This is a genomic window from Streptomyces sp. CC208A (assembly GCF_030010625.1).
Classification (GTDB): Bacteria; Actinomycetota; Actinomycetes; order Streptomycetales; family Streptomycetaceae; genus Streptomyces.
In genome coordinates this window covers 1-57,671 of record NZ_JASCXN010000028.1, presented here as the reverse complement: position 1 = coordinate 57,671, position 57,671 = coordinate 1, and the positions used below count along the sequence as shown (strand labels likewise).

The 57,671-nt window shown below is 72.9% G+C and carries 49 protein-coding genes and 1 pseudogene (1 of these 50 running past the window's edge); 30 read left to right on the top strand and 20 right to left on the bottom strand.

Going from position 1 to position 57,671, the window contains the following annotated elements; all coding sequences use genetic code 11:
• Window positions 1-265 carry the beginning of a multiple monosaccharide ABC transporter ATP-binding protein gene (mmsA, locus tag QK442_RS26470; protein WP_282696578.1) on the bottom strand. Its footprint begins 1,298 nt before the window's first position, so 265 of the gene's 1,563 nt are visible here — the first part of the coding sequence; it begins with the start codon at window positions 263-265; its stop codon lies beyond the left edge, outside the window.
• Between the two features lie 14 nt (window positions 266-279).
• A complete protein-coding gene (chvE, locus tag QK442_RS26465; protein WP_282696577.1) occupies window positions 280-1,389 on the bottom strand; it encodes a multiple monosaccharide ABC transporter substrate-binding protein in 1,110 nt (369 codons plus the stop codon).
• A gap of 279 nt (window positions 1,390-1,668) precedes the next feature.
• Here chvE and QK442_RS26460 point away from each other — a divergent pair, with 279 nt between their 5' ends.
• From QK442_RS26460 to QK442_RS26430, 7 genes are all read left to right on the top strand, one after another.
• Window positions 1,669-2,679 carry a LacI family DNA-binding transcriptional regulator gene (locus tag QK442_RS26460; protein ID WP_282696632.1) on the top strand — a complete coding sequence of 337 codons (1,011 nt, stop codon included), beginning with the start codon at window positions 1,669-1,671 and terminating at the stop codon, window positions 2,677-2,679.
• Window positions 2,680-2,882: 203 nt separating this feature from the next.
• Window positions 2,883-4,592: a ribulokinase gene (gene araB, locus QK442_RS26455; RefSeq protein ID WP_282696576.1), complete on the top strand. Its 1,710-nt coding sequence runs from the start codon at window positions 2,883-2,885 to the stop codon at window positions 4,590-4,592.
• 159 nt (window positions 4,593-4,751) lie between these two features.
• The gene (araA, locus tag QK442_RS26450; protein WP_282696575.1) at window positions 4,752-6,260 is read left to right on the top strand and encodes an L-arabinose isomerase; all 1,509 of its coding nucleotides are present in this window, start codon (window positions 4,752-4,754) and stop codon (window positions 6,258-6,260) included.
• Window positions 6,261-6,307: 47 nt separating this feature from the next.
• On the top strand, window positions 6,308-7,021 hold the full coding sequence (gene araD / locus QK442_RS26445) for an L-ribulose-5-phosphate 4-epimerase AraD (RefSeq protein ID WP_282696574.1): 714 nt from the start codon (window positions 6,308-6,310) through the stop codon (window positions 7,019-7,021).
• Between the two features lie 97 nt (window positions 7,022-7,118).
• On the top strand, window positions 7,119-9,824 hold the full coding sequence (locus QK442_RS26440) for a heavy metal translocating P-type ATPase (protein WP_282696573.1): 2,706 nt from the start codon (window positions 7,119-7,121) through the stop codon (window positions 9,822-9,824).
• A gap of 20 nt (window positions 9,825-9,844) precedes the next feature.
• Complete coding sequence (locus QK442_RS26435; RefSeq protein WP_282696572.1) at window positions 9,845-10,372, top strand: flavodoxin domain-containing protein; 528 nt, start codon at window positions 9,845-9,847, stop codon at window positions 10,370-10,372.
• A 126-nt stretch (window positions 10,373-10,498) separates the two neighbouring features.
• Complete coding sequence (locus QK442_RS26430; protein ID WP_282696571.1) at window positions 10,499-10,771, top strand: SHOCT domain-containing protein; 273 nt, start codon at window positions 10,499-10,501, stop codon at window positions 10,769-10,771.
• A 53-nt stretch (window positions 10,772-10,824) separates the two neighbouring features.
• Here the strand turns inward: QK442_RS26430 and QK442_RS26425 are convergent, their stop codons facing one another.
• Window positions 10,825-11,502 (bottom strand): CBS domain-containing protein, encoded by a 678-nt coding sequence (locus QK442_RS26425; RefSeq protein ID WP_282696570.1) that lies wholly within the window; start codon window positions 11,500-11,502, stop codon window positions 10,825-10,827.
• A 230-nt stretch (window positions 11,503-11,732) separates the two neighbouring features.
• Here QK442_RS26425 and QK442_RS26420 point away from each other — a divergent pair, with 230 nt between their 5' ends.
• Genes QK442_RS26420 through QK442_RS26400 form a run of 5 tightly spaced genes read left to right on the top strand, consistent with a single transcriptional unit; the run spans window position 11,733 to window position 16,965 of the window.
• Entirely contained in the window at window positions 11,733-12,647 is a 915-nt protein-coding gene (locus tag QK442_RS26420; RefSeq protein ID WP_282696569.1) for a universal stress protein, read from the top strand.
• Window positions 12,647-13,342: a pyridoxamine 5'-phosphate oxidase family protein gene (locus QK442_RS26415; RefSeq protein WP_282696568.1), complete on the top strand. Its 696-nt coding sequence runs from the start codon at window positions 12,647-12,649 to the stop codon at window positions 13,340-13,342. The genes QK442_RS26420 and QK442_RS26415 overlap by 1 nt, the downstream gene beginning before the upstream one ends.
• A gap of 30 nt (window positions 13,343-13,372) precedes the next feature.
• The gene (locus QK442_RS26410) at window positions 13,373-14,293 is read left to right on the top strand and encodes a universal stress protein (RefSeq protein ID WP_282696567.1); all 921 of its coding nucleotides are present in this window, start codon (window positions 13,373-13,375) and stop codon (window positions 14,291-14,293) included.
• Window positions 14,290-15,162 (top strand): universal stress protein, encoded by an 873-nt coding sequence (locus QK442_RS26405; protein ID WP_282696566.1) that lies wholly within the window; start codon window positions 14,290-14,292, stop codon window positions 15,160-15,162. Before QK442_RS26410 ends, QK442_RS26405 begins: the two co-directional genes overlap by 4 nt.
• Window positions 15,163-15,213: 51 nt before the next feature.
• Window positions 15,214-16,965, top strand: coding sequence for a GAF domain-containing protein (locus tag QK442_RS26400; RefSeq protein WP_282696565.1), 1,752 nt, complete (start codon window positions 15,214-15,216; stop codon window positions 16,963-16,965).
• Here the strand turns inward: QK442_RS26400 and QK442_RS26395 are convergent.
• Together QK442_RS26395 and QK442_RS26390 are read right to left on the bottom strand one after the other, a co-directional pair.
• Window positions 16,956-17,681 carry a response regulator transcription factor gene (locus QK442_RS26395; protein ID WP_282696564.1) on the bottom strand — a complete coding sequence of 242 codons (726 nt, stop codon included), beginning with the start codon at window positions 17,679-17,681 and terminating at the stop codon, window positions 16,956-16,958. The two genes, QK442_RS26400 and QK442_RS26395, sit on opposite strands and share 10 nt — an antisense overlap.
• 57 nt (window positions 17,682-17,738) lie before the next feature.
• A complete protein-coding gene (locus tag QK442_RS26390; protein ID WP_282696563.1) occupies window positions 17,739-19,070 on the bottom strand; it encodes a DUF1254 domain-containing protein in 1,332 nt (443 codons plus the stop codon).
• A gap of 282 nt (window positions 19,071-19,352) precedes the next feature.
• Here QK442_RS26390 and QK442_RS26385 point away from each other — a divergent pair, with 282 nt between their 5' ends.
• The 3 genes from QK442_RS26385 (at window position 19,353) to QK442_RS26375 (ending at window position 20,911) form a co-directional block, all read left to right on the top strand.
• Window positions 19,353-19,994 (top strand): GAP family protein, encoded by a 642-nt coding sequence (locus QK442_RS26385; RefSeq protein ID WP_282696562.1) that lies wholly within the window; start codon window positions 19,353-19,355, stop codon window positions 19,992-19,994.
• 136 nt (window positions 19,995-20,130) lie between these two features.
• Entirely contained in the window at window positions 20,131-20,595 is a 465-nt protein-coding gene (locus QK442_RS26380) for a DUF6325 family protein (RefSeq protein WP_282696561.1), read from the top strand.
• Between the two features lie 16 nt (window positions 20,596-20,611).
• On the top strand, window positions 20,612-20,911 hold the full coding sequence (locus QK442_RS26375) for an SHOCT domain-containing protein (protein WP_282696560.1): 300 nt from the start codon (window positions 20,612-20,614) through the stop codon (window positions 20,909-20,911).
• 9 nt (window positions 20,912-20,920) lie between these two features.
• Here QK442_RS26375 and QK442_RS26370 read toward each other — a convergent pair whose 3' ends face one another.
• Window positions 20,921-22,285: a chloride channel protein gene (locus QK442_RS26370; protein WP_282696559.1), complete on the bottom strand. Its 1,365-nt coding sequence runs from the start codon at window positions 22,283-22,285 to the stop codon at window positions 20,921-20,923.
• A gap of 231 nt (window positions 22,286-22,516) precedes the next feature.
• Window positions 22,517-23,815 carry a DUF2254 domain-containing protein gene (locus QK442_RS26365; protein WP_282696558.1) on the bottom strand — a complete coding sequence of 433 codons (1,299 nt, stop codon included), beginning with the start codon at window positions 23,813-23,815 and terminating at the stop codon, window positions 22,517-22,519.
• A gap of 186 nt (window positions 23,816-24,001) precedes the next feature.
• On the opposite strand from QK442_RS26365, the gene QK442_RS26360 reads away from it, so the two are divergent.
• Complete coding sequence (locus QK442_RS26360) at window positions 24,002-25,840, top strand: glycoside hydrolase family 15 protein (RefSeq protein ID WP_282696557.1); 1,839 nt, start codon at window positions 24,002-24,004, stop codon at window positions 25,838-25,840.
• On the opposite strand, the gene QK442_RS26355 is transcribed toward QK442_RS26360, so the two are convergent.
• The 8 genes from QK442_RS26355 to QK442_RS26315 form a co-directional block, all read right to left on the bottom strand.
• Window positions 25,806-27,593 (bottom strand): cation:proton antiporter, encoded by a 1,788-nt coding sequence (locus QK442_RS26355; RefSeq protein WP_282696556.1) that lies wholly within the window; start codon window positions 27,591-27,593, stop codon window positions 25,806-25,808. The two genes, QK442_RS26360 and QK442_RS26355, sit on opposite strands and share 35 nt — an antisense overlap.
• Window positions 27,590-28,615: a cytochrome d ubiquinol oxidase subunit II gene (locus QK442_RS26350; RefSeq protein ID WP_282696555.1), complete on the bottom strand. Its 1,026-nt coding sequence runs from the start codon at window positions 28,613-28,615 to the stop codon at window positions 27,590-27,592. Before QK442_RS26350 ends, QK442_RS26355 begins: the two co-directional genes overlap by 4 nt.
• On the bottom strand, window positions 28,612-30,087 hold the full coding sequence (locus tag QK442_RS26345; protein ID WP_282696554.1) for a cytochrome ubiquinol oxidase subunit I: 1,476 nt from the start codon (window positions 30,085-30,087) through the stop codon (window positions 28,612-28,614). The genes QK442_RS26350 and QK442_RS26345 overlap by 4 nt, the downstream gene beginning before the upstream one ends.
• Before the next feature lie 60 nt (window positions 30,088-30,147).
• Window positions 30,148-30,987 (bottom strand): SDR family oxidoreductase, encoded by an 840-nt coding sequence (locus QK442_RS26340; protein ID WP_282696553.1) that lies wholly within the window; start codon window positions 30,985-30,987, stop codon window positions 30,148-30,150.
• Between the two features lie 166 nt (window positions 30,988-31,153).
• On the bottom strand, window positions 31,154-32,734 hold the full coding sequence (locus QK442_RS26335; protein WP_282696552.1) for a GMC family oxidoreductase: 1,581 nt from the start codon (window positions 32,732-32,734) through the stop codon (window positions 31,154-31,156).
• Between the two features lie 136 nt (window positions 32,735-32,870).
• Window positions 32,871-33,788, bottom strand: a complete 918-nt coding sequence (locus QK442_RS26330) for a cyclase family protein (protein WP_282696631.1) — start codon at window positions 33,786-33,788, stop codon at window positions 32,871-32,873.
• A gap of 32 nt (window positions 33,789-33,820) precedes the next feature.
• Entirely contained in the window at window positions 33,821-35,302 is a 1,482-nt protein-coding gene (locus QK442_RS26325) for a gluconokinase, GntK/IdnK-type (protein WP_349239682.1), read from the bottom strand.
• Window positions 35,303-35,321: 19 nt separating this feature from the next.
• Window positions 35,322-35,735 (bottom strand): hypothetical protein, encoded by a 414-nt coding sequence (locus QK442_RS26315; protein WP_282696551.1) that lies wholly within the window; start codon window positions 35,733-35,735, stop codon window positions 35,322-35,324.
• A 266-nt stretch (window positions 35,736-36,001) separates the two neighbouring features.
• Between QK442_RS26315 and QK442_RS26310 the strand changes: the two genes are divergently transcribed.
• Together QK442_RS26310 and QK442_RS26305 are read left to right on the top strand one after the other, a co-directional pair.
• Window positions 36,002-39,733, top strand: a complete 3,732-nt coding sequence (locus QK442_RS26310) for a S8 family serine peptidase (RefSeq protein WP_282696550.1) — start codon at window positions 36,002-36,004, stop codon at window positions 39,731-39,733.
• A 167-nt stretch (window positions 39,734-39,900) separates the two neighbouring features.
• The gene (locus tag QK442_RS26305; protein ID WP_282696549.1) at window positions 39,901-40,905 is read left to right on the top strand and encodes a transcriptional regulator TrmB; all 1,005 of its coding nucleotides are present in this window, start codon (window positions 39,901-39,903) and stop codon (window positions 40,903-40,905) included.
• 18 nt (window positions 40,906-40,923) lie between these two features.
• Here QK442_RS26305 and QK442_RS26300 read toward each other — a convergent pair whose 3' ends face one another.
• The 3 genes from QK442_RS26300 to QK442_RS26290 form a co-directional block, all read right to left on the bottom strand.
• Entirely contained in the window at window positions 40,924-41,610 is a 687-nt protein-coding gene (locus QK442_RS26300; RefSeq protein ID WP_282696548.1) for a hypothetical protein, read from the bottom strand.
• Between the two features lie 140 nt (window positions 41,611-41,750).
• The gene (locus QK442_RS26295; RefSeq protein WP_282696547.1) at window positions 41,751-43,262 is read right to left on the bottom strand and encodes a DUF4246 domain-containing protein; all 1,512 of its coding nucleotides are present in this window, start codon (window positions 43,260-43,262) and stop codon (window positions 41,751-41,753) included.
• Window positions 43,263-43,358: 96 nt separating this feature from the next.
• Entirely contained in the window at window positions 43,359-43,787 is a 429-nt protein-coding gene (locus tag QK442_RS26290) for a hypothetical protein (RefSeq protein ID WP_282696546.1), read from the bottom strand.
• A 398-nt stretch (window positions 43,788-44,185) separates the two neighbouring features.
• Between QK442_RS26290 and QK442_RS26285 the strand changes: the two genes are divergently transcribed.
• The 4 genes from QK442_RS26285 to QK442_RS26270 are packed head-to-tail and all read left to right on the top strand — an operon-like array spanning window position 44,186 to window position 46,788.
• Entirely contained in the window at window positions 44,186-44,956 is a 771-nt protein-coding gene (locus QK442_RS26285) for a PspA/IM30 family protein (protein ID WP_282696545.1), read from the top strand.
• Complete coding sequence (locus QK442_RS26280; RefSeq protein ID WP_282696544.1) at window positions 44,953-45,231, top strand: hypothetical protein; 279 nt, start codon at window positions 44,953-44,955, stop codon at window positions 45,229-45,231. The genes QK442_RS26285 and QK442_RS26280 overlap by 4 nt, the downstream gene beginning before the upstream one ends.
• 37 nt (window positions 45,232-45,268) lie before the next feature.
• Window positions 45,269-46,192, top strand: a complete 924-nt coding sequence (htpX, locus tag QK442_RS26275; RefSeq protein ID WP_282696543.1) for a zinc metalloprotease HtpX — start codon at window positions 45,269-45,271, stop codon at window positions 46,190-46,192.
• A gap of 17 nt (window positions 46,193-46,209) precedes the next feature.
• The gene (locus QK442_RS26270; RefSeq protein WP_282696542.1) at window positions 46,210-46,788 is read left to right on the top strand and encodes a hypothetical protein; all 579 of its coding nucleotides are present in this window, start codon (window positions 46,210-46,212) and stop codon (window positions 46,786-46,788) included.
• Between the two features lie 45 nt (window positions 46,789-46,833).
• Here QK442_RS26270 and QK442_RS26265 read toward each other — a convergent pair whose 3' ends face one another.
• A complete protein-coding gene (locus QK442_RS26265; protein WP_282696541.1) occupies window positions 46,834-49,521 on the bottom strand; it encodes an ABC transporter permease in 2,688 nt (895 codons plus the stop codon).
• A 252-nt stretch (window positions 49,522-49,773) separates the two neighbouring features.
• Window positions 49,774-50,511, bottom strand: coding sequence for an ABC transporter ATP-binding protein (locus tag QK442_RS26260; protein WP_282696540.1), 738 nt, complete (start codon window positions 50,509-50,511; stop codon window positions 49,774-49,776).
• Between the two features lie 467 nt (window positions 50,512-50,978).
• On the opposite strand from QK442_RS26260, the gene QK442_RS26255 reads away from it, so the two are divergent.
• The 8 genes and pseudogenes from QK442_RS26255 to QK442_RS26220 all read left to right on the top strand — a co-directional run.
• Window positions 50,979-51,584 carry an antibiotic biosynthesis monooxygenase gene (locus QK442_RS26255; protein WP_282696539.1) on the top strand — a complete coding sequence of 202 codons (606 nt, stop codon included), beginning with the start codon at window positions 50,979-50,981 and terminating at the stop codon, window positions 51,582-51,584.
• Window positions 51,585-52,132: 548 nt separating this feature from the next.
• Window positions 52,133-52,664: pseudogene (locus QK442_RS26250) on the top strand (hypothetical protein).
• Window positions 52,665-52,927: 263 nt separating this feature from the next.
• On the top strand, window positions 52,928-53,884 hold the full coding sequence (locus QK442_RS26245; RefSeq protein WP_282696538.1) for an ATP-binding protein: 957 nt from the start codon (window positions 52,928-52,930) through the stop codon (window positions 53,882-53,884).
• Window positions 53,881-54,396 (top strand): hypothetical protein, encoded by a 516-nt coding sequence (locus QK442_RS26240; RefSeq protein WP_282696537.1) that lies wholly within the window; start codon window positions 53,881-53,883, stop codon window positions 54,394-54,396. Before QK442_RS26245 ends, QK442_RS26240 begins: the two co-directional genes overlap by 4 nt.
• Window positions 54,393-55,304 (top strand): hypothetical protein, encoded by a 912-nt coding sequence (locus QK442_RS26235; RefSeq protein ID WP_282696536.1) that lies wholly within the window; start codon window positions 54,393-54,395, stop codon window positions 55,302-55,304. The genes QK442_RS26240 and QK442_RS26235 overlap by 4 nt, the downstream gene beginning before the upstream one ends.
• Window positions 55,294-55,797 (top strand): single-stranded DNA-binding protein, encoded by a 504-nt coding sequence (locus QK442_RS26230; protein ID WP_282696535.1) that lies wholly within the window; start codon window positions 55,294-55,296, stop codon window positions 55,795-55,797. Before QK442_RS26235 ends, QK442_RS26230 begins: the two co-directional genes overlap by 11 nt.
• A gap of 60 nt (window positions 55,798-55,857) precedes the next feature.
• Window positions 55,858-57,006 (top strand): recombinase RecA, encoded by a 1,149-nt coding sequence (recA, locus tag QK442_RS26225; RefSeq protein ID WP_282696534.1) that lies wholly within the window; start codon window positions 55,858-55,860, stop codon window positions 57,004-57,006.
• Between the two features lie 125 nt (window positions 57,007-57,131).
• Window positions 57,132-57,671, top strand: a 540-nt coding sequence (locus tag QK442_RS26220) for an AAA family ATPase (RefSeq protein ID WP_282696629.1), incomplete at its 3' end; no start/stop codon positions are given.

Sequence of the window (57,671 nt, the reverse complement as noted above, 5' to 3'; positions counted from 1 at the left end):
GGGGGACGAGCGCGAGCTCCTGGTGGATGATGACGATGCCGTGCCGCTCGCTGGCCCTGATGCCCTTGAAGCGGCACGGTTCGCCGTCGAGGAGGATCTCGCCCTCGTAGGTCCCGTGCGGGTGGACGCCGGACAGGACCTTCATGAGGGTCGACTTCCCGGCGCCGTTCTCCCCGCACAGGGCGTGCACCTCGCCGCGCTCCACCGACAGGGTCACCTCGGAGAGGGCCCTGACGCCGGGGAAGGTCTTGACGATGGACCGCATCCGGAGGAGGGGGGTCACTTCAGCGCCCCGGCGTCGATGTAGCCGGAGTCGACCAGGACCTTCCGGTAGTTCGACCTGTCGACGCTCACCGGGTCGAGGAGGAAGGCCGGGACCACCTTCTTGCCGTTGTCGTAGGTGGTGTCGTCGTTGATCTCGGGCTTCTTGTCGGCGAGGACGGCGCTCACCATGTCGGCGGCGACCTGCGCGAGGGCGCGGGTGTCCTTGTAGACGGTCTGGGTCTGCTCGCCCGCGATGATCGACTTCACGGAGGCGACCTCCGCGTCCTGGCCGGTGACGACGGGCAGCGGCTTGGCGGCGCTTCCGTAGTCGTCGGACTTCAGGGCGGAGAGGATGCCGATGGAGATGCCGTCGTAGGGGGAGAGCACGGCGTCGACCCGGGCGTCGGAGTACGCGGAGGTCAGCAGGTCGTCCATGCGCTTCTGCGCCGTCCCGCCGTCCCAGCGCAGGGTGGTGACCTGGTTGAGCTGGGTCTGGCCGGAGCGCACGACCAGCTGCTTCTTGTCGAGGTAGGGCTTCAGCACCTTCATGGCGCCGTTGAAGAAGTACTTGGTGTTGTTGTCGTCGTTGGACCCGGCGAACAGCTCGATGTTGAAGGGCTCCTTCCTCGCGCCGGTCTTCAGGCCCAGCTTCTCGACGATGTACGTGGCCTGGAGCTCGCCGACCTTCTCGTTGTCGAAGGAGGCGTAGTAGTCGACGTGCGGGGAGCCGAGGATGAGCCGGTCGTAGGAGATCACCGGGATGCGGGCGTCCGCCGCCTGCTGGAGGACGTTGGAGAGGGCCTCGCCGTTGATGGCGGCCACGACGAGGGCGTCGACGCCCTGGGTGATCATGTTCTCGATCTGGGCGACCTGCTGGTCGGGGTCGTCCTCGCCGTACTGCAGGGTGGTGGCGAAGCCGGCCTTCTTCAGGCTCTCGGTCATGTTCCGGCCGTCGGCGATCCACCGCTCGGAGGACTTGGTGGGCATGGCGATGCCGATGGTGAGGTCCTTCTTGTCCTTCGACTCCTGGCTGCCTCCCTCGCTGTCCTGGCCGCAGCCGGTCAGGAGCAGGGCACAGCTGGTGGTCACGGCCAGGAGGGCGGATGCGGAACGGAACTTCTTCATGGGCGTCACCGGGGGATCCCGTCGTCGAGGGCGGCTGCGACCGGGACGGGATCGGCGGCAGCGCGTGTCCCCGCACCACCGGGACGACACCGTTCCGGCCGGGTGGCCGGGGCTTCGGCGCCCCGGTCGAGCTAGATTGTTAGCGCTCACAACAGCGTGATACAAGAGGCGCTAAGGTTTTTCTCGCATCGATGCGCAGCCGTGAGCGATGCACAGCCGCAAGCAGGGAGAAGGGAGGCGAACGTGACGCATCCCGCGGAAGACGTCCGCCCGCCGACGATGGCCGACGTCGCACGCGAGGCGGGGGTCTCCCACCAGACCGTCTCCCGGGTCCTGAGCGGCCACCCCAACGTGCGCGCCGCCACCCGGGAACAGGTCACCGCGGCCATCGAACGGCTGGGCTACCGCCGCAACTCCGCCGCCCGCGCCCTGGTGACGCGCCGGACGAGGACGCTGGGCGTCATCGCCGTCAACACCTCCCTGTACGGCCCCGCCAGCACCATGACCGGCCTGCAGGAGGCGGCGCGCGAAGAGGGCTACCTCGTCTCGACCGTCAGCCTGCGCACCGGATCGGGGCAGGGGCTCAAGGACGCCATCGACCACCTCGCGGCCTGGGGGGTGGAGGGCGTCGTCGCCATCACCCCGCAGCGCTCGCACGTGCAGGCGCTCGCCGAACTGGACGCGCCCTTCCCCGTGGTGACGGTGGAGGGCGGCCATCAGCTCGACCTGCCCGGCGTCTCCCTCGACCAGGAGCTCGGCGCCCGCATGGTCACGGAGCACCTGCTCGCCGCCGGGCACAGCACCGTCTGGCACGTGGCGGGCCCCGGCGACTGGCTGGAGAGCGAGGCCCGTACGGCGGGCTGGCGAGCGGTCCTGGAGGAGAGCGGCATCGAGCCCCCGCGCGTCCTGGAGGGGGACTGGAGCCCGCTGTCCGGGTACCGGGCGGGACAGGAGCTCGCCGGGCTCGCCCTGGCCCGTCGCGGGACGGCACCGGTCACCGCCGTCTTCGTCGCCAACGACCAGATGGCGCTCGGCGTCCTGCGGGCGCTGCGCGAGGCCGGGATCCGCACCCCCGCGCAGGTGGCCGTCGCCGGCTTCGACGACATCCCGGAGGCCGAGTACTTCCCCCCGCCGCTGACGACGGTCCGCCAGGACTTCGCCGCCATCGGGCGCCGGAGCATCGGGCTCCTGGTGGACCACATCGAGGGCCGTGCCCGGAAGGCCGAGCACCTCCTGGTGGAACCGCAGCTCATCATGCGCGCGAGCACGCGCCCTTCGACCGAGGGCTGACGCCGGCCCACCGCACCGTGCCGGCCGAGCCGGGCGCGGTGCGGTGGGCTGCCTCCGGCGCGTGAGCGAGCGCTCACTTCGAAGTGGCTCACTTCTTTCCCGCAGGTGCCGCAGAACTGTCCGGAACCCTTGTCCAACCCAATTGTGAGCGTTAACAATCAGGGTGCTCCTCCGGCCCCGCCCCCGACGAGAGAGACCGCACCGTGACCCCACACGCCCTTTCCGGCCCCGCAGCCCCTCACCACCCCGAGGCCTGCACCATCGGAGTCGACTTCGGCACCCTCTCCGGACGCGCCGTCGTGGTCAGGGTCCGGGACGGAGCCGAACTCGGCTCGGCGGTCCACGCGTACCGCCACGCCGTCATCGAGGACCGCCTCCCCACCACCGGCGCCCCCCTCCCTCCCGACTGGGCCCTGCAGCACCCCGAGGACTGGCGCGAGGTCCTGCGCACCGCCGTCCCGGAGGCCCTCGCCGCCGCCGGGACCGACCCCGCCCGCGTCATCGGCATCGCCACCGACTTCACCGCCTGCACGGTCCTGCCGACCACCCCCGACGGCACCCCGCTCGCCCTCACGCCCGAGTGGGCCGACCGCCCGCACGCCTGGCCCAAACTGTGGAAGCACCACGCGGCCCAGGAACAGGCCGACCGCATCAACGCCCTCGCCCACGCCCGCGGCGAGAAGTGGATCGCACGGTACGGCGGCAGGATCTCCGCCGAGTGGCAGTACGCCAAGGCCCTGCAGGTCCTGGAGGAGGACCCCGCCGTCTACGCCGCCTGCGCCCGCTGGATCGAGGCGGCCGACTGGATCGTCTGGCAGCTGACCGGCACCGAGTCCCGCAACACCTGCACCGCCGGCTACAAGGGCATCCACCAGGACGGCGCCTACCCCTCGCCCGACTTCCTCGCCCGACTCCACCCGGACTTCGCCGACTTCCCCGCCACACGCCTGGAACACCCGCTGTCACCCCTCGGCTCCCGCGTCGGTCCACTGAGCGGCCAGGCCGCTCAGTGGACCGGCCTGCCCGAGGGCATCGCCGTCGCCGCCGGCAACGTCGACGCCCACGTGGCCGCGCCCGCGGCGGGCGCCGTCGAGAACGGCCGGATGCTCGCCATCATGGGCACCTCCACCTGCCACGTCCTCAACGGCGCCGCCCTCGCCGAGATCCCCGGCATCTGCGGAGTCGTCGACGGCGGCATCGTCGAGGGCGCCTACGGCTACGAGGCCGGACAGAGCGCGGTCGGCGACATCTTCGCCTGGTGGCTCCGGCAGGGCGTCCCGGACCACTACCGCGCCGAGGCGGAGGCATCCGGCGAGGACCTCCACCAGCTCCTGACCCGCAAGGCCGCCGACCAGCCGGTCGGCGCGCACGGCCTGGTCGCCCTGGACTGGATGAACGGCAACCGTTCCCCCCTCGTCGACCACCACCTCTCCGGAGTCGTCGCGGGACTCACCCTCGACACCCGGCCCGAGGACGTCTACCGGGCCCTGCTCGAATCCACCGCCTACGGCACCCGGATGATCGTCGAGGCCTTCGAGGACGGCGGGATCCCCGTCGAGGAGTTCATCGTCACCGGCGGCCTGAAGAAGAACGCGCTGCTCATGCAGATCCACGCCGACGTGCTCCGCCGCCCCGTCTCCCTCAGCACCTCCGAACAGGGACCGGCGCTCGGCTCGGCCATCCACGCCGCCGTCGCCGCGGGCGCCCACCCCGACGTCCGTGCCGCCGCCTCCGCCATGGGCAGCGTCCGGCGCCACGCCTACCTGCCCGACCCCGCCCGGGCGGACGCCTACGACGCGCTGTTCGCCGAGTACCGCGCCCTGCACGAGCACTTCGGCACCGGTACGGACCTCCTCCTGCACCGCCTGCGGAGGATCCGCAACACCGCCCGGACCTCCACCCCCGCCACCTGACCGGCCCGCCTCCCCGGCCGCGCCTCCGGCACCGTCGGACCGGCCGTGCCTTTACCACCTGACCGGCCCGCCTCCCCGGCCGCACCGGTCCGCCCCCATGGGACCCGCCCCCACCGGCCCGCCCTCCCGCCCCCGTACCTTCCGAGGAGCACACCCGACATGACGCCCGCCAAGACCGACCGCGAGATCTGGTTCCTCACCGGCAGCCAGGCCCTCTACGGCGAGGACACCCTCGCCCAGGTCGCCGACCAGTCCCGCGCCCTCTGCGAGACCCTCTCCGACCAGGGCCGGATACCCGCCCGCCTCGTGTGGAAGCCGGTCCTCACCGACGCGGCTGCCATCCGCGCGGTCTGCCTGGAGGCCAACGCCGACGACCGCTGCGTCGGCCTGATCGCCTGGATGCACACCTTCTCCCCGGCCAAGATGTGGATCGCGGGCCTCGACGCCCTGAGCAAGCCGCTGCTGCACCTGCACACCCAGGCCAACCGCGCACTGCCCTGGTCCACCATCGACATGGACTTCATGAACCTGAACCAGGCCGCCCACGGCGACCGCGAGTTCGGCTTCGTCCAGACCCGCCTCGGCGTCCCGCGCAAGACCGTGGCCGGCCACGTCTCCACCCCCGGGGTCACAGGCCGCATCGCCGGCTGGGCCCGCGCCGCCCTCGGCCGCTCCGAACTGACCACCCTCCGGCTCGCCCGCTTCGGCGACAACATGCGCGACGTCGCCGTCACCGAGGGCGACAAGGTCGAGGCACAGCTGCGGTTCGGGGTCTCCGTCAACACCTACGGCGTCAACGACCTCGTCGCCGCGGTCGACGCCGTCCCCGACGCCACCGTCACCGCCCTCGTCAAGGAGTACCAGGACCTCTACGCCCTCGCCCCCGAGCTGCGGCCCGGCGGCGAGCGCCACGACTCCCTGCGCTACGCCGCACGCATCGAGGCCGGCCTGCGCGCCTTCCTCACGGAGGGCGGCTTCCGCGCCTTCACCACCAACTTCGAGGACCTCGGCGGCCTGCGCCAGCTGCCCGGCCTCGCCGTGCAGCGCCTGATGGCGGACGGCTACGGCTTCGGCGGCGAAGGGGACTGGAAGACCGCCACCCTGCTGCGCACCCTGAAGACGATGGCCCACGGCCTGCCCGGCGGCACCTCCTTCATGGAGGACTACACCTACGACCTGACGCCCGGTCAGGAGCTCATCCTCGGCGCCCACATGCTGGAGGTCTGCCCCTCCCTCACGACGGCCGTGCCCGCCTGCGAGATCCACCCGCTCGGCATCGGCGGACGCGAGGACCCGGTCCGCCTCGTCTTCGACGCGGACCCCGGCCCGGCCGTCGTCGTCGGCCTCGCCGACATGGGCGACAGGTTCCGCCTCGTCGCCAACCACATCGACGTCGTCGCCCCGCCCGAGCCGCTGCCCCGGCTCCCCGTCGCCCGCGCCGTCTGGCGCCCCCGTCCCGACCTGCGTACCTCCACCGAGGCATGGCTGACGGCCGGGGCACCGCACCACACCGTCCTGACCACCGCCCTCGGCGGCGAGGAGCTCGACGACCTCGCCGAGATGCTGCGGACCGAACTCGCCGTCATCGACGAGGACACCACCGTCCGGCGCTTCACGCGCGAGCTGCGCTGGAACCAGGCCTACCACCGTCTGGCCCAGAGCCTGTGAACACCTCCGCGGCCCCCGCCGCCACCCCGACCAGGACGGAGTCCTCCGTGAGCACGACCGTTTCCGAGAAGCTGCGCAGCGAGGTCCTGGAGGCCAACCTCCGCATCCCCCGAGCCGGGCTCGCCACACTCACCTGGGGCAATGTGAGCGGTGTGGACCGGGAGGCCGGCGTCTTCGTCATCAAGCCCTCCGGGGTGGCCTACGACGTGCTGACCGAGGAGGACCTGGTCGTCGTCTCCCTGTCCGACGGGAGCGTCGTCGACGGCCGTCTGCGCCCGTCCACCGACACGGAGACCCACCGCAGCCTCTACCTCGCCTTCCCCTCCATCGGCGGCGTGACCCACACCCACTCCACCCACGCCGTCGCCTTCGCCCAGGCCCGGCGCCCGATCCCGGTGCTCGGCACGACCCACGCCGACACCTTCAACGGCCCCGTCCCCGTCACCGAGGCCCTCACCCCCCAGCAGTGCGCCACGGACTACGAGTACAACACCGGCCAGGTCATCGTGGACCTGCTGGACCGCGACGACACCCGGGCCAGGGAGGTCCCCGGTGCCCTGGTCGCCCACCACGGCCCCTTCACCTGGGGCCCCGACGCCACCACGTCCCTGGAGCACGCCGTCATCTGCGAGGCGGTGGCCGAGATGGCCCTCCACACCATCGCCCTGGGCCCGGTCGAACCCCCGCGGCACCTCCTCGACCGCCACTTCACCCGCAAGCACGGCCCGGACGCCTACTACGGCAACTCCTCCGCCGTGTGACCGCACCCCCCCGCGAGCCGGCCCGGGGACGTGGTGGCCGGGGCGGGCGCCGTGCGCGAAGGTGGAAGGGCGGGCGCACGGGAGGAGGCGAGCCCCCATGACCGGTGCGGACGTGGTCGTCATCGTCGTCGCCGCGGGACTGATCGCCCTGCTCGGCCGGTACTTCTTCGGCCCCCGCAAGGCCGGCACCGCCCGCCTGGAAGGCGGGGTGCAACGGGTCGACGTGACCGTGCGGGGCGGCTACAGCCCGAGCCTGATCAAGGTGCGTGAGGGAACGCCGGTCGAGCTCGTGTTCGACCGGCAGGAGGCCGGTGAGTGCACGTCGAGGGTCGTCTTCCCCGACCTCAGGGTCGGGGCGGGACTGCCCGCCCACACCCGGACGACCGTACGGCTCGACCCCGGCCGGCCGGGAACCTTCGGGTTCGCCTGCGGCATGAACATGATCCACGGCACGCTGGTGGTCGAACCCGCCGACGGAACCGGCGAACCCCCGCCCCCGTCCCCGACCGCGCCGGCGACCGCCGAGCCGCACGAGGACGCCGCCGCCGAGGAGGACGCGGACACCGCCGAGCGACAGGCGGAGATCAAGGACCTCACCCGCCGGGTCACGGTCGGCGCGGTGCTCACCGCGCCCGTCCTGTTCGCCGTGATGGCGCACGAACTGTTCGGCGCGGACCAGGTGCCCGGCTGGATGCTGAACCACTGGTTCCAGCTGGCTCTCGTCACCCCCGTGATGGTGTACACGGGATGGCCGGTGCACTCCATCGGCTGGGCGGCGCTCCGGCACCGCTCGGCGGACATGAACTCCCTGATCACCCTGGGCACGAGCGCCGCGTACGGCTTCAGCCTCTTCGTCACCCTCGCCCCCGGCCTGCTTCCCGAGGACGTGCGGGAGGTCTACTTCGAGGCCGTCGGCGTCATCCTCACCCTGATCCTGCTCGGGCGTCTCCTGGAGGCCCGGGCGAAGGCCGGCACCGGCGAGGCCATCCGCGCCCTGATCGGCCTCCAGGCCCGCACCGCACGCGTCGTCCGCGACGGCACCGAGACGGAGATCCCCATCGGCGAGGTGGCCGTCGGCGACGAGCTCGTGATCCGCCCGGGGGAGAAGATCCCCGTCGACGCCGAGGTGCTGTCCGGCTCGTCCGCCGTGGACGAGTCGATGGTCACCGGCGAGCCGATGCCGGTGACCAAGCACGCGGGGGACTCCGTCGTCGGTGCCACCGTCAACACCACCGGCTCCCTGCGGGTACGCGCCACCAGGATCGGCGCCGACACGACGCTCGCCCAGATCATCCGTCTCGTACGGGCCGCACAGGCCTCGAAGGCGCCGATCCAGCGCCTCGCCGACGCCATCTCCACCTACTTCGTCCCGGCCGTCATCGCCGTCGCGATCGCGACCTTCGCCCTCTGGTACACCATCGGGCCGTCCCCCGCGCTCACCCTCGCCCTGGTCTCCGCCGTCGCCGTCCTGATCATCGCCTGCCCCTGCGCCCTCGGCCTCGCCACCCCGCTGTCGGTGATGATCGGCACCGGCAAGGGAGCCAGAGCCGGCATCCTCATCCGCTCCGCCGAAGCCCTGGAGACCGCCCACGCACTCGACACGGTCGTCCTCGACAAGACCGGCACCGTCACCGCCGGACGGCCCGCCCTCACCGACGTACGACCCGCCGACGGCACCACCGGGACCGAACTCCTGCGCCTGGCCGCCGCCGTCGAGGCCGACAGCGAACACCCCCTCGGCCGGGCGATCGTCGCCGGCGCCCGCGACCGCGGCGTCCGCCCGCCCACCGCGACCGGCTTCGAGTCGGTCACCGGCAAGGGCGTCCGCGCCCGGGCCGACCACCACATCGTCCTGGTCGGCGCCGCCCGCCTCCTGCACGACGCCGGCGTCGACACCACCCTCCTCGACCCCGTCGCCGCCGAACTGTCCGCAGCGGGCAGGACCCCCGTCCTCGCCGCGGTCGACGGCCGCCCGGCCGGGGTGCTCGCCGTCGCCGACCCCCTCAAGGACGACTCGGCCCAGGCCGTCGCGGCCCTCCGCCACCTGGGCGTCGACGTGGTCATGATCACCGGCGACAACGCCCGTACCGCCGCCGCCATCGCCGAACAGGTCGGCATCACCCGGGTCCTGGCCGAGGTGCTGCCCGAGCACAAGGCCGACGAGATCCGCCGGCTCCAGACCGAGGGCCACACCGTCGGCATGGTCGGCGACGGCATCAACGACGCACCCGCCCTCGCCCAGGCCGACGTGGGCCTCGCGATCGGCACCGGCACCGACGTCGCCATCGAGGCCGCCGACATCACCCTCATCTCCGGTTCCCTCACCGGAGTCGTCACCGCGATCCGGCTCTCCCGCGCCACCCTGCGCAACATCAAGCAGAACCTGTTCTTCGCCCTCGTCTACAACGCCGTCGGCGTCCCCGTCGCCGCCGGCGCCCTCTACCCCCTGTGGGGCGTCCGCCTCAGCCCGATCATCGCGGCCGCCGCCATGGCCCTGTCCTCCCTGTCCGTCGTCACCAACGCCTCCCGGCTGCGCCGCTGGCGACCCCCGCCCCTCCCGGAGGCCCCGGTGGAGCGGGCACGGCCGGAGGTCGAGACGGCGGCCGACCGGGCCGACCGGGCCGAAAGCGGCGCCGGTGCGCGGGAGACGGCCGTCGACCCGGTGTGCGGCATGGAGGTCGACCCCGCCACCGCCCCCGAACACCGGGACGGCCCGACCGGCCCCCTCCACTTCTGCTCCGCCCACTGCGCCGCCGCCTTCGACGCGGACCCCGACCGCTACACCACCCCCTCCCCGAGCTGAACCGGCCCGAAGGGAACGCCATGGCCTCCGTGCGGATCCTGTACGCCTCCGAGCACCACTCCACGCGGGAGATCGCCGAACGCATCGGCGCCCGCCTGACCGCGCACGGCCACGAGGCCGACGTCCGGGCGCTGCGCACGGCCCCCGACGCGCAGGACCTCCCGCCGGCCGACGCGCTGGTGATGGGCAGCGCGGTCCACGACGGGGCCTGGCTGCCGGTGGCGGAAGCCGCCGTCCGGAACGGTGCCGAGCGACTGCGCGGCCAACCGGTGTGGATGTTCAGCGTCGGCATGTCCGCCGCCCTGCCCGGACCCCTGCGCCGACGCGCCGAACGCTCCGTGCAGCCGCGGATCGCCGCCCTCGTCGACCTCGTCCGTCCCCGGGAACACCGGCGCTTCTCGGGAGTGATCCGGCGCGAGCACCTCGACCGCAAGGGCGCCGTGCTGTTCCGCCTGCTCGGCGGCCGTTACGGAGACCACCGGGACTGGGCCGCGATCGAGGAGTGGGCCGACGGCATCGCCGGGCAGCTCGACCCCTCCGGCCCCTGACCGGCCCCCCGGAGGGGCCGGTAGGCCCTGTGCGCCGCGCCCCGGCCGGGGCACCGTGGGACGTACAGGCCCGACCGGGCGGGGACGGCCCGCCCACCGGTCCGGCCGCCGGGAGCGTGAGCGGACATGATGTTCTGGTACGGCAACGGCATGAACGGCTGGGGCTGGTTCGCCATGACGGCCGGGATGGTCCTCTTCTGGGGCCTCCTCATCACCGCCGTCGTCCTGGTCTTCCGCACCCTGGACCGGGCCACGGAACGCCCCCCGCGCCAGGGTCCCACGGCGCCCGAGCAGATCCTCGGCGAGCGGCTGGCCCGCGGCGAGATCGACGAGGAGGAGTACCGCAGGCGCCTGAACGCGCTGCGGAGCGGGGAGCCGCGCGGCGGACCGGCGGAGTGAACCGGTCCGGCGCCGATCGGCCCGACCACCACGTCACCACGCCACGCCACGCCTCAGGTCCTTCCCCCGCCCGGCGGGAGGTCGTCCTCGTGGCCGAGGCGGGTGCGGGAGACCGAGACGACTCCGTCGACCGTCGCGCACAGGCGCTCGATCACCGGGATCATGCCCCGGTACGGCACCCTGCCGCCGAGCTCCACCCGGCCGTCCCGCACCTCGACGGTCACCCCGGACGGATCGAGGCCGAGCGTGCCGCCGAGGACGTCCTCGACGATCTCGCGGCGGATGTCGTCGTCCTCGCGGAGGAAGATCCCCAGCAGGTCCCGGCGGCTCACGACGCCGACCGGCCGGTCCTCGTCGTCGACCACGACGAGCCGCTTGACGCCCTGCACCTCCATGAGGCGTGCCGCCTCCACCACGGTCCACTCGGGACGCGCGCACACCGGCGGTGCCGACATCAGCTCCTCCGCGCGCGTGCCCTCCGCCTTCGCCCGCTCCCACGCCTCGACCCCCGGCACGGCCGGCAGGTCCCCGGGAACGGCGACCCGGTCGGTGGTCTTCCGCAGCAGGTCGCCCTCCGACACGACCCCGATCACCCGCCGCTCCCCGTCCACCACCGGCACGGCGGTGACCCGGTGTCCCGACAGCACCCGCACGATCTCCTTGAACGGCGCGTCGCCGCGGACGCTCACCACCTCGCGGGTCATCAGCTCGCCGATCCTGCGATGACGCATCGCCCACTCCTTCCGGACACGGACACCCCGGCCCAGCGGCCCAGCCGTGGAGCCGGCCCCCGCGGATCCCACCCTGCCGACGCCGGTGCTCCCGCCAGGAGTGCCGAACGGTCCCCTTCCGGGCCCGATGGGCCCCTAGGAGACCGGCCGGGCTTCCCCGCAGGGTGAAGGAAGGAGTCCGATGTGAGCGTGACAGCGCGCCACCCGGTCGTCGGAAGGCGGTGGGGACGATGGAAACGCCCGTGACGGGAGGCCCCGTGGTGGTGGGCGTCGACGGTTCCGACGCCAGTGTCACGGCCCTGGACTGGGCGGTCGACGAAGCGGTACGGCACGGGCACCCGCTCCGTATCGTGTACGCCTCGCTGTGGGAGCGGTACGAGGGCGTCGCCCCGGCCAGGACGGCGGACCGGCCCTGGGGCCAGGCCCTCGCCGACGACATCCTCAGGACGGCCGCGGACCGGGCCCGGCACCGCGCACCCGGTCTCCCGCTCACCACGGACGCGCTCGCCGAGGACGCGGCGAGCGCACTGCTCCGGGAGGGGCGGAAGGCGACGGTCCTGGTCGTCGGATCCCGGGGCCGGGGCGAACTGGCGGACCTCCTGCTCGGATCCGTCGGCCTCGTCGTGGCCGCCCGGTCCCACGGCCCGGTCGTCGTCGTCCGGGGGGACGGCGACGCCCTGGAGGCCCGCCGCCGGAAGGTCCTGCTGGGCATCGGCGACCACGACGTGGACGCGCCCGCCGTCGGCTTCGCCTTCCGCGAGGCGGCGGCCCGGGAAGCGGAGCTCGAGGTCGTCAGCGCCTGGCGGCGGCCCGCCCACGAACCGGTCGACCACCCCCTCCTGAGCGGCGGGCCCGCCTCGGCCTTCGAGCACCGGGCCTCGGAACTCCTCGACGAGGCCCTGGAAGCGACGGCGGGGGAGCACCCAGGGGTCCGGCTGCACAGAACCACGGTCGAGGGCCCCGCCCACCGTGTGCTGACCGAGCGCTCCGCCACCGCCGACCTGCTGGTCGTCGGGGCGCGTCGCCAGGACCGCCTGGTCGGCCTGGAACTCGGCAGGGTCGCCCACCGCGCCCTGCACCACGCCTCGTGCCCGGTCGCCGTCGTCCCCCGGCACCGCCCGGCCCCCTCGGAGGGAGACCAGTGATGAACGCCGCCACCCGCCACCACATGAGCGACCTCGGCCGCCGCGTCGAGGCCAGGCGCACCCGGCTCGGCCTGTCCCGCGAGGAGGTGGCCGAACGGGCCGGATCCACGCCGGGCTACATCGAACTCCTGGAGAACCACCTGCCCAGCCCCGGCACCGAGTTCCTGGTCCGGCTCGCCAACGCCCTGGAGACGACCGTCCAGGACCTGACCGGCTACACCGCCGACATCGCGCCCGGAACCGGCCGGGCCGCCGGCTCCGCCCGCATGGAGGAGATCGACGAGCCGGAATGCTGGGAGCTGCTCGACGACCACGGCGTCGGCCGCGTCGCCGTCACCGCGGACGAAGGACCCGAGATCTACCCCGTCAACTACCAGATCACGGACGGAGACGTGCTGTTCGTGACGGCGGAGGACACACCGCTCGCGAAGGCGGCGGACTCCGGCCGCGCGATCGCCTTCGAGCAGGACCGCGTCGACGAGGCCTTCAGCCAGGGCTGGAGCGTCCTCCTCGTCGGCCCCGCACGCCGGATCGCGGACCGGGCCACGGCCCGGCGGCTCAAGGACGTCGCGTACTCGGCGTCGTGGATCGGCGACGGACGCGACACCGTCGTCGTCCTCACCCCGAGCCGGGTCACGGGACGGCGCATCCAGGTGCAGGGCGCCCCCGGCACGCCGCCCGCGCCCGGGGCGTGACGGGCGGGCCCCGATCCCGGAGGGAGAACCATGAACAGCGAGATCCTCGCCCGGCCGGAGCTCGGCGACGTCGTCGTCGGAGTCGACGGGTCCCCCTCCGCGCACACGGCCGCGCTCTGGGCGGCCGAAGAGGCGGACCGCCGGGGCCGCTCCCTGCGCCTCGTGCACGCCGCCGACACCGACCGGCGCGCCTACTGGACCGACGCCGAGACGATACAGGCGGTACGCGAAGCCGGCCGCGCCCTGCTGACCAGGACGGCGGACGCGGTCCACGAACAGCGCCCCCGCCTCCTCGTCACCAAGGAACTCAGCCGCCAGGAACCGGTCGCCGGCCTCCGGGACGCCGCCGGCGACCGCGGCACGATCGTCGTGGGCAGCCGCGGGCACGGCGGTTTCTCGGCCCTCATGCTCGGCTCGGTGGGGCTCGGCGTGGCGGCCAGGGCCGAGGTGCCCGTGATCGTCGTACGCGGGGAGGGCGAGCGCCCCGCGACGGGCTCGGTCACCGCGGCCGTGCACGGCGCCACGGACCTGGGATGGCTGCTGCTCGCCGCCGCCGAGGCGGACGCCCGCGCGGCGGCCCTGCACATCGTGGTCGTGTGGAACGTGCTCACCCACGTCGGCAGGGTCGCCACCATGCTCGACGACCTCGACGGGATCGCCCGGCAGCGCGTCCACGAGGCGAAGGACCTCGCCGAGCGGGTGCGCGAGGTCTACCCCCGGCTGACCGTCGGCCACCACGTGGAGACCGGCACGAGCACCCCCGGAACCCTGATCGGGACGAGCGCCCGCACCGACCTGCTCGTGATGGGCCGCGGCCGCCGCCCCCTCGGCGTCGGACCGGCCCTGGGCCGCGTCGCCCACGCCCTGATCCACCACGCCCACTGCCCGGTGGAACTCGTCCCCGCCGCCTTCGCCCCCGCCGCCCCCGTCCCGCGGGACGAGGAGCCATGAACGACGTCCTGGTCGGCATCGACCCCCGCGAACTCTCCGTCCCCGCCCTCGTCTGGGCCGCCGACGAAGCCGGACGAAGAGGCGCCCGGCTCCGCCTGGTCACCGCCGTCCCCCCGCTCCACGCCCGGCTCCCGTACGCCACGGCCACCCGTCGGAGCTCCCTGCGGACCCGGGCGCAGTCGGCGCTCGCCACCGCGGAGGATCTCGTACGGGAACTGCACGACGGCCTGCGGACCGCGACGGAGCTCGTCGACGGGAGCCCCGCCACCGTGCTGCGCGACAGGACACCGGGCGCCGCGCTCGCGGTGGTCGGCTCGCGCAGGCTCGGCAGGGCCGCCGAGCTCCTCGGCGAGGCCTCGGTGGCCGTCCCGCTGACGGCCCGCGCCGACTGCCCGGTCGTCGTGGTCCGCGCACCGGAGCACACGACCGTCCACCCGCCGCTGATCGTCGTCGGCGTGGACCACGGCCCGGACTGCCGGGCCGCCGTCGCCTTCGCCGCGGCGGAGGCGAGCCTGCGCGGCGCACGGCTCGTGGCGGTCCGGGTGCGGCCCCGGGCGGCCCACGGCGACGGGACCGACGGGCCGGACGAGCGCCGCGGACCGCTCGCCGCGGCGCTCGCCGACTGCGCGGACCGCCACCCGGACGTCGACGTGGAGCACGCCGTCGTACGCGGTCACCCCGTCGAGGAACTCACCCACGCCTCCCGGGAGGCGCTCGCGGTGGTCGTCGGACGCAGGGGCCACGGGGGCCGCACCGGCCTGCGGCTCGGCTCCACGGTCCACGGCCTGCTGCACCACGCCGCCTGCCCCGTGATCACCGTCCCCCTCCCCGGGTCGGCAGGAACGCCCGGGGCATCGGCGCTACGGTGAGACCAGGCGCGCCGGGTCCCTCGGGCGGGCCTGACGCGACCGGAGGTTCCGATGGGCCGGGAGGGCACCGGGGCGGCGGACACGAGGCTGTCGCGGCTGAGACTGGACGAGCTGCTCGACGAGCTCCAGGTGCGCATCGACGAGGTGCGGGGCACCAGGAGCCGGCTCGACGGCCTTCTCGAAGCCGTGATGTCCGTGGGCCGGGAGCTCGACCTGCCCCAGGTGCTGCGCGGCATCGTCGAGGCCGCCGTGACGCTCGTGGACGCCGAGTACGGCGCCCTGGGCGTCATCGGCGACGACCGGAAGCTCTCCGAGTTCCTCGCCATCGGCATCGACGACGGGACGCGGGAGCGGATCGGCGCGCTGCCGTCCGGGCACGGCATCCTGGGCGAACTGATCCGCCACCCCGAGCCGCTCCGTCTGCCCGAGCTCTCCGAGCACCCGGCCTCGTACGGCTTCCCGGCCCACCACCCGCCCATGCACACCTTCCTCGGCGTCCCGATCCGCGTCCGGGACGAGGTCTTCGGCAACCTCTACCTCACCGAGAAGCGGGGAGGGGCGGACTTCGACGCCGAGGACGAGGCCGTCGTCACGACCCTGGCCGTCGCCGCCGGCATCGCCATCGAGAACGCCCGGCTGTACGAGGAGGGCCGGCTGCGCCAGCGCTGGCTGGTCGCGAGTTCCGACTTCACCAGCGCCCTCCTGTCCGGCGCGGAGGAGACCGAGGTCCTCGACGGGATGCTGGAGCGGGCCGTGGACATCGCCGGCGCCGACCTCGGGGTCTTCTACGTCGTCGGACCGGGAGGAGAGCTGCGGGGTTCGCTGGCCCGCGGCGAAGGAGCGGAGGCGCACCGGGACGTCGTCCTGCCAGGACCCGAGGGAACCCTCGCCGCCGTGGCGCTGTCCCAGGACGGCCCGACCGTCGTGGCCGATGTCGGGAACGACCCCCGCGTCACCGTGCAGCCCGAACGCTGGGAGGGCTTCGGGCCGGCGGTGGCCGTCACCCTCGGCACCGAGGAACGGCTGAGCGGCGTCCTGATCCTCGCCCGGCGCCAGGGGCGGCCCGCCTTCCGGCACGCCGAGACCAGCGCTCTGCCCGGCTTCGCGGGGCAGGCCGCCCTGGCCCTCGAACTCGCCGACCGGCGCCGTGACGCCGAGCAGGTGAGCCTCCTCGACGACCGCGACCGCATCGCCCGTGACCTGCACGACCTGGCGATCCAGCGGCTCTTCGCGACCGGGATGACGCTGCAGAGCGCCCGCCGGTTCGTCGACCATCCGCAGGCCGCCGACCGGATCGCCCGGGCGATCGACGACCTGGACGCCACCATCAAGATCATCCGCTCGACCATCTTCGGCCTCCGGGACCACGAGGACTCCGGAACGGCGCCCAAGCTCAGGAGCCGCGTCGCGAAGGCGGTCGACTCGGCCGCGTCCTCGCTCGGCTTCGCCCCCGCCCTGCGGATGGAGGGCCTGCTCGACACCGACGTGCCGCCCGGGACGGCCGATGAGGCGGTCGCGGTCATCGGCGAAGCCCTCACCAACGTGGCCCGCCACGCGCACGCACACCACGCGGAGGTGGCGGTCGTCGCCGGGGACGGCACCCTGGCGGTGACGGTGAGCGACGACGGGGTGGGGGTGCGGCCGGGCGGGACCCGCAGCGGCCTGCGCAACCTGACCGAGCGGGCCGAGCGCCTGGGCGGCACCCTGTCGGTCAGGGCGCGGCCGGGCACGGCCGGCGGGACCCTCCTCGCATGGCGCGTCCCGCTGGCACCCGAGCAGGAGGACCAGAGGGCTCAGGAGTGAGGGTGCTGCTTCCCTCCGGCGTCGTGCTCGTGTTCGTGCGCGTGCTCGTGCTCGCGGACCTGCGCCGCGATGACGGCGGCCTGTACGCGGCGCTCCACGCCCAGCTTGCCGAGCAGCCGTGAGATGTGGTTCTTGACCGTCTTCTCCGACAGGTAGAGCCGCTTGGCGATCTGCCGGTTGGTGAGCCCCTCGCCGATCAGTTCGAGCACCGACCGCTCCCGCTCGGACAGCCCGGCCAGCCGTTCGTCCTCCGGCGCCCTGGCCGCCTCGGGATCGCGCAGCGAGTGCATCAGCCGGGTGGTGGTGGCCGGGTCGAGCATCGACTGTCCCGTCGCGACGGTCCGTACGGCCGCCACCAGGTCGGAGCCCTTGATCTGCTTGAGCACGTATCCCGCCGCTCCGGCCATGATCGCGTCGATGAGGGCGTCCTCGTCGTCGAAGGAGGTCAGCATCAGGCACGCGAGCTCCGGCATGCGCGACCGGAGCTCCCGGCACACGGTGATCCCGTCGCCGTCGGGCAGCCGGACGTCGAGGACGGCCACGTCGGGCCGCAGCGCCGGCCCCCTGGACAGCGCCTGACCGGCCGTCGCCGCCTCCCCGACCACCTCCATGTCGGGCTCGTCGTCGATGAGGTCGCGGATGCCCCGGCGGACGACCTCGTGGTCGTCCACGAGGAAGACCCGCGTGGGTGCGTCGGCTGCCGGCGGCTCGGTCATGGCGACCCCCGTGGTCGATGGATGCGTGGCTGGCCCGATGGTGTCCGTTCCTCGGGGTCAGTCGGTGCGGCGCAGCGCCGGCGGGGTCCAGTCGCCGGTGAGAGCGGGCCGCCGGGGCCAGTACAGGCGCAGGAAGACGTTGAAGCCGCCCGCGGGCGCGGGGAGCCAGTTGCTCTCGCGGTCGGGGCCGGGGCTGTCGTGCTGGACGTGGATGCCCAGGGAGCCGTCGGGGTTGGTCCGCATGCCGCTGCGGTCGCCGATCGCGTAGCGGTCCAGCGGGTTGTCGGCGAAGAACTGGCGCTCGTTCATCATCGTGAGGGACCAGAAGCCGTCGACGGGCGGGGTCTGCCCCGCGTCGAAGTGCAGCACGTAGGTGTGGGCACCGGTGAGGGGCCGGCCGTCGGCGTCGGTGGTGGCGTGCGGGTACAGGGCGTCGGCGTCGAGATTGGCGCCGTACCCGAACCGGGTGATGACCGCGCGCTTGGCGTAGTCGGTGCCGTAGTCGCCCAGGCCCCGGTGCACCGTCCAGCCGCCGGAGCCCGAGGCCTCCGCCCGGGCGAACAGCTCGCGCAGGGTCTCAGGGCCGCGCCGCGCCCCCGCGTCCAGGGTGGCGAGCTCCTCGGGGGACAGGTCGTCCAGGGGCGCGCCGGGGGCGACGCCGAGTTTGGCGATCCTGCCCAGGAACGGGGCGTCGGCGGGGTCGGGAGGGTTGTCCACCATCATCCGGTTGAGGAGGGCGAAGTACGCGCGGCCGCCGAGCGCGTGGACCTTGTCGACGGGCGTCGCCGAGGCGTCGGCGTCGGCGGGCACGGGGACGTCGGTGGGAGGGGCGTAGTCGTCGGGGTCGCCGGTCCACTCCGACAGCGGGATCAGCCGCGTGGCGTCCTGGAGCCGGTTGACGGCCGGGAAGTCCGACGGGCCGCTGGTCGCGTACCGGGCGATGACCCAGTTCACGGCGGTGGGCGACGTCAGCAGGGTCAGACCGGGCGGGGTCTCTCCCGACCAGGACGGCCCGGCGATCAGGAACGGCCCGGCGGTCGAGCCGCTCGTACGCCGGCCGACGACGGCGCAGACGTCGGACCAGGCGTCCAGGATCGGGACCATCCAGAACCGGTCGCCGAAGTCGGGCAGGGTCAGCACCAGGGGCTGGTCCGACAGGTCGAGCCAGGCGCTGGAGTACAGGGTGTCGGCGTTCGGCGAGACGACCTCGGTGAAGGAGGCGTCCGGGGTGCCGCGCATATAGCAGAACTGGTTGACCGGCGCCTTCCGGCGGGTGTCGTCCCGGGCCGGGACCGCCGTCATGGCGCTCTTCGTCACGGCCGCCGTGACCAGCGGATACCCGTAGATCCAGGCCTCCGTGGCCAGCTGCTCCATCGACTCGTCCGGCATCGGCTTCTCCCAGCTGCTGTGGCGGCCCCCGCCCGGGCCCGACGCTACGAGTGCCGCCCGCCGCCCGCGCGGCGAATCCGCCGAACGGGTGAGGCGGAGCCGGCGGGCAGCCTGGCGCGGGCGCTCGCCCGGCCCCTCCGATGGGCGCCCACCTGTCGCGCCTTCCGCGGGTTCGTGGCCCGCTGGGTTCGGCGGGGACGTCCACGCCCCCGCCCGGCTCCGCGCAGGAGCAGGCCGATCGGCGCGCGGCGTCGCGCGCCGAAAGAGCGAGAGCGCACGCGCATGACACTCGACATGATCCTCATCGGTCTGGCGATCGCCCTTCACCCCTTGCCGGTCATGGCGTTGATCCTGCTGCTGTCCGGCGACCGGGGCCTGCGCAAGGGACTGGTCTTCGTCCTCGCCTGGCTGGCCTGCCTCGTCGTGGTGATCGCCTGCCTCCTGCTCTTCACCGGCGGAACCCCGCCCAAGAAGCACACCGCCCCCTCGACCGCCGCCCTGGCCGTCAAACTGGCCGTCGGAGTCGGCCTGATCCTGTACGGCGTGTACAAACAGCGCGGGGAGAGCCGCCCGAGGGGAGAGCCGGCCTGGTTGGGGAAGCTGCGCAACGCCTCCGGCTGGTCGGCCGCCGGCATGGCCGTCCTGCTCCAGCCCTGGGGACTCGTCGCGGCGGGGGCCGCGACCGTGGTGAACGCCGACCTGTCGCACGCCGCCACCTGGCTGACGCTGGTGCTCTACTGCCTGCTGGCCAGCTCCACCCTGCTGGCGATGGAGCTGTACGCGACCTTCCGGCCCGCCCGGGCCACCGCGGAACTCCAGTCCCTGCTGCGGACGATCACGACCCACCAGGACCAGGCCGTCGTCCTCCTGTCCCTGGGGCTGGGGCTCTGGCTGACCGCCAGGAGCCTCTACGAACTCACCTGACGGCCGGTGGCCCCGGCCGTCACGAAAATGCGTGCGAGGTCCCCCGGTGCTGGAATGGAAGGCGGCAACGCGTGCGGCCGGGGGGTGTGTGGCCGCCACACCAACGGAGGCGGGAAGCCGCCAACGAGGAGTCGGTATGAGCGTCGACGAACTCTCCGAGATGGGACCCGTCGATTACCTGGTTCTGGAGTTCCCGGGCAATCGCATGACCGGCGAGGGCCTTCCCCTGCTGCTCGACCTCGTCGAGCGGCGCATCATCCGGATCCTCGACCTGTCCTTCGTACGCAGGGACGAGGACGGTTCGGTCAGAGCGATCCAACTCACCGACCTGGACGGCGACGGGGAACTCGACCTGACCGTCTTCGAGGGCGCCTCCTCGGGCCTGCTCGGCGAGGACGACCTCCAGGAGGCCGCCTCCGTCCTCGAACCCGGCAACTCCGCCGGGGTCCTCGTGTACGAGAACCTGTGGGCCGCGCCGCTGGCGGCCGCCCTGCGCCGCAGCGGCGCACGGATGGTGGCCAACGGCAGGATCCCGGTCGAGGACCTCCTGGCGAGCCTGGAGGCCGCCGAGTCCGACTCCCCGCGGCCGACGGCCGCCTGACGACAAGGAATCTGTCATGCCCGGTCTTCTTCGTGGTGTCGCCCGCACCGCGGTCGTCGCCGGTACCGCCACCGCCGTCTCCAACCGGGTGTCGCGCCGTCAGGCCGGCCGGTGGGCCCAGCAGGACTACGAGCGCGCCGCCGCGGCACCCCCGCAGGCGTACGCCGCTCCGCCGCCCGCACCCGAACAGCCCCCGGCCGGGGTCTCGATGGAGACCAAGATCTCCCAGCTGAAGGAGCTCGCCCAGCTCAAGGAGCAAGGGGTGCTCTCCGAGGCCGAGTTCGAGGCCCAGAAGAGCCGCATCCTCGGCGGCTGACCCCCGCCCTCACCGAACCGCCCGCGCCTCCTCGCGCGGGCGGTTCGGTGTGACCGACGGGCCCTGCGGCAGCAGCTCGGCGACGACGAAGGACGTCACGGCCGCCAGGATCACCACCGGGATCGTCTGGGAGTTCCCGAGCAGCAGGACCACCAGGGCCACGCTGCTGACCGGAAGCCGCAGGGTGGCCGCCACCGCCGCGGCCATGCCCGCCGCGGCCGCGGGAATCACCCCGAACCCGGGCAGCGGGGAGAGCAGTACACCCGCCGCCCCGCCCAGGAAGAGCGCGGGGAACACCAGCCCGCCGCGGAGGCTGCCCAGGCACAGCGCGTACGCGGCGGACTTGAACAGCAGCACGGCGAGGAGGGCGCCGACGCCCCAGGCGTGCGGATCGGCGGAGAGTCCGGCCAGCGTCGCCTGGCCCGACGAGGCGACGTCCACGGGGGTGCGGTCCGTGACGACCGCGTAGAGGGCGGCGCAGCCGCCGGCGCCGACCGCGCAGACCACCGTCCGGACCAGCGGGGAGGACGCCACGTAGGCGGCCGCCAGCCGCCCTCCGATGACCACCAGGTGCACCAGGGCGCCGACGCCCGCCGCCATCAGGACCGACCACACCACGTCTCCGGTGTCCAGGCGCGGGGGAGCGGTGGGAAAGCGGACGCTGAGACTTCCCGTCTCCAGACCGGTCCAGCGTCCGAAGCCCGTGAACACCACGGCTCCGACGCCGCTCGACAGCAGAGCGGGAAGCATCACGGCGAACAGCCGCGACCCGCCCACGCCCGCCACCTCGATGAGGAGGATCGCGCCGATGAGCGGGTTGCCGAAGATGGCGGCGAGGGCCGCCGCCGCGCCCGCCGCGCCCAGCAGGGCGGTGCTCTCGGGGGTGGCGGGGGCGCGGACCAGGGTTCGGAAGAGGAGGGCGAGGCCGCCGCCGAGCGCGATCAGGGGGGCCTCGGGGCCGAGGACGGCACCGAACGGCAGACTGGCGAACGCCGCGATGACCACCCCGGGCAGGGCGGCGGCCGAGGCCCCGCCGGCGTGCAGGCCGGACGCCGGGATGTGACCGCCCCCGCCGGGCAGCCGGAGCACCACGAGCCCCACGACGACTCCGGCCACGGCGAGCAGGGGCAGCGGCCACCAGGCGGGCGGGGAGTCCCAGCCGAGTGCCTCCGGCAGGTCCGCCCACATCACGTGCTCCAGCTCGTGCAGGCCGACGAGGAACCAGAAGGCGGCAAGGGAGACGGGGATGCCGATCAGCGCGCTGAAGACCAGGACCTTGCGGTACGCGGGATTGCGCAGGAGCTCCCGCAGCCGCTCGGCCTCGCCGGACTCCTCCGGCTCATCGGCGGCCGGACCGGCTTTCTGCGTCGTCATGGATTCCGACCTCCCGAGGATCGTGACGGCCGCGTACGAGGGCCCGGCCGGCAGGCCCCGCCTCTCCCGCGGAACCCTCCGCGGGCGGCCGCGAACGGCGGAGCGTCCGCCGCCAGTCCAGCAAAGACGCTCCCGCCGCGTCCCGCGACCGGGCCGGGCCGCGGCCCGCCGGAGAATTGCGCCGGACGGGGTAGGCACGGCGAGGGAGAGGGGAACCGAGAGGCGGGGGAGTCAGGAGAGGGGGCGTCCGCCGATGCCCTGGAGGTCGGCCTGCTGTGCGACGGCCCGCCGGTCCGGATCGGTGAACTCCCGCTCGACCGACTTCTCCAGGAGGACCAACTGTGCCTTCACCGAAGGGTGCTGCTCCGGCGGCAGGGTGTCGAGCAGATCCTCCAACAAGGCGCGGAGCCTCCGGCAGATCTGCACGGACGAGCGTCCGTAGTCCATGATCTCGCAGACGGCGAGCTGGAGATAGCCGTCCCAGTCGCGCCCCGGCAGCACGAGCCGGGCGACCCCGTGACCGTCGGCCAGCACGTAACGGCCCGGGAGCCGCGTCGTGCCCACCGCGTGCAGGAACGAGCCGATGTGGTTGAGCACCTGCACGGCGGTCGTGGGGTCGTTCACCGCCGGGGACAGCGCCCGGATGGCGATGTCGACGAGGACCCTCAGGGCGAAGGCGGGGTCCTGGTCGACGGTACGCTCGGCCCCGAGGGCGATGCGCCCCGCGATCCGCCGGGAGTCCGGCTCGGACGCCCCTTCGGCCCGGCCTTTGTGGACCTCGACGAGCGCGGCGCCGGGCATCACGAAGTCCCCGACGAGGCGGGGCAGGACGAAGACGCAGTCGTGCCGCTCCGCCTCCGCGACCAGGCCGGGCACGTCGTAGGCCTGGACGGCGCCGCCCCGTACGGCGCGGACGCGCGTCACCGGGGCGCCGGACGGCACGGCTTCGGGGCCGTGGGCGGTGACGGCCCGGATCTCCGCCTCGCCGCTCCTGAAGACGGCCGCCCCGACGCCTCCGACCAGCTCCGCGATGGCCACCGGCCGGAGCTTGTGGGTGAACCGGTTGAGGTAGACGAGCAGGAGGACGAGGCTGACGGCCACCGACACGCCGGCCAGGGTCACCCCGAGGTCCGGGACCGAGTCGGACTCGATGCTGCGCAGCAGGGAGAAGGAGAACGAGAGCGTCCCCATGAAGGTCGCCAGGACCGCCTTCTGCAGTCGGTTCCGGTACCACAGGCGCATGTACCGGGGGGAGAGGGTTCCGGTGGCCTGCTGCACCACAAGCACGCCGATGGTGACGACGAACCCGAGCAGCGCCACCATCGCGCCCACGATGGAGGTGAGCACGCCGCTCGCCGTCGAGGCGGAGTAGTGCCAGCCGCTGGGCAGCCGGCCGGCCTCGTCGGAGGCGAGGGCGAGCTCGGCGAGGAGGACGCCGAGGACGAGGCCGAGCACCGGCACGATCCACAGGCTCGACTTGACGTACTGCCGCAGGCCGAACCTTCCGGCCCAGGAGAACATGTGCGCCATCACCTCACCGTAGGACGCTTCCCGTCCCTGCGCGCAGCGGGGCGCCGCCGTCACCGCGTGCGACCTCCTCGTCAGGACGGACCGGCGTCGGCGGCCTAAGCTGATCGGGTGCCGCCCGGTGTACCTCATCCGTGGCGTGACGGTGCCCCGCGCGCGCGGTCGAGCCGGGGCCGAAAGGGGCCGACGATGGACGACTATCCCCTGATCGAGGACCACGGCCTGATCGGTGACCTGCAGACCGCGGCCCTCGTGACGACCGACGCGACGATCGACTGGTTCTGCTGCCCGCGGTTCGACTCCCCCAGCGTCTTCGGCGCCCTGCTCGACCGGAGGAAGGGCGGTCACTTCACCGTCCGGCCGGCGGCGGACACGTACACCACCAAGCAGCTCTACCACCCGGACACCGCCGTCCTGGTGACCCGGTTCATGACCGAGGCCGGGGCCGGGGAGGTGGTCGACTTCATGCCGGTGACCGGGAGGACCGCGACGGACCGGCACCGTATCGTCCGCATGCTCCGCTGCGTACGCGGCAGCATGACGTTCGAAGGGGAGATCGCCCCCCGCTTCGACTACGGCCGCACGCCGCACAAGGTGCACCTCACCGAGCACGGCGCCCTGTTCACCTCGGACGACCTGGCCCTCGCCGTCCACGCCGTCCGCGAGCCGCAGGACGAACGGCTGGTGAACAGGCTCACGGTCGACGACAACGACCTGGGCTTCTCCCTGACCCTGCGGGCGGGGCAGCAGCGCGGCCTGGTGGTGGAGTCCGCCCCCGCGGGACCCCCGCAGGAGGTCCGCCTGGAGGAGTTCGAGCGGCTCTTCGACGAGACCGTCGGATTCTGGCGCTCGTGGCTGGGCCAGTCCACCTACTCCGGCCGCTGGCGGGAGGCGCTGGAACGTTCCGCCATCACGCTGAAGCTCATGACGTACGCACCGTCCGGCGCCCTCGTCGCCGCCCCCACCACGGGCCTTCCCGAGCAGCTGGGCGGAGAGCGCAACTGGGACTACCGCTTCACCTGGATCCGCGACGCCTCGTTCTCGGTGTACGCCCTCCTCGGCATGGGCTTCAAGGAAGAGGCGGCCGCCTTCATCAGCTGGCTGCACGACCGGGTGAAGCAGGAGGCCGGCCAGGACGACGGCTCGGGACCGCTGAACATCATGTACCGGGTCGACGGCACCGCCGACCTGGTCGAGGAGACCCTCGACCACTGGGAGGGGTACCGGGGCTCCGCCCCCGTCCGCATCGGCAACGGGGCCGCGACCCAGCTCCAGCTGGACATCTACGGCGAGGCGCTCGACAGCATCTACTTCGCGCACGAGCACGGCATGCACCTCGACCACCACGGCTGGACCGCCCTGCACACCCTGCTCGACTGGCTGGTCGACCACTGGGACCAGCCAGGCGAAGGGCTCTGGGAGACCCGCGGCGGCCGGAAGGACTTCACCTACGGCCGCGTGATGTCCTGGGTGGCCTTCGACCGTGCCCTGCGGATCGCCTACGACGACGGCCGCCCCGCCGCCGGCGGCCGCTGGGTGGACGCGCGGGACGCGATCTACCGGCAGGTCCTCGACAAGGGCTGGGACCCCAAGAAGGAGGCGTTCGTCCAGCACTACGGCGACGACGTGCTCGACTCGTCACTGCTGCGCATGCCGACGGTCGGCTTCATCATGCCGGACGACCCGATGTGGAAGTCCACCCTGGACGCGATGGAGAGCGAACTGGTCAGCGACAGCCTCGTCTACCGCTACAACCCGGAGGCGTCCCCCGACGGGCTGCGCGGCTCCGAGGGAACCTTCTCCCTGTGCACCTTCATGTACGTCGACGCCCTGGCCCGCGCCGGACGCGTCGACATGGCCAGGCTGGTCCTGGAGAAGATGCTCACGTACGCCAACCACCTGGGCCTGTACTCCGAGGAGATCGACCTGACGGGACGTCAACTGGGCAACTTCCCGCAGGCGTTCACCCACCTGGCGCTGATCGACGCGGCCATCACGCTGGACTCGATGCTCCGGGAACGCCGGTAGGCGCGGGACCGAGGAGGACGAGAGCGTCCCCGTCCCGGGGGGCGCTCTCCCGCCGTTCCGTGAACGGTTCGAGCCGGTGGTCGGCCCGCACCACGAAGAGCGTCTCGTGCTCCGGCGGCAGCGGGCCGGTGGCCGGCCGCACCGTGAACCGGTCGCCCCGCGCGTAGCGCTCCGCGAGGACGTGGCGCACCAGGGAGCGGCCGAAGAGGATGTCGCCGCCGGTGTACGGGGCGACCACACCGTGGCTGTCGTGGGGCGGCCCCACCCGGTAGACGGGCCCGTCGACGCTGTCCTGCATCACGATCGAGGCGAGCGCGTTGAAGTCGTCGTCCTCGGTGGCCAGGAAGACCGCCGTCACGCCCTCCAGACGCGCCCCCGGGTCGACGGCCGTGGCCAACAGTTCGCCCTCGGCCAGCGCAAGACCCGTCTCCCTGATCCTCTCCCGCTCCTCTTCGCCACCCGCCCACATCAGCACGTCGAGCCCCGCGGAGCGCAGGACCCTGCCCAGGTCCACCACCCACGGTTCGCCGCCCACCAGGAGGACGCGCGTCCCCGTCGCCTTGACGACGCCGAGCCTCCGGGCCACCGGCGCCGCCGTCAGCGCGTACAGCAGAACGGTGCCGACGATCACCAGGAAGGTCACCGGAAGGATCTTCGTCGCCCCGGTCAGCCCCCGTTGGACCAGGCCGGCGGAGAAGGCCGAGGCCGTGGACGCCGCGACGATGCCACGGGGGTCCATCCAGCCGAGGAAGGCGCGCTCCCCCCGGGAGAGGTCCGTGCGCGTCGCCGCCCCGAAGGCCACGAGGGGGCGGACCACCAGGACGAGGAGCGCGATCAGGCCGAGCGCGGGAAGCAGCACGGGTACCACCGACGACGGGGTGACGGTGGAGGAGATGGAGATGAAGAGCAGGCCGATGATCAGCTGCACCAGCGTCTCGAAGAAGGGCCTGCGCGCCGGAATGTCGAAGCCGCGGATGTTGGCGACGGCCAGCCCCGCCACGATCGCGGCGATGAGCCCCGTGTCGTCGCGCACGATGTCGCAGCCCGCCGACACCCCGATCACGATGGCGAGTTGCGCCAGCGTCCCCATCGTCTCGCCGAGCCGGAGGGTACGCAGGGTGAACCACAGCAGCGTGATGCCCACGGCCCCGCCGGCGAGCCCGACGGCCAGGCTGAGGAAGAACTGGCCCACCTGGTAGCCCCCGCCGAGGGAGACCTGCGAGGAGATCACGGCGTGGAAGGTCAGCGCGCCGAGGATGCCGCCGATCGGGTCGGTCAGCGTCCCCTCCCAGATCAGGATGCGCCGCACCCGCTCGCTCGGCCGCACGAAGTCGAGCAGCGGTCCCACGACCGTGGGCCCCGAGACCACGAGGATCACACCGAGCATCGCGGCCACGCGCAGGTCCATGCCGAACATCGCCGGTGCCACCGCCCCGACGGCGAGGAAGGTGAGCAGCACCCCGTACAGGAGCAGCCTGCCCACCACCCCCCGGTTGCGGCGGGCGAGCTTGCGCAGGTCGAGCCCCAGACCGGCGTCGTAGAGGATCACCGCGACCGACAGCGACACCACGGCCGAGAAGTCCGGCCCCAGCAGCTTGTCCGGGTGGATGACGTCCGTCAGCGCGCCGACGGCGAACCCGACGGGAAGCAGGACGACCAGGGCGGGGACGCGCAGTCGGTGCGCCAGGATCTGCGAGCCGGTGGCGAGCACCACCGTCAGGGCGAGACCGAGAAGGATCTCGTCCTCGGTCACTGCGGCTTCCGCAGCTCGGAGTCGGAGAGCTCCTCCAGCTCACCGTGGGTGTCCAGCCAGTACAGGAGGACGACGGCCGGCATCACGAGCAGCAGGGCCACCAGCGTGACGATCGCCAGCCACGTCAGCGTGGAGGGGGCGCCCGCCGCGTCGGCCACGGACAGCGAGGTGGGGAGCAGATAGGGGCGCTGGGCCATGCCCCAGGCGACGACGGCGGACGCGACGACGCCGACCGCCGCGACGCGCACCCACGTCCCCGGCGTCCGCAGCAGCAGCCAGACCGTCACGAGGGCCGCCACCCCGGCCAGGACGACGAAGAACAGCCCCAGGCCGCGGGTGAGCCCGTGCCACACGTAGGGGGCGTCCTCGTGGGTGACGAACCCGGTGACCACCGCCAGGACGGTGAGCACGGCGAGACTGCCGAGCGCCCGCCGCCTGAAGTAGCCGACCAGATCGGGCGCGTCGAACCTGCGGGCGTCCCCGGCGAGGAACACCGCCCCCAGGAACGCCGTGGTCGCGACGGCGACCAGGCCGAACACGACCGAGGTCGGACCGGCCCAGACGTCCGCCGAGGCAGTGGTGCCGGGAGCCACGCGCTCCGACGCGACCCCGCCGACGGCGGCGCCGAGGAAGAACGGCGTGACGACCGACGCCACGGCGAACACGGCACCGTACAGGCGGCGGCCGGCGAGCCGCCGGGTGGGCTTGCGAAAGGCGAAACCGGCGCCGCGCAGGACCATGCCCACGGCGGCCAGGGCCAGCGGCAGCCACATCGCGGAGAACACGGTCTGGAACAGGACGGGGAAGCCGGTCCACATGATGACCAGGACGAAGATCAGCCAGACGTTGTTGACCTCCCACACGGGAGCCATGGCGTGGTCGATCAGCCACCGGGGACGCCGGCCGCGTTCCGTCCCGCCGGCCGTCAGATCCCAGAAACCGGCCCCGTAGTCCGTGCCGCCCGCACAGGTGTACGCGGTCACGGCCAGGAGCAGTACCACGGCGATGAGATCGGCGGTCACGGGCCGTCACCCCCGGGTCGGCCGGCCCCGGGGCCGGCGGCGGGCACGTCGTCCGCGGGCAGGGGGCCACGCGGGCCGTAAGGGAGGTCGGCCTCCGGGTGGACACCCGCCGTGGCCTGCCGCTCGTCGGCGAGCCGCCAGCGCGTGCGCATCTTCAGGAGGACGACGAGGAACGCGCCGAAGAGGAGCACGTACACCACCGCCACCACCCCGAACATGATCCACAGGCTGGTGGACCGGGTCGCGGTCACGGCCTCGGCGACCCGCATGTTCTCGTAGACGATCCAGGGCTGGCGCCCCACCTCGGTGGCGACCCAGCCGCACTCGACGGCCACGACGGAGCCCACACCGGCACAGGCCGCGGCGCCGTAGAACCAGCGCGAGGCGGGGAGCCGCCGGTGCCGCAGCCAGACGAACCCGTACCAGAGGGCGAGCAGCACCAGGGCGGACCCGATGAGGACCATGACGTCGAAGGCCCAGTGGGCGATCGTCGCCTGCGTGGCCGTCGGCCGCTGGTCCGCCGGGACCGAGGTCAGCCCCCTCACCTCGGTGTTCGCGCTGAACCCGGCCAGGAAGGAGTCGAGCAGCGGGATCTTGATGCCGCCCGAGACCGTGCCGTCCTCGTGCAGCCTCCCGAAGAGGTACTCCGGCACCCGGGTGTCGGTCTTCCAGACGATCTCCATCGCGGCGAACTTCACCGGCTGCTCGTGGAACACCGACCGGGCGATGGAATCGCCGAGCACGAACTGCACCGGCGCGGCGACGGCGGCGATGGTGAACGGCACGGCGAAACCGAGCCGGTGGTAGTGGTCCCGGCGGCCGCGCAGCCAGCCCATGGCGTAGACGCCGGCCACCACGAAGCCCGCGGTGAGCACCATCCCCACCACGAAGTGCCAGTACTGCGGCCCGAACATCGGCGTGAAGATCGCCTTCCAGACGTTCACGTCGACCGGATTGCCCTCGGCGTCGAGCGAGAAGCCCTGGGGCGTGTTCATCCAGGAGTTGGCGGCCAGGATGCCGAACGCCCCCAGCAGCGCGGCCAGGGGCAGGGGCAGCCCGAGGAGGAAATGCGTCCACGGCTTCAGCCGCCGCCAGCCGTACAGGTAGATGGCGATGAGGACGGCCTCCAGGAAGAAGGCCCAGGCCTCGACGCCGAATCCGACGCCGAAGACGTCACCCCACCGCCCCATCAGGCCGGGCCACAACAGCCCGAACTCGAACGAGAGGACCGTGCCGGTGACGATGCCGAGCGCGAACTGCACCGCCATGACGGCCGACCAGCGCCGCGCCAGGAGCAGCGCGGTGGCGTCGTTCCGGCGCAGCCCGCGGTAGTGCATGACCAGGGTGATGAGGGGGAACGCCACGCCGAGGGGCACCAGGATGATGTGGGAGGCCAGGGTGAAGGCCATGAGTTCCCGGGCCGGCAGGAGCTGGGCGGGTGCCTCCGCCAGCAGGTGGAGCGATGTGGGCATACGTGCCTTCGCCGTTCGTGGAAGTGAAGGGCCGGGAGATCCTGAAGGTCCGGGAGAGGGTCACCCGCCGGTGGCGAAGCCGGGGAAGAGCGTCATGCCGCCGTCGACGTACAGGGTGGTCCCCACCACGTAGTCCATGAGGTCGGAGGAGAGCGCGACGACGGCGTGGGCGATGTCGTCGGGCTCCCCGACCCGGTCGTACGGAATGAGCCGCAGGAGGTCCTTCCGCGCCTCGGGCGTCTCCCAGGCGGCACGGTTGATCGGCGTCTTGATCGCCCCCGGCGCCACCGCGTTCACCCGGATCTTCTCCGGCGCGAGCTCCTGGGCCAGGGTCTGCATCATCATCTGCACGCCGCCCTTGGACGACGCGTAGTTCACGTGTCCCGCCCAGGGGATGATCTGGTGCACCGAACTCATGCAGATGATCTTCCCGGCGGCCCGGGACACCTCGGGGACCACGCCCCGGCGCCGGAACTCCTTGGCCGCCTCCCGGGCACACAGGAACTGGCCGGTGAGATTGACGTCGATGACCTTCTGCCACTGGGCGAGGGTCATCTCCGTGATCGCGGCGTCCCGCTGCAGCCCCGCGTTGGCCACGAGGATGTCGATGGTGCCGAACTCCTGGACCATCCGGTCCGTCATGGCGACGACCTGGTCCTCCCGGGACACGTCCGCCTCGTACGCCGCCGAGCGCACCCCGAACGAGGCGATCTCCTCGGCCACCTCCTCGGCGGCCTCGCGCCCCGCCACGTAGTTCACGACCACGTCGGCGCCGGCCCGGCCCAGGGCGAGGGCCGTGGCCTTCCCGATGCCCGAATTGGCGCCGGTGACCAGGGCCTTCTGGCCGTGCAGCAGACGCGCAGGGATCACACCCCGCGGAGCCCCCTCGGCGGAATTCATGCCGTCCTGCCTCCTCGCTGCGCGCACGCGTCGAGCCCGGCGCGGGCTGGGCGCCGGGCATCGTCACGCAATCACCCGATGAGGTGGTCGGCATCTTCCCGGTACGGCCTTTGGGCCGTCAGGGTCGGCGTCTTCGCCCGGACGGGCCAGCGGCCGACCCCCGGTCTCAGCCCGACCGGGCCAGAAGGTGGTCGCCGACCCGCAGGGCGTTGGCGATGGCCGTCAAGGACGGGTTGACCGCGCCGATGCTCGGGAAGAAGCTCGTGTCCACGACGTACAGGTTGTCCAGGTCGTGGGCCTTGCAGTTCACGTCGAGCGCGGAGGCGGCGGGGTCGGTGCCGAAGCGCACGGTGCCCGCCTGGTGCGCCGTCGCTCCGATCGGCATGCCCTTGTGCAGGTAGATGCTGTGGGACAGCAGCCGGTGCGGGTGCATGCCCAAGTGACCGAGCATGTCCTGCAGTTCGCGCCGCAGTCGCTTCAGGCCCTCGATGTTGTTCTTCTCGTCGAGAGCGAGCCGGATGCGGCCGTCGCCGTCCAGGGTGACCCGGCTGTCCGCCAGCGGCAGGTCCTCGCCGCACAGCCAGAAGCCGACGGCGTGATGGGCCAGGACCTCGAACGGCATGTCGGGCGCCACCGCGCCGGCCCACCGGGGCGCCTCGCCGTGGATCTGCTCGGCGTCCGACTTGCCCAGCATCTGGATGCCGCCCAGCGGATAGTCCCAGTCGTCCGCGCCGAGGTACCAGTCGTGCAGGGCCAGGGTCTTCTGGAACCGGGTGTCGTTGGGCTCCTTCGACACCGCCATCAGGGCCAGGTTGTTGTGCCGCATGTAGTACCGGCCGACCACGTCGGAGCTGTTGGCGAGACCCCGGGGGCGGTGCTCGTTCGCCGAGGCGAGCAGCAGTGCCGCGGAGTTGACCGCCCCGCAGGAGACGACCACCACGTCCGCCGTGTACCGGACCTCCGAACCGTCGGGAAGCCGCCCCACGACCGCGCTGACACTGCGCCCGCTGCCGTCGGTCTCCAGGCGCACCACCCGCGTGTCCGTCACCATCTCGACGTTCGGGTGTTCCAGGGCCGGTTCGACGCAGATCACCTGGGCGTCGGACTTGCCGCGCACCAGACACGGGAAGCCGTCGACCCGGTCGCACCGGATGCAGACGCTGGAGTGGGTGGCCCGCCCGCCGTCCTCCTGGCTCAGGTTGACGCCGATCGGCAGGTGGAAGGGGTGCAGACCGCGCTTCTCCAGGTCGTCGCTCAGCTGCTGGATGCGCGGCTCGTGCTCCACGGGCGGATGGGCGTACTGCGCGCCGGCCGGCCCCTCCCAGGGGTCCTCGCCGTGCCGTCCGTGGACCAGGTAGAGGTGCTCGGCCTGGGTGTAGTACGGCTCCAGGTCCTCGTACCGGATCGGCCAGGCGGGGGAGACGCCGCCGTGATGACGGAGCTCGCCGAAGTCCTCGGGCCGCAGCCGGAAGAGGGCGGCCCCGTAGAACTTCGTGTTCCCGCCGACGTAGTAGTTGACCTCGGGCGGGAACTCGTGGCCGTGCTTGTCGAGCCAGAACTCCGGAGCCCGGTACTTGCCCTTGACGAAGACGGCCGTCGAGTCCCAGTTGTCCCGCTCGCGCGGCAGGTACCCGCCGCGCTCGACGAGCAGGACGCGTTTGCCCGACGGGGCGAGGCGATGGGCGAGGGTCCCTCCGCCGGCACCCGTGCCGATGATGATGACGTCGTAGTGCGGGGCGTCGCCCACGGCGACCACCGTCCTTGGGATCGTGGCCCCGACCCGCTGTCGGGCGCCCGGCGCCTGCGAGGCGACACCTCCCCCGAACGTATCGGCCTTCCCCGCGAACGGCGACCGGAGCGGCGGCCCCGGTGCGCCGCACGGTTCACAGCACCGCGACCGGGTTCACCGGAGACCCCGTGGCCCCGGGCAGTCGCAGTGGGGCGACCACACACAGGAAACTCCAGCGGCCGGCCTCCGCACAGGCCGGGGCGAGGTCCTCGAACCGCAGATAGTCCATGAGGTGGATACCCAGCGCGTGGATGGCCAGGACGTGCGCGGGGAAGGCGACGTCCGGCACCACACTGGGCGCCGTGTCGTTGTTGCCGTCCCCGCCCAGGGCCGCGACCTCGCGCTCGGCCAGGAACTCCACGGCGGACGGGTGCAGGCCCGCCCGCGCCCCGGCCGCGTCCCACGGCCCCAGTTCGGTGCGCCGAAGACGGTGACCCACCCTGACGAACAGCAGATCGCCCGCCCCGACCCGGACCCCCTGCGCGGCCTCGGCGGCCGTCAGGTCGTCCGGGGTCACCCAGTCGCCCGGCTCCAGCCAGGGCACACCGCGCAGCCTCGGGACGTCGAGCAGCACACCCCGGCCGACGAGACCGTCGCCGAGCAGGTCCACGGAGAGCCGGCGGGCGCCCTCGGCCGTCAGGGTGCTGGCGGGGACCCCGCCGTAGAGCTCTCCGTCGAAGACGACGTGGCAGAGGGCGTCGAGATGGCTGTCCGCGTCGCCGTGCACGTTCATGGCGAAGCGGTCCGTGGCGAAGCACAGCGCTTCCGAGCCGATGTCGGCCGGGCTCGGCCCGGTCATCCGGTGCACCGCCGGCTCGGGATCGTCGGGGCCCCGTACGGTGTCGATGGGGGCCGCCAGCGACACCGTACGTCCGGTACGGACTTCCGCGGCGGCCGCCGCCACCCGCTCGGGGGTCAGATGGCGCAGCGCCCCGGGCCGGCCGTCCGCCGCCGGAACCGCCGACCGGTCCCGCAGGCGCGCGTAGAGCTCCCGGAACTCACGCGCGGTCATGCGGCCCGCCGCCACCGGCTCCGTGGACGGCGTCACGCGTACCCCCGGGGGTTCAGCCCCCACCGGAACACATGGGTCGCGCCCGGCTCCAGGACGGCGAGGTCGGTGCCGCTGCGGAAGGCGTCCGGCGGACAGGACATCGCCTCCACGGCGATCCCCCGCCGCCGCCGTTCGGGTTCGGCCAGGGTGTCTCCCGTGTACACCTGCACGTACCGGGTCCCCTCGCCGAGCCGGAGATCGACGCCTTCTTGCCCGGAAGGGTGCGCGAGGCGTACGGTCGCCCGCCCGTCGGGGCCGCGGCCGAGGCCGGTGAAGGCGGTGTCCAGGGGCAGCCCGCCGACGGGGCGGGCGGTACGGAAGTCGTACGGGGTGCCGTCGACGGGTTCCCGGCCGACGGGCAGGCCCCGCGCGTCGGTCCGCAGTCGGTACCGGGCGGGCACGGTCAGCACCGCGCTGTCGACGAGCTCCGTGCCGACCGTCAGATAGGGGTGCTGCCCCACGCCGTAAGGCGCGGGCCGCGTACCCGTGTTGGTGGCCCGGACGGCGACGCCGAGCCCCTCCGGGCCCAGCCGGTACTCGACCCGGACGTCGAGGAGGAACGGATAGCCGGGCTGGGGGCAGAGTGTCGTGCCGAGCAGCACGGAATCCTCGGTGCGGGCGAGCGGCTTCCACAGGACCCAGCGGAGCAGCCCGTGGATCGCGTTGCCCTTCTCCACTTCGGTCAGGGGGAGTCGCAGCTCCCTGCCCTCGAAGCGGTACCGCCCGTCGCCCACCCGGTTCGGCCAGGGGACGAGCAGTTGCCCCCGGCCGCCCGTGACGGCCGCCCCCTCGGGGAAGCCGTCGAGCAGCGGCCGGCCGTGCACGGTGTAGTCGCGCAGGGCGCCGCCCAGTTGGACCACGACCGCGCTCTGATCCCCCCGGACCAGCCGCCACGAGGCACCCGTCGGGGAACGGCCGCCGTCCGCCGGTACCCCCGCGGCGGCGGTGTCCCCGGGCATCAGCGACAGCACCGACGCCACGACGTCCTCCGGGGACTGGTCGATCTCCACCACCAGGGGATGCTCGTCGGGCTCCGGTTCCTGGAGCACCGCCAGCTGGCTGTCCAGCAGGGCCGCGGGGAAGAAGTGGCCGTCCCGCCCGGCCAGCCGGGACGCCAGCAGCTCGCGCGAGCCGTGGAGGTACACCAGAAGAACGTCCGGGCGCCCTGTCAGCAGCCTGTCCCGGTAGGCGCGCTTGAGCGCCGAGCAGGTGACGACGGCCTGCTCACCGGAGGCGAGCGCCCGGTCCATCCACGCCCCGATCGCCTCCAGCCAGGGCCGCCGGTCGCCGTCCGTGAGGGGGCGGCCGGCGGCCATCTTGGCGCGGTTGGCCTCGGAGTGGAACTCGTCCGCGTCCCGGTACGACCAGCCGAGGCGCTCGGCGAGAAGGCGCCCCACCGTCGACTTGCCCGATCCGGCGACGCCGACGACGAGCACCATCCGCCGCCGCTCGTCCGCCGCTGTGTCGAGTGCCACGGATTCCGGTCCCGGCCGGTCAGTCCCTCAGTGGACGGGGCGCCACACAGAGTCCCCAGATGATGAGCGCGTCGATGGCGATCAGCAACAGCGCCCACCACGGCGTGTAGGGGAGCCACATGAAGTTGGCGATCATGCTGAGTCCTGCCAGCCCCACACCGACGACCCGGGCCCACGTGGCGCCGGTGAACAGGGCGGCGCCGGTGAGTGCGATCACGACGCCCAGGATGAGATGGACCCAGCCCCAGCCGGTGAGATCGAGCTCGTACACGTAGTTGCGCGTGGCCAGGAACACGTCGTCCTTGGCGATCGCCGAAATGCCTCCGAGTATCGCCATGACGCCGCTGAAGATCATGATGACGGCGGCGAACACCAGCCACCCGCTGACGGGTGCTTCCCCTCGCGGGCCGGCTGTTCTCGTGTGGGTCGTCATGACAGGCTCCTTCGTCCTCTGCCCGCCGAGGCGTCTGGCATCCGGTGGGTCGGATACCTCCAATCTGACCCCCGTCGTCCACCGACGCATGTCGGAGGAGCCGCGGCCGAAGGCAGAGGCGACCACGACCGTGAGGAAACCCGGGTCCGTACAGCGCCTTTCCGCCCGGAATCACGCGCTTCACGACTGACGAACTCTTGCCATGGCGAGGACTTGCCGCCACGGAGCCTTCACGGCGGCGGTCACCGGTCGATAGACCCATGGCCATGGATTCCCCCTCGCACCCTCCCGCCTTCCGGCGCAGGCGCCGGCAGCTGCTCTCGGCGGTCGCCGTGGCACCCCTGCTGGCCTCGGCCCTCGCCGTCGTGCAGTCACCGGCCCAAGCCGCCCCGAGCAAGCCCCCCGTTCCCGCCGGGCCCTCGGCGACCCACCAGGTCACTCTGGTCACCGGCGACGTCGTCACGGTCACCACGGGCGCCGACGGCAAGCAGACCGCCGAGGTCCGCAGGCCGGCCGACGCCACCGGCGGTGTGAAACTACGACAGGTCGAGGGCGACCTGTTCGTCGTCCCGGACGAGGCGGAGCAACTGCTGGGCACGGGCAGGCTGGACCGGCGGCTGTTCAACGTCACCGACCTGATCGAGATGGGCTACGACGACGCGAGAACCGCCGTCGTACCGCTGATCGCGACGTACACCCCGGCGAAGTCCCTCGCCGCCCGGCCGACGGCCCCCCGGGGAAGCAGACTGACCCGCGGGCTCACGAGCATCGGCGGCGCCGCGCTCAGCACCGAGAAGCGGCAGGCCCGCACCTTCTGGAACACCGTCGCGCCCCAGAACGGCCCGGAGTTGGGCGCGGGCGTGGCGAAGCTCTGGCTCGACGGCCGGGTGAAGGCCGACCTGAAGGAGAGCGTGCCGCTGGTCGGCGCCCCCGAGGCATGGGCGGCCGGCTACACCGGCAAGGGCGTGAAGGTCGCGGTCCTCGACACCGGCATCGACGTCGACCACCCCGACTTCGCCGGCCTGATCGACGGCACGACCAGCTTCGTACCGGGCGAGACCGTCACCGACGTCAACGGGCACGGCACACACGTGGCCGGCACGATCGTCGGCTCGGGCGCCGCCTCCGGCGGCGCGCACAAGGGCGTCGCGCCCGACGCCGACCTCTACGTCGGCAAGGTGCTCGGCGGCGAGGAGGGCTCCGGCCAGGACTCCTGGGTCATGGCCGGCATGCAGTGGGCCGCCGAGTCCGGCGCCGACGTCGTCAACATGAGCCTCGGCGACTCCTACCCCACGGACGGCAGCGACCCGATGTCGCAGATGGTCGACGCGCTCTCCGCGCAGTACGGCACGCTGTTCGTCATCGCCGCGGGCAACTCGGGCCCCGAGACCATCTCCGCCCCGGGCGCGGCCGCCGCCGCGCTGACCGTGGCCGCCACCGACAAGCAGGACCGGCTCGCGCATTTCTCCAGCACCGGCCCGCTGACCTCCTCCGGCGGCATGAAGCCGGACATCGCGGCACCGGGCGTGGACATCACCGCCGCCCGCTCGCAGCAGACGACCGACGGCGGCGAAGGCCCCTACCGCACCCTCAGCGGCACCTCGATGGCCACCCCGCACGTCGCCGGCGCGGCGGCGATCCTGGCCCAGCAGCACCCGGACTGGACCGGCGCGCAGCTCAAGGAACACCTCATGAGCACCGCGAAGGGCTTGGACGGCGGATACTCCCCGTACGAGGTCGGCACCGGCCGGCTCGACGTGACCGCCGCCGTGCGCACCACGGTCCGCGGCACCGGAGCGCTCTTCTTCGGCAACCACACCTGGCCGCACGAGCCGAGCGACACCGCCGTCACGAAGGACCTGACCTTCACCAACACCGGCTCCACCGCCGTCACGCTGGACCTGGCGCTGACCGGCACCGACGGCCCGTTCACCCTCGGCGCCGGCACGGTGACCGTCCCGGCGGGCGGCACCGCCGCCGTCCCGGTCACCGGCGACCCGCGCTCCGCCCCGACGGGCCGGCACGTCGCCCACGTGACGGCCACCGACACGGCCACCGGACAGCCGGTGACCCGCACCTCCGTGGCGCTGCTGAAGGAGGAGGAGCGCTACGACCTGAACATCGAGCTGGCCGGCAGGGACGGCAAGCCCGCCGCCGGCTGGGTCACGGTCGGCCTGGCCGGCGACGGCTGGCCCTGGTCGGTCCACGTCGACGGCTCGACCACCCTGCGCATGCCGCCCGGCCTGTACACCGTCGCCGCCTACCTCGACGTGACCGGCGAGCAGGCGGACCGCTCGGGCCTGGCCGTCCTCGTCGACCCGGAGACCGTCCTGGAGGACGGCCCCGCGGACGTGGTCCTCGACGCGAGCAAGGCCCACCTGCTGCGGACCGAGGCGCCGCAGCGCACCGAGGACCGCCAGCGCAAGGTCGACTTCAACGTCCACTACGACGGCCTCGACCCGTGGATGGACTTCCGCGGCGCCTACGTGCTGCCGCCGACGTACGACGACGTCTACGTCGCGCCGACGGAGCCGATGGAGCAGGGCGATTTCACACTGGTCACCCGCTGGCGCAAGGGCGAACCACGGCTCGGCCTGAGCACGGTCGGCGGCCGCCTCCGGTTCGAGACGCTGGTCCAAGCGGGCAGCGCCCTGGGCACCGCCATGGACCGCCTCGACGCCGTCCACGCGGGCGACGGCTCGCCGGCCGCGTACGAGAAGACCGACGCCAAGGGCAAGGTCGCCGTCGTCGAACGCAGCGACGCGGTCTCGCCGCAGGAGCGCACCGAGGCCGCGGTCGCGGCCGGCGCGAAGGCGCTGATCGTCGTCAACGACGGGGTCGGCGCCCTGATGGAGTACGTCGGCGAGTCCACCATCCCGGTCGCCTCCGTGCACCGCGACGCGGGCCGGACCCTCCTCGCGATGGCCGGGGCCGGCAAGCTCAAGCTGACCGTCGAGCAGACCCGGTACACGCCGTTCGTCTACGACCTGACCCGGGACTACCCCGGTCAGGTGCCCGACCGGCCCCTGGTCTACACGCCGGCCAAGGCCGACCTCGCCCGGATCGACGCCCGCTACCACGCCGCCGCGGGCGGCCGCCAGGCCGAGGGCTACCGGTCCGACTTCACCCTCAGCCCGTCGTTCAACTTCCCGGAGGCCGAGTGGCACCCGGGCACCCGTACCGAATGGGTGACCCCCGGACAGGTCTGGAGGGAGTTCCACACCCAGGGCGTCGACGGAACCGTCCCGTGGTCGATGGTGTCGGGCGACAACACGTACGCCAAGGGCAGCACCACCCGCCTGGACTGGTTCGCCCCGGTGACCCGGCCCGGCCAGAGCGAGTCGTTCGGCGTGTACAACTCCCGCTGGCAGAACCACATGACCTGGAACGTGCAGGCATGGGCCTCCTCCAGCGACGCCATGCGGCTCGGCGGCTACCTGCCGTGGGGCGAGACGCCGACCCGCCTGCGGATCTTCCAGGGCGACACGCTGATCCACGACAACCCGAACAGCACCGACATGCAGTGGGTGGAGGTGCCGCCGGGCGACCTGCCCTACCGCGCCGTCCTCGACGCGGAACGGCCCGCCGAGCTCTTCCGGCTGTCGACGCGCACCCACACCGAGTGGGACTTCAGGTCCGACACCGTCGACGCGGACTTCTTCGAGCCGTTCTCGGTCCTGAACCTGGACTACGCGCTGGAGACGGACCTCCACGGCGACGTCAAGGCCGGCACCGTCCAGCGGATCACGCTCACGCCGGTGTCCATGGACCGGGGCACCGTGCCCGGCACCGTCACCACGGTGACGCTGGACGTCTCCCATGACGACGGCTCCACCTGGCGGAAGGTGACCCTCACCAAGGGCGCCGACGGCTCCTGGACGGGGTCGTTCACCACGGCGAAGAAGCCCGGCGGCTTCGTCTCGCTCCGCGCGAGCGCCGGGACCGACGGCGGCTTCGGCGTCAAGAACGAGATCATCCGGGCGTACGGCCTGCGATGAGCCGCACCACCGGGTCCCGGGAAGGCGACTTCCCGGGGCCCTTCCCCACGTACCCGCTCTCCCCGCCTCCGGCCTCCTCGCACCCGCTCCCATCAGGGACTTTCCACGGCCTGCCGCCGTGGCGCATACTCTCCCCGCTGCGGCAAGCGGAGGAGAGTCGGTCGTCGATGCTGGATGTCCTGGGTCTCGGACCCGATGACGAACGCGTCTACCGGGCGCTGATCGGACGGCCGAACACCACCGCCGCCCTCCTCGCGGACCTGCCGGCGCTGTCCCACGCCCCCGTCGACGTCGACGAGGCCCTGTCGCGCCTCGTCGCATGGGGCCTTGCGACCCGATCGGCGGACGGCCGGTACGCCGCCGCGCCGCCGGCCATGGCACTCGGCGCCCTCATCGGCCGGCGCCGGGACGAACTGCGCACGGCCGAGCAGGCACTGGTGACCCTCGCCGAGGAACACCGGGCCGCGACGACCGGCAGCAGCATCACCGATCTGATCGAGGTCGCCACCGGCGTCGACGCCATCCGGCACCGCTTCCTCCAGGTGCAGCAGGCGGCCAGGACACAGGTCCGCACCTTCATCACCGCGCCGTTCGTCGCCCTGCCGCCCGACGAGAACACGGCCGAGCCCGTGGCCCTCGACCGCGGAGTGGGCTTCCGGGCCGTACTGGACCGCGAGGTGCTGGCCGAGCCGGGCCTCGTCCACGGCGCCGTCGACTCCCTGCGCAACGGCGTGCGGCTGCGGGTCGCGGACCACGTGCCGATGAAACTCGTGCTCGCCGACGCCGACCTCGGCCTGGTCCCGCTCGCCGTCACCCCGGCCGGCGAACCCGGCGCCGTCCTGCTGCACCGCAGCGGCCTCCTGGACGCGCTGGACGCCCTGTTCGAGACGGTGTGGCGCACGGCCCACCCACTCGCGCTGTCGGGCACGGCAGACGGATCCGAGACGATCGCCGAGGCCGGCCCCCAGGGCCCGACCGAACTCGACCGCAAGATCCTCGGGCTGCTCCTGGCCGGCCTCACGGACCTGACGGCCGCGACCCGGCTCGGCCTGTCCCCGCGCACGCTGCACCGGCGTCTGCGCCACCTCATGGACCTGGCCGGGGTCAGGACCCGGATGCAGCTCGGCGCCCACGCCGTACGGAACGGCTGGGCGGAGCCCGTGGAGACGTGACCGGGCGGGCGCCGCCCCTCAGGTGAGGACGTTGACGGCGCGGGCGACCACCAGGCCGAGGATGAGCAGGGAGACGAGGGACTGGACCCCCATGACGATCTTGGCCCAGGGAGCCAGGGGCATCACGTCGGTGGGGCTGAAGGCGGTGGCGTTGGTGAGCGCCAGGTAGAGGTAGTCGACATAGCGGGGCCGCCAGCCGGCGCTCGCCACCTCCGGGGCGAGCTGCTGGGGGAAGGCGAGGGCGGGCACGCGGGGGACGTGATGGGCCCGGGCGGCGGCTCCGCCGCCGTCGAGCTCGAAGTACAGCAGGGAGAAGGCCAGAACGGTACAGGCCCACACCGTCCCGCCGGACTGCAGCAGGCTGGTGGCGGAGCTGGTCTCCTCGCCGCCTTGAAGGATGTCGTCGACCAGTCGGCCGGTGGACCAGACGGCGCTGAGCGCGAGCACGCCCACCAGGGCGATCGACAGGGTACGCAGGACGGTCGAGCGCCGGTCGATCCTGCCCGGGTCACCGGCGATGAGCGCCAGCAGAAGCAGCCCCTCGACGGCCGGGAGCGCCCAGCGGGGCGCCAGGCGCAGGCTGTCGGGCAGCAGGACGGTCAGCACCATGGCGGTCACGACGGCCGTGGCCATCGGCCAGCGCGCCTCCCCGAAGGACTCCTCCCGACGCGGGCTCTCGGTGGTCTCGGGGATGCGTCCGGTCACGGTGGGGCCCTCACGGTCGGGTGCGGAGCGGCGGTCGCCGTCCTGCCCCGGAACATATAGCGCCCCACCGGACGGACGGCGCCCCCGCCGCGCGTGGCGCGCAAGACGCCCACCGCGCAGACGGCGACAGCGGCCGGGGCTCAGTGCTCGCAGAGGGAGAACTCCCGCTCGTAGAGCTCCTCGTTGTGCTCGTCGACGAAGAACCTGCGTTCCTTCATGAGCTGTTCCCGGTAGTCCCCGGCCTGTTCGAGCGTCATGGTCGAGGTGTCGGCCCACGGCTGCTGCGGGGGCACGTCGGAGGTCGAGACGATCCTCTCCGACGGGTCGACCAGGAAGAACGCGAGGATCTTGCGATGCCCCGGCCGGCTGGGGTCCGCGAGGCGGAACGAACCGACGCGGTGCTGCAGCACGTTCGGGAACGCCAGGCAGCGGCCCGCCGGGGTCGCGGTCGACCCCAGCACCTGGTTGAGCGCGTCCTCGTTCTCCAGACCGTAGACCTCCCGCACGCCGTTGTCGTCGTTCTGCTCGTAGTACGGGTCGTCGATGGCCGCCCGGAAGCTCAGCCGGCTCTCGGTGATGTTCTCGCTGTCCCAGTAGTAGATGCCGGTCGAGACGATCCGCTCGTTCAGCATCCCCTCGACGTGCCAGGAGCCGCCGGCGTACTCGGGCTTGTCCGGGGTGAGGTGGATGGTGGCGAGCTTGACGATGACCTGGAGACGCCGGCCGCGCAGGTCGACCCGCGCGGAGGCGTCGGGCAGCTCGGGCGGGGTGAAGGCCGGAGCGTCGGGGACGGTCGGACGGCGGTTCTCCCACCAGTCGTCCTGCGCCTTCTCCCATGCCTGCACGGCTTCGTCGTACGCCGCCTCGTCACCGTAGGCGGACTCGTCCGGGGACACGGGCTCCGAACCGTCGTACCACCCGAAGGCGTCGGCCTCGATCCGCAGGGGCCGCGGATGGCGCAGATCGGTGAGCACGTTCTCCCACAGGGGGCGGAAGCGCGCCAACACGTCCGGCAGGACGGCGAGCAGTCCGCGATGGGCCTCGGGATGGACGTTGTTGACGTACGAACGGAAAGCGACCTCGCCGTCGTCGCTGACGTCGACGTCCGTGGGCAGCCACTGGAACCTCTCCGAGAACTCGTACTTCGAGGAGGAGCTCGTCGGGTTCCGCCAAGCCCGCTCGGGCCCGCCGCTCACCTCCCGCACCAGGCAGAACAGCGAGGGATGGACCAGATCCAGCACCTGGCCGTCGGATCCGGGATGCCAGTCCCGCTCCGCCTCGGGGACCTCCTCCAGAACCCGCACCGCCTCGCGCAGCCGGGACCTGAGCCCGTCGTCGACCAGCGTGTCCGACATCCACACCCCGTCGACGGCGGACACCTCCACGCCGGTCCGCTCGTCCCGCAGCGCGGCGTAATGCACGAGCTCGTCGAGCACATGACGCACCTGCGCCTCGGTGAGACCCTGGTCGAGCGCTTCCCGCGTCCACCTGGCGACGATGTCGGCGTCGCGCATCTTGTCGAACCACCGCGGCTTCGCCCGGATGCGCGCGCTGCACTCCATCATCTCGAGTTCCCTCAGCGTCCGTGGTGTCGCGAACGATATGGAACGGGACGCGTGAAAAGGCAGCGGAAAAGCAGGCAGGCCAGACAACGCTCTTGGTCCTCCAGGTCGGTGTGCGGTGCCGGGAAGGATACTTCAGCGGACCGACACCGCCGCTCCGGCCGGAATGTGTCGCCCCGTCAGCGGTCAGAGCCTGTTCCGGGGAGGTGCGGGCCGCGTGCCGGCGGGGTCGGCCGCCGGGGAGGGAGCGGCGGCCGGGCTGGTGAGGACCTTGAGACGGTCCTCGGAGGCGCTGCCGGGTTCGGCGGTGCAGAGGGCCAGGTCGTGGACGGCCCGGTGGGACAGGGGCATGGAGTCGAGCAGCCACCGGACGCGGGGCGGGACCTCGACGTCCCGGCGGCGCGAGGGCGCGCGGCGGGCGGGCCGGGCCGCGCGGGCCAGGTCGAACGGACAAGTGCGCTCGTCCTCGTCCAGCCGCAGAGCGTCGGCCGCCGCGGCGAGCACGCCGCCGTCGTCGTCGACGTGAACGAACGCACCCGCGTCACCGTGATCGGCGACGGCGCCGTCGGCCTGACGGCCGTCCTGTCGGCCGAGCGCCGGACAGACCGTCCTCATGGGCCGCCACCAGGCGCGCACCGACCTCGGCCGCGGCATCCGCACGGTGAGTCGTTCGGGGCGCTCCCGCCGCGGTCCGACCCGGTCCCCGCGGCCCAGCTCGGCAGCCGGTGGCCTCGCTCCGGCGGGCGAGACCGCGGAGCGTGCGGGAGGAGGCGCGGAGCCCGGAGCTCAGAAGGGCGTCGCCCGGCCCGGCAGCACCTTCCCGGCGGACCTTTACGGAACGGCCTGACCGGCCGGCCCACGGTATCGAACTGCCGCGCCGGCCCCGCGCCCGGACAATGGAAGTGGTGCTCGGCTGTCGGTGATCAGCGGGCGATCCGGTGGCGCGGCCGCGTGCGGTACGCCCGGGCCGAACCCGCGATCCCGGCGCCGGCCCGGCGAGCAAGGAGGTCACCATGACCGGCATCGTCCAACGCGTCACCACGCTGTTCCGGATCAAGGCGAACAAGGCCCTGGACAAGGCCGAGGACCCGCGGGAGGTCCTGGACCACTCCTACGAGCAGCAGCTGCGGATGCTGCAGCGCGTGCGGCGCGGCGTGGCCGACGTGGCCACCAGCCGCAAGCGGGTCGAACTCCAGCTCAGCCGGCTCCAGCAGTCCACCGACAAGCTCCGGGGCCAGGCCGAGCGGGCGCTGGCCGCCGGACGCGAGGACCTGGCCCGCGAGGCGCTCACCCGCCGTACCGCCGTGGCCGGGCAGATCACCGACCTGGAAGCCGAGCACACGGTGCTGAAGGAGCAGGAGGACAAGCTCACGGTCGCCGCACAGCGGCTCGAAGGGAAGGTGGACGCCTTCCGGACCCGCAAGGAGACCATCAAGGCCGGCTACACCGCGGCCGAGGCCCGGACCCGTATCACCGAGGCCGTGACCGGCATCGGCGAGGAGATGGGCGACGTGGGCCTGGCCGTGCAGCGCGCCCAGGACAAGACCGAGCAGCTGCAGGCACGCGCCGGCGCGCTCGACGAACTGATCGCCTCCGGCGCGCTGGACGACGCCACCCAGCCGGCGGGACGGGACGACATCCAGGCCGAGCTGGAGCGCGTCACCGCAGGTCAGGACGTGGAGCTCGAACTGGCCAGGATGAAGGAGCAGCTGCCGACGGGATCCGTACCGAAGGTGGTGGAAGCCGGTGACGAGGAACGACCGGGGCAGGAGAAGGAACCATGATCATGCGGATCCTCGGCGAGGGTCAGTACGACATCGCCGACGAGCACCTGGACCGGCTCAACCACCTGGACTCCGTCCTGCAGAAGGCCGCCGACGCAGGCGACGAGCCGGCGTTCACCTCCGCGCTGTCGGCCCTGCTGGACGCCGTACGCAGCCTCGGCACGCCGTTGCCGGCCGAGCGGATCACCCCGTCCGACCTCGTACTGCCCGACGAGACGACCGGCCTGCCGCAGGTACGCGAGCTGCTCTCCGACGAGGGCCTCGTCCCGGACTGACGGACCGAGGGGACGACGGACTGAAGGGATGATGGCGATGCGCAGTCGTTTCGAGCCCGACCGGCAGCTGACCGCCCGCATGGCGGTCACCATGTTCCTGCTCGGCCTGCTGTACGTGGCGTTCGTCGCCGCGCTGATCGTGCTGCTCAAGTCCGTCGTCCTGGTGGTCGTCATCGCCGCCGCCCTTCTGGGGGCGCAGTACTGGTACTCCGACCGCATCGCCCTGTACGCCATGCGTGGCCGGCTCGTCACGCCCGAGGAACAGCCGCGACTGCACGGGATCGTGGACCGGCTGTGCGCGAACGCGGACATGCCGAAACCCCGGGTCGCGGTCTCCGACATGGACCTGCCCAACGCGTTCGCCACCGGCCGCAACGCCGACCACGCCGTGGTCTGCGTGACCACCGGCCTCATGCGCCGTCTGGAGACCGAGGAACTCGAAGGCGTCCTCGCCCACGAACTCTCCCACGTCGCCCACCGCGACGTGGCGGTGATCACCATCGCCTCGTTCCTGGGCGTCATCGCCGGGCTGATCGTCCGCTTCGCCTTCTACTCCCAGCTGTTCGGACGCGGCCAGCGCGACCAGAACACCGCCGTCGTCTTCCTGGCGGTGATGGCCGTGTCCGCCCTCGTCTACGCCGTCAGCTTCCTGCTCATCCGGGCCCTGTCCCGCTACCGCGAACTGGCCGCCGACCGGGCCGCGGCCATGCTGACCGCCAAGCCGTCCGCCCTCGCCTCCGCGCTGACCAAGGTCAGCGGCGACATCGCCCGCATCCCCACGCGGGACCTGCGGACCGCCCAGGCGTTCAACGCGTTCTTCTTCACCCCCGCCCTCGGGCCCGGCACGGCGGCGGCGAACCTGTTCTCCACCCACCCCACCCTGGAACGCCGGCTCGAGGCGCTCGCGGAGCTCTCCGCGGAGCTCGGCGAGGCGGGCGGGGGCGGACCGGACAGCGCGTGAGGAAAGGAGACGAGGCCATGGGCTTCTTGGACGTGCTGTTCGGCCGGAGCAAGCCGGTCCGGCCCGACCTGGACCAGCTCTTCGCCCTGCCCTCGGCGGCGATCACCCTCCAGGCCGCCGTCGGCTTCACCCCGACCGGCGCGGGCTCGGTCTGCTTCGCCGCGATCGAAGGCGGCTCCTTCGCCCAGGTCCAGCAGGAGGTACGGGCCCTCCTGGACGCGGACTCCGAACGCGGCGACAGCCCGGTGACGTTCAGCCGCGACACCTACGGGTACTCCTGGCTGCTCTCCCGCCGCCCGCCGGACGACCTGCCCGCTCTCGTGGGCGACCTCCACGCGGTGAACACCTCCCTGCAGGACAGCGGCTTCGGCCCCCACCTTCTCTGCTCCCTGGTCGCCTTCCACGACGCCGAGCTGCGCCGCCTCTCGCTGGTCTACCTCTACAAACGCGGCACCTTCTACCCCTTCGCCCCGCTGCCCGGCGACAAACGCGACAACCCGCTGGAACTCCAGGTCAGAGCCGTCCTCAAGGACGACCTGCGCATCGAGCAGGACCTGAGCCGCTGGTTCCCCCTCTGGGGCGCCCCCGGCCTGTGACACGGAACCGCCCGGTCCCGGCGGCGCCTCACCACCGGGCCCTCGTCATTCGGTGACGCGGACCGCGAGGGCCGGGCGGATGGCGGCCGCGCGCCGGGCGGGCCCGAGCGTGGCCAGGAGCGATGCGACGAAGGTGGCTGCCGCCAGACCGAAGATACTGGTCCACTCGACCGGGAAACCCCCTTCGAGGCCCTCGAACGCGGCGCTGTTGCTGTACATGAGCCAGGTGGTGAGCACGCCGAGGAGCGAGCCGAGCACGATCCCCTCCACGGCGACGAAGGTGCTCTCCCACAGGAAGGACCGCTGGACGGTCCGCGCCCGGAAGCCGAGGGCCCGCAGGATGCCGATGGTGCGGCGGCGTTCGCGTACGGCCCGGACCATGACCACGCCGAGACCGGTGATGCCCACGCCGAGGCCCAGGGCCAGGAAGCCCTGCATGAGGCGGAAGAAGGCGGTGCTGGAGTCGAACTGGCGCCGGATGTCCGACTCGATGGATGTGGCGACCAGGCTGGACGAGAGCTGCTCGCCCTGCAGCCGGGTGGCCAGGGCGTCGGGCGCGGTGCCGGGACCGGTTCTCACCAGGGCCGAGGCGTTCTGCGCCTGGGCGCCGAAGAGCTCGCGCGTCGCCCGCTCGCTCATCACCACGGGGTAGGTCGTCGAACTGGCGCCGGTGCCCGGGTAGAAGACCAGGCCGTTGCTGAGGACGCCCGCGATGACCTTCTGTTCGCCGCGGCCGGTCCGGGGATCGGTCAGGGTGAGGGTGTCGCCGGGGTCGTAGTAGTCGCCCGCCGGGCCGCCCGTGCTGCCGAAGAAGCCGTCGAGGACGACGTAACGGGGGTCGGAGGCGAGGGCCCGCCATACCGCGGGGTCGTCGGCCAGGCCGGGCAGCCGCTCCCGGAACGTGATGCCGGTGATCGCCCCGTCGGGTACGCCGACGACGGCGGTGTCCAGCGGCCGGGGGCTGCGGCCGCCCGGATCGGTGGCCCGCCCGGTGGCGTTGAGCAGCGGTGTCACCGCGGAGATCCCGGCGGCCGACGGGCCGCCCCGCAGATCGGAGACGAGCCGGTCGCCCGCGACCTCGGGGTTGTAGTCCAGCCGCAGGGAGTATCCGGAGGTGGCGTCGGCGACGACTCCGTCGACGCCGGCGCGGAGGATGCCCGAGATCTCCGTCAGGAGCACGAGGACGAACACGATCAGGGTGTACATCACCAGCGTCGCGCCCGTCCTGAACCGCTTGGCCAAGGGGTACGCGACCGCGAGCCGAGCGGCGAGACCGCCTTCCGTCGGGCGCTGGAGGAACCGCCGTACGGGGCGGAGCAGCGTCTTCTGGTTGTCGCTGACGAGCACCACCGCGGAGAAGGCGGCCAGGGCGCCCTGGATGACGTACACGGACATCGACGGCGTGTCGAAGATCCGGGGGCGTACGACGGGCGCCAGGAGCGTCCAGACGAGCACGGCTCCGGCCACCAGGGTGGTGACCGCGTGCCGGGGGAGGACGCGCAGCAGTGCCGGAGCCGCGAAGGCGAGGGCGAGCGCCGGCATGAGGTACGTCGCCTCGGGCCGGCTGCTCGCCACGGCCGGGACGGCCGCGAACGCGCACAGGACGGCCAGGGCGGTGGAGACCGCGAGCAGACGGCGGCGCGGCCCCCGGCCGGGTGCGGCGGGGAGGTCGCGGATCGCGGCGATGATGTTGAACCTGCTGATGCGCACGCTGGTCGCGAGGACCGCGGCGAAGGCGATGAGCAGGCCCATGGCGAGCCCGTTGAGGACGCTGGTGGGCGTGACGGCGAACGCGATGCGGATGCTGCTCCCGCCGACCGACCAGCCCTGGAAGATCCGCGCCGCCACCACGGCGACGCCCCAGCCGACGGCGACCCCGATGACCACGCCCGGCAGCGCGGACAGCAACGCGTACGTCGCCCCTTCGAGGGTGAAGGCCCCGACCAGCCGCGAACGCTTCATCCCGACGGCCCGCACCATGCCCATCTGGGACTTCCGCTCCTCGCCGAGCATCACGAAGATGTTCACCAGGAGCAGCGCGCCCGCGATGATGCTGAAGCTGCCGATCATGAGGAACAGGGCCCCGAGGGAGGCTCCGGCCTGTTCGGCGTCCCGCAGGACGGTCCGTTTCGGGGTGTCGATCGCCGTCTGCTCGGCGAGCGGCCCCAGAGCCTGCCGGATGTCGGCGGTCACCCGGTCCGTCAGGGCTCCGCCGCTCTCGACGCCCCCTCGATTGGACACGAAGGTGACCGAGCGCGGCTCCGCACCGGCGCTCCGGGCGGCGGAGTCCAGAGCCTCCGGCGGCAGGAACACGTCGCGGTTCAGCCTGCCGCCCAGACCCACACCGGCGAGACCCCGCTCCGGCACCACGCGCTCGACCCGGTACGTCTGCGGCGTCCCGAACAGGTACACCGTGATCGGATCCCCGGCTCCCACGCTCAGGGACCGGGCCAGCGGCTCGTTGACCACGACCCGGCCGGACGTCGGGGCCGGCCCGCCGAGACCGGAGTCGCCCCCCGCCGCGCCGAACCGCGACGCCTCGGCGAAGTCCAGCTGCCAGGCCAGGACGCGCGGCTCGGCGACCGTGCGGTCACCGGCACCGCTGACGGCCGACGCCTGGGCGGCCCGGGCGTTCAGGACCCCGTCGACATCCGGATCGCCGGCCAGGGCGGCCAGCCGTTCGGCGACGCCGCGCCCGGCCGGTCCGGGCGGCGCGACGACGCGCTCGTCCACCGGCCCCAGAGGTGCGGTACGCCTCCTGCCGTACGGAGAAGTTCAAGGTGTCACCGACGACCAGGGCCCCGATGACGATGGCCGTCCCGAGCATCGATCCGCCGATCACCAGCGCGGCCTCGGTCCGCCGGCGGGCGACCTGCCGGAAGGCCAGCCGCCGTGACACCGGCTGCCGGACGGCGACCAGGACCAGGGCCGCGAGGGCGAGCGCGAGGGCGCCGAGCAGCGGGACGAGGAGGTTCGGGTACATGATCAGCCCATGGGGAAGTCGCGGATCGCGGCCGGGGCGGTGACGGCTCGGCGGACGTCGTCGACCAGCCGCCCGTCGCGCATCCGGATCAGTCGGGGGACGCGCGCGCCGATGGCGCTGTCATGGGTGACCAGGACGATCGTCTGGCCCTCGTCCTGGTTGAGCTCGCACAGCAGGTCCATGATCTGCTCGGCCATCGCGCTGTCCAGGTTGCCCGTCGGTTCGTCGGCCCAGACGATGGCCGGGCGCCCGGCGAGGGCGCGGGCGATGGTCACCCGCTGCTGCTCGCCGCCGGACATCTCGCTCGGCCGGTGCCCGACCCGATGCCCGAGACCCACCCGGTCCAGCATGTCCAGCGCCCTGCGACGGGCTTCACGCGGCCGGGTGCCCACGAGGAGCAGGGGCAGTTCGACGTTCTCCACCGCGGAGAAGACCGGTATGAGGTTGAACGCCTGGAACACGAACCCCATGGTGTGGGCGCGGTGCTCCGTGCGCGCGGCGTCCGACATGGCGAACAGGTCGTGGCCGTCGACCTCCACCCGGCCGCCGTCGATGTCGTCGAGCCCCGACAGACAGTTCAACAGCGTGGTCTTCCCGGAACCGGACGGACCCATGACCGCCACCATCTCCCCGTGGCGCACGAGGAGATCCAGATCCACCAGGGCGGTGACCTCCACCGATCCCGTCCGGTAGATCTTGCGTACCCCGGTGGCGACAAGGAGCGCCTGGTCGGTGTCCATGCCTTCCATGCCAGCCCCCGGAAGGAACGGCGGGCTACGGCCACCCAGGCCCGGCGCAGGGGCCGAAGGGCCCCATCACCGGGTGCCCGAGCGGCCCGCTCGGACGGCTTCGCGTCCGGGGCCGCCCCCCTGTGGTCGTGCGCGATGCCGTCGACCGCTCCTTCACGAGGGGCGGGAGGAAGCCCCCGGGACCGCCCGCAGCCCCGACCGCTCCGGTCACCGACCCGACCCGCCCGGCCGACCGGTACCAGACGCGCGACGAGCGCGAAGACCGCCCCGGGCCCGGCGTGCCCCCAGCGGCCCGTCGGCGCCCCGGCCGGAATCCGGCCGAGCGCACCGCCCGCCACAGGTTCGCCCGAACGGTCCGTCCGCGTTGCTCCCGGCCGTGTGGGCGCCTCGGATGGAAGCGGTGAGAACGAGACCGCCGCCCCGGCGAGCGTCGGCCCGACGAACAGGAGCACACCCCCATGTACGTTCGCACCATCTACGCCATCGGTGATCCCGCCCAGCTCGGCGCGTGTGTGGACGCGCTCCGCGAGGAGGCCCCCAGGGCGCTGGCCGGCCAGCCCGGATACCGGGGTTTCGGGCTGTTCACCGACCGAGAGCTCGGCAAGATTCTCACGGGTTCCTGGTGGGAGAGCGAACAGGCGCTGCGGAACAGCGACGATCAGCTCAAGGAGCGACGCGCGACGATGCTGGCGCCGTTCGCGAACACCGTGACGGTCGACAGCTGGGAGGCGGCGGTGTTCACTTCTCCCGTGCAGGTCGGACCCGGCGCGGCTTTCCGCCTGACCCGGTTCGACGTCGACCCGTCCGGCGTCGACCTGCTGGTGGAGACGTTCCGGGGCGCCACGCTGCCCAAGGTGCGGGCCATCGCGGGCTTCGAGACCGCGTCGATGCTCCTCGACCGGGTCAGGGGCCGGGGCCTCGTGGGTGTGGTTTATGCCGATCAGGCCGCACTGGCAGCCTCCCGAGGCAAGCAGTCTGCGGCCCGTGGCGAAGCGGTCGCGACGACGGGGGTGTCCATCTGCGGTCTTGAGGAGTTCGAGGTGGTCACGCTCGCACGCCGATAGGCCGTCCACGTGTGAGCGGGTGGCAGAGGACGGCGCGGCACCGGCTTCCCGGGGCGCCCGGCGGGGCGAACCGGTGCCTGTCACCCGGAACGGAAACCTGTGACGGCCGGGATGGTCGTCACGGGGGCGTAGTGCTCGTGCGCCTCGGTCTCCTCGCGGCACTGCCCCCGGGCGTGAAGCCCCCGGGTTTTGGCCATCCGCTCAGGAAGCACGGCGAGGGGCACCCGAGCACGGGTGCGACGCGGAGCCTCCCCACCCACGCCAGGGGACGGTCTGCTGATGCGACGGGCGAGAGCTCGCCGGTTCTTCAGGTGCGCGATGCCGTGCTCGACGCGGGCGGGCCCCGCGCAGCCCCCGTACGGCAGCCGCCTGTGGCGTGGTCGGTTCGGTTTCGAGCAAGCCGCTCGCGGACTCCAGCGGGGCGCTGTGGCAGGCGTCGCCGACCGAGCCGGTGAATGCCTGAGACGCCCTCGCGGCCGCCTCGCCACAGGCCCGTCTCCAGCGCGGCCGACACGAGTTCGGGGCATTCGGTGGCGGCGGACCATCCGATCCACCGGTTCCGGGTGATCGGCCGACTGCTGGAGAAGCCGAACGGGGTGGCGGAGCGCACGGCCGTCCGGGCCCGGGCCGTGGTGGCGGGCGAGTGGGCGCGGCTGCCGACGGCGCGGCCGGAGCCCGCGGAGCGGGAGCCGTCCGTCAAGACCACGCTGGACTCCGGGCCGAGGCTGCGCGGGATCATCGACCGGGTGGCCGTGGCACCGACCGGCGAGGTGCGGATCGTCGCCTGCAGGACCGGCCGGGCGCCCCGGCCCGAGCACGCGGCGGACGCGCTGTTCGGCCGAAGTTCTGCGCCCTGGTGCTGTGGCGGCCCGTGGAGCGCAAGCCGCCGACCCTGTGGGACGTGATCGGGCAGGCGACGCGGACGGGCGACCGGCCCCGCGCCCGAGCCGACCGTGCGACCGGTGCCCCCAGCGGGCGCTGTGCCCGGCCTGGAGCGGCGCCCCGCCGCCTTGTCCCCTGGCCGTCACCACGGACCCGGCCGTGTGGGAGGGCGAGCGCCCGGCCGCCGACACCGGCTGAGGCCGGAGAGCTTCGAGCACCCGCCCACGTGCGGGTGGGCATTATACGCCTCCCGGCCGACATTTCACCCTTTCCTTAATTTTTCTCCTGAAAAAGGGTGGATTATTTACTCTTGTTCGCCTAGCGTGGATGCAGACAGTAATTCGAATGCATATTCGATCCGAGTGACGGTCGCGCGGGGGCACGGCCTGCCGGACGAGGACCACGTCCCCTTGCCGGCCAGGCCCAGCCGGAACCGCCGTCGCAGACGCCAGGAGAACGGCGTGAACCTCACTTTCACCACCGCCACCAAGGAACAGGCCAAGGCCCGCATCGCGCTCGCCGGCCCCACCGGGTCGGGCAAGACCTACACCGCCCTGGTCACCGCCGCCGGACTCGGCGAGCGGGTCGCCCTGATCGACACGGAGCACGGCAGCGCCGCCAAGTACGCCGACGAGTTCGCCTTCGACACCCTCCCGCTCACGACCTTCGAGCCCACCACCCTCGTCGACGCGCTCGCGGTGGCCGCCCACGAGGGCTACGACGTCATGATCGTCGACTCCCTGAGCCACTTCTGGTCCGGCACCGGCGGGATGCTGGAGCAGGTCGACAACGCGGCCAAGCGCCTCGGAGCGGGCGGCAGCTTCGCCGGCTGGAAGGAGGCCCGCCCCCAGGAGCGGGCGATGATCGACGCGCTGCTCGCCTACCCCGGCCACCTCATCGTCACCATGCGCACCAAGACCGAGTACGTCGTGGAGGCCGACGAGCGCGGCCGCAAGGTGCCGCGCAAGATCGGGCTCAAGCCCGAGCAGCGGGAGGGCATCGAGTACGAATTCGACATCGTCGGCGACCTCGACCACGAGAACACCCTGGTGATCTCCAAGTCCCGGGCGAAGCCGCTGTCCGGCACGGTGCTCCACAAGCCGGGCCCGGAGTTCGCCGAGGCCGTCCTCGACTGGCTGGAGGCCGGCAAGCCCGCCCTCTCCGTCTCCGACTACGTCACGGCGGCCACCGCGCCGGGCGCCGGTCACGAGGAGCTGCGCGCCCTGTACGAGGAGGCCCGCCGGCACAACCTGCTCGGCGCCGCCGTCCTGGACGACACCGGGGAGACCCGCACGCTCGGCCAGTTGATCGTGCGCTACGGCACCGCGGCGGCGAGGAACAGGGTCGCCGAGGACATCGAGTCCGGGGCCGGGACCAGGCGGGAGAACGGGACCGAGCGGAAGGACAAGTCCGCATGAGCCTCAAGGAGCACGCCACCCGGGTCGCCGTGCTCCGGGTGCTGCGCGACGCCGTCGACGCCGAGTACCGGACCGAGCGCCACGAGGTCCTCGAGGAGCTGCGCGCGGCCCGCGCCGAGCTGAACCTGAAATCGGTCCGGGTGGCCCTGCCGGACGACACACCGGTCGCCACCCTCACCCTCGTCGACCCCCGGCCGACGGTCGTGGTCGCCGACGAAGGGGCCTTCACCGCCTGGGTGGCCGACAACCACCCCGGCGAGGTGGAGACACTGGTCCGGGTACGCCCCAGCTGGCAGCGGCAGTTCCTCGCCCGCCTCACCTGCCGCGATCCGGTCGCCGACCCGTACACCGGCGAGGCGATCCCGGGCCTGGGCGTCCTGTCGGCCTCCGAACCGCGGTCGTTCAGCCTGCGCCCCCTGCCCGGCGGGCCGGAACGGATCGCCCGCGCCCTGCGCACCGGCACGTTCGACCTGCACCGTCTGCTCCCCCTCAAAGGTGGCGAGGACCCGTGACCGCCGTCGTCGCCCACTCCGACCAGGACACGCTCGGCACGGTGTGGTTCCTGGTCTCCCACGCCGGTCACCTCGATTGCGGCCGCTGGACGTTCGAGGACGACAAACGGCTGCGGTGCGCCTGCGGGGCCGTCCTGTACGTGTACCAGCAGCCGGTGGATGCGGCGGGAAGCGGCCCACCGGCGCCGGCCGGGACGTTCCCCCGCGGAAGGGAAGAACGCATGCTGCCGGCCGAGACGGCCCAGCTCGTCGCCCTGGTCGCGGCGATGTGCCCGGCCATGCACCTGGAGGACACCACGACGGACGCCTGGCACCTGCTGCTCGCCGACCTGGACGTCGCCGACGCGCGGGCGGCCGTGACCCGGCTGGGCAGGCAGCGGTCCCGTATCGCCGCCGCCGACATCCGCGCCGAGGTGCGCGCGATCCGGGAGGAACGGCTCGCCCGCAACCCGCTGCCGCTCCCCGACAGCGACCCTGACGACCCGCGCCGTTATCGTGCGGAACTCCTCGCGCTGGTGACCGCGATCGCCTCAGGACAGCGAGTCCGGCGCAGACCCGCCGCCCCCGGCGGCCCGCCCTCCCACCTCACCGGATCGAAGCGCGACCCGCGCCTCCGCTCCCTCCGCGTCCCCTGTCCCTGGTGCGGGGCCGCCGCAGGCCGCCCCTGCACCGTCCCCCGGCTCGGAACCCCGCTGAGGAGGGCCCCCGCCCACCAGGCGCGGCTCGTCGCAGCCGGGCTCGCCGAGCCGGGGCCGGGGCAGGAGGGGGGAAGCGAGCCGCGGCCTCCCCTCCGGGCCCCCTCACTACCGGTACGAGGCTGCCCGCCGAACCCGAACAGGCATGGGTCTCGAACAGACATGGGTGAGGAATCGCCCGTCGAACGAGAGGAAAACCGCCATGGCCGGTGAAACCGTCATCACCGTCGTCGGCAACCTGACCGACGACCCCGAGCTGCGCCTCACCCCGTCCGGCGACACGGTCGCGCACTTCACCGTCGCGTCCACGCCCCGCACCTTCGACCGGCAGAGCAACGAATGGCGGGACGCCGAGACGCTGTTCCTGCGCTGCTCGGCCTGGCGGCAGGAGGCGGAGCACGTCGCCGAGTCCCTGACCCGCGGCGCCCGCGTCATCGTCCAGGGGCGGCTGCGCCAGCGGTCGTACGAGACCCGGGAGGGCGAGAAGCGGACCGTCATCGAGCTGGAGGCCGACGAGGTCGGCGCGTCGCTGCGGTTCGCCGCCGCGACGATCACCAAACCCCCGCACACCGGCGTCCCCGCCGGTTCCCGCGGCGCCCCCCGCCCTCCCGCCGAGGACCCGTTCACCCGCCCCGACGGCGGCGAGCGGCCGGTCCCCGCAGAGGCCGGACGACGTGCCCCCCACCAGGAGACGGAGCCCTTCTGACGGGCCGGCGCACCCAGACGCAGGCCGCGACCACACCCCGCACCCACCGAGGCGGATCCCATGAAGGAACACGACCGCGAGGAAGCGCTCGAACTCGCCCTCGCCCAGATCGAAAAACGGTTCGGCGCGGGCTCGGTGATGCGCCTGGGCGATGAGCCGGGGGTCCCCACCGAGGTCATCCCCACCGGCTCGATCGCCCTGGATCTCGCCCTCGGCGTCGGCGGTCTGCCGCGTGGCCGTGTCGTGGAGATCTACGGCCCGGAGTCCTCCGGCAAGACCACCCTGGCCCTGCACGCCATGGCCAACGCGCAGAAGGCGGGCAGGACCGCGGCGTTCATCGACGCCGAGTACGGCCTCGACCTCGAGTACGCCAGGCGGCTCGGCGTCGACACCGACGCCCTGCTGGTCTGCCAGCCGGACAACGGCGAGCAGGCCCTGCAGATCGCCGACACCCTCATCCACTCCGGCGCCCTGGGCCTCATCGTCATCGACTCCGTCGCCGCGCTCGTCCCGCGCGCGGAGATCGAGGGCGAGATGGGCGACCCGCACGTGGGCCTCCAGGCCCGGCTGATGAGCCAGGCGCTCCGGAAGATCGCCGGCGCGCTGGGCCACTCCGGAACCACGATGATCTTCATCAACCAACTGCGCGAGAAGATCGGGGTGATGTTCGGCTCGCCGGAGACCACGACCGGTGGCCGCGCCCTGAAGTTCTACGCCTCGGTCCGCCTGGACATCCGCCGGATCGAGACCCTCAAGGACGGCCCCGAACCGGTGGGCAACCGCACCCGCGTCAAGGTGGCCAAGAACAAGGTCGCCCCGCCGTTCAGGCAGGCCGAGTTCGACATCCTCTACGGCCGGGGCATCAGCCGCGAGGGCGAGCTGATCGACCTGGGCGTCCAGCAAGGCCTCGTCCGCAAGGCCGGCACCTGGTACACGTACGAGGGCGACCGGCTCGGCCAGGGCAAGGAGAACGCCCGCAACTTCCTGAAGGACAACCCCGACCTCGCCGACGAGATCGAGAAGAAGACCAGGGAGAAACTGGGCATCGGGGCGAAGCCCCCGGCGGATACGGCGAACCGACCGGCCGCGCCCGGCACCGTGCCGTTCGACCCCGCCGCGGCCGGCCGGCGCTCCACCGGACCGACCTCACCGGCCCCGAGCGGTCCGGTCCCCCGCGTCCTCCTCGACGGCACCCCGGCCGGGCCATGAAGACCAGCCCGCCGCCCCCTCACCCCGGAACGAGCCGCACGCCGGTGAACGGGGGCGGCCCCATGCTCTCCGGCGCCGCCACGCTCCGGGACGAGCCGCCTCGGGACGAGCCGCCTCGGGACGAGATGCCGCTCCCGGGCAGGACCACCGCGGCGGCCCCGGTCCCCCCGCTGGTCGCGGCCCCCGCCGACGGCGAGGACCGGGCCACCGAAGCGGCGTTGCGCCCCAAGAACCTGGACGGGTTCATCGGCCAGGAACGGGCCCGCGAGCAGCTCGACCTCGTCCTCAGGGCCGCGCGGCAGCGGAGCGCCACCGCCGAGCACGTGCTGCTCTCCGGTGCCCCGGGGCTCGGCAAGACCACCCTGGCGATGATCATCGCCGCGGAGATGGACGCCCCGCTGCGCATCACCTCCGGCCCCGCCATCCAGCACCCCGGGGCCCTGGCGGCGGTCCTGTCCTCGCTCACCGGGGGCGAGGTCCTCTTCCTCGACGAGATCCACCGCATGTCCCGGCCCGCCGAGGAGATGCTCTACCTGGCGATGGAGGACTTCCGCGTCGACGTCGTCGTCGGCACCGGCCACGACGCGACCGCCCTGTCCCTCGACCTGCCGCCGTTCACCCTGGTCGGCGCCACCGTCCGGGCCGGACTGCTGGCCCCGCCGCTG

Excerpts from the sequence above, each read along its gene's own strand:
- chvE (WP_282696577.1), bottom strand. The coding sequence starts at position 1,389 with ATGAAGAAGTTCCGTTCCGCATCCGCCCTCCTGGCCGTGACCACCAGC.
- QK442_RS26460 (WP_282696632.1), top strand. The coding sequence starts at position 1,669 with ATGGCCGACGTCGCACGCGAGGCGGGGGTCTCCCACCAGACCGTCTCC.
- araA (WP_282696575.1), top strand. The coding sequence starts at position 4,752 with ATGACGCCCGCCAAGACCGACCGCGAGATCTGGTTCCTCACCGGCAGC.
- QK442_RS26440 (WP_282696573.1), top strand. The coding sequence starts at position 7,119 with ATGACCGGTGCGGACGTGGTCGTCATCGTCGTCGCCGCGGGACTGATC.
- QK442_RS26435 (WP_282696572.1), top strand. The coding sequence starts at position 9,845 with ATGGCCTCCGTGCGGATCCTGTACGCCTCCGAGCACCACTCCACGCGG.
- QK442_RS26430 (WP_282696571.1), top strand. The coding sequence starts at position 10,499 with ATGATGTTCTGGTACGGCAACGGCATGAACGGCTGGGGCTGGTTCGCC.
- QK442_RS26425 (WP_282696570.1), bottom strand. The coding sequence starts at position 11,502 with ATGCGTCATCGCAGGATCGGCGAGCTGATGACCCGCGAGGTGGTGAGC.
- QK442_RS26420 (WP_282696569.1), top strand. The coding sequence starts at position 11,733 with ATGGAAACGCCCGTGACGGGAGGCCCCGTGGTGGTGGGCGTCGACGGT.
- QK442_RS26415 (WP_282696568.1), top strand. The coding sequence starts at position 12,647 with ATGAACGCCGCCACCCGCCACCACATGAGCGACCTCGGCCGCCGCGTC.
- QK442_RS26410 (WP_282696567.1), top strand. The coding sequence starts at position 13,373 with ATGAACAGCGAGATCCTCGCCCGGCCGGAGCTCGGCGACGTCGTCGTC.
- QK442_RS26405 (WP_282696566.1), top strand. The coding sequence starts at position 14,290 with ATGAACGACGTCCTGGTCGGCATCGACCCCCGCGAACTCTCCGTCCCC.
- QK442_RS26400 (WP_282696565.1), top strand. The coding sequence starts at position 15,214 with ATGGGCCGGGAGGGCACCGGGGCGGCGGACACGAGGCTGTCGCGGCTG.
- QK442_RS26395 (WP_282696564.1), bottom strand. The coding sequence starts at position 17,681 with ATGACCGAGCCGCCGGCAGCCGACGCACCCACGCGGGTCTTCCTCGTG.
- QK442_RS26390 (WP_282696563.1), bottom strand. The coding sequence starts at position 19,070 with ATGCCGGACGAGTCGATGGAGCAGCTGGCCACGGAGGCCTGGATCTAC.
- QK442_RS26385 (WP_282696562.1), top strand. The coding sequence starts at position 19,353 with ATGACACTCGACATGATCCTCATCGGTCTGGCGATCGCCCTTCACCCC.
- QK442_RS26380 (WP_282696561.1), top strand. The coding sequence starts at position 20,131 with ATGAGCGTCGACGAACTCTCCGAGATGGGACCCGTCGATTACCTGGTT.
- QK442_RS26375 (WP_282696560.1), top strand. The coding sequence starts at position 20,612 with ATGCCCGGTCTTCTTCGTGGTGTCGCCCGCACCGCGGTCGTCGCCGGT.
- QK442_RS26370 (WP_282696559.1), bottom strand. The coding sequence starts at position 22,285 with ATGACGACGCAGAAAGCCGGTCCGGCCGCCGATGAGCCGGAGGAGTCC.
- QK442_RS26365 (WP_282696558.1), bottom strand. The coding sequence starts at position 23,815 with ATGGCGCACATGTTCTCCTGGGCCGGAAGGTTCGGCCTGCGGCAGTAC.
- QK442_RS26360 (WP_282696557.1), top strand. The coding sequence starts at position 24,002 with ATGGACGACTATCCCCTGATCGAGGACCACGGCCTGATCGGTGACCTG.
- QK442_RS26345 (WP_282696554.1), bottom strand. The coding sequence starts at position 30,087 with ATGCCCACATCGCTCCACCTGCTGGCGGAGGCACCCGCCCAGCTCCTG.
- QK442_RS26340 (WP_282696553.1), bottom strand. The coding sequence starts at position 30,987 with ATGAATTCCGCCGAGGGGGCTCCGCGGGGTGTGATCCCTGCGCGTCTG.
- QK442_RS26330 (WP_282696631.1), bottom strand. The coding sequence starts at position 33,788 with ATGACCGCGCGTGAGTTCCGGGAGCTCTACGCGCGCCTGCGGGACCGG.
- QK442_RS26315 (WP_282696551.1), bottom strand. The coding sequence starts at position 35,735 with ATGACGACCCACACGAGAACAGCCGGCCCGCGAGGGGAAGCACCCGTC.
- QK442_RS26310 (WP_282696550.1), top strand. The coding sequence starts at position 36,002 with ATGGATTCCCCCTCGCACCCTCCCGCCTTCCGGCGCAGGCGCCGGCAG.
- QK442_RS26305 (WP_282696549.1), top strand. The coding sequence starts at position 39,901 with ATGCTGGATGTCCTGGGTCTCGGACCCGATGACGAACGCGTCTACCGG.
- QK442_RS26290 (WP_282696546.1), bottom strand. The coding sequence starts at position 43,787 with ATGAGGACGGTCTGTCCGGCGCTCGGCCGACAGGACGGCCGTCAGGCC.
- QK442_RS26285 (WP_282696545.1), top strand. The coding sequence starts at position 44,186 with ATGACCGGCATCGTCCAACGCGTCACCACGCTGTTCCGGATCAAGGCG.
- QK442_RS26280 (WP_282696544.1), top strand. The coding sequence starts at position 44,953 with ATGATCATGCGGATCCTCGGCGAGGGTCAGTACGACATCGCCGACGAG.
- htpX (WP_282696543.1), top strand. The coding sequence starts at position 45,269 with ATGCGCAGTCGTTTCGAGCCCGACCGGCAGCTGACCGCCCGCATGGCG.
- QK442_RS26270 (WP_282696542.1), top strand. The coding sequence starts at position 46,210 with ATGGGCTTCTTGGACGTGCTGTTCGGCCGGAGCAAGCCGGTCCGGCCC.
- QK442_RS26260 (WP_282696540.1), bottom strand. The coding sequence starts at position 50,511 with ATGGACACCGACCAGGCGCTCCTTGTCGCCACCGGGGTACGCAAGATC.
- QK442_RS26255 (WP_282696539.1), top strand. The coding sequence starts at position 50,979 with ATGTACGTTCGCACCATCTACGCCATCGGTGATCCCGCCCAGCTCGGC.
- QK442_RS26240 (WP_282696537.1), top strand. The coding sequence starts at position 53,881 with ATGAGCCTCAAGGAGCACGCCACCCGGGTCGCCGTGCTCCGGGTGCTG.
- QK442_RS26230 (WP_282696535.1), top strand. The coding sequence starts at position 55,294 with ATGGCCGGTGAAACCGTCATCACCGTCGTCGGCAACCTGACCGACGAC.
- recA (WP_282696534.1), top strand. The coding sequence starts at position 55,858 with ATGAAGGAACACGACCGCGAGGAAGCGCTCGAACTCGCCCTCGCCCAG.